Origin of the sequence: Parahoeflea alexandrii (genome assembly GCF_027214025.1) — a bacterium.
Taxonomy (GTDB): Bacteria; Pseudomonadota; Alphaproteobacteria; order Rhizobiales; family Rhizobiaceae; genus Hoeflea; species Hoeflea alexandrii_A.
The window spans coordinates 1-56,613 of the sequence record NZ_JAPWHB010000007.1 but is presented as its reverse complement, the minus strand read 5'-3'; the positions used below and the strand labels follow the sequence as shown (position 1 = coordinate 56,613).

The 56,613-nt window shown below is 60.2% G+C and carries 52 protein-coding genes and 6 pseudogenes (1 of these 58 only partly in view); 28 read left to right on the top strand and 30 right to left on the bottom strand.

Annotated features, from left to right (window positions below; genetic code table 11):
- From O4H62_RS21835 to O4H62_RS21815, 5 genes are all read right to left on the bottom strand, one after another.
- Positions 1 to 234, bottom strand: partial view of a hypothetical protein gene (locus O4H62_RS21835; RefSeq protein ID WP_269390982.1) — the start only. 537 nt of this gene lie to the left of the window's left edge; only the first 234 of its 771 coding nucleotides appear in the window; its start codon is at positions 232 to 234; the stop codon falls past the left edge of the window.
- A 74-nt stretch (positions 235 to 308) separates the two neighbouring features.
- On the bottom strand, positions 309 to 1,373 hold the full coding sequence (locus O4H62_RS21830; RefSeq protein ID WP_269390981.1) for a hypothetical protein: 1,065 nt from the start codon (positions 1,371 to 1,373) through the stop codon (positions 309 to 311).
- Positions 1,370 to 2,038 (bottom strand): hypothetical protein, encoded by a 669-nt coding sequence (locus O4H62_RS21825; protein WP_269390980.1) that lies wholly within the window; start codon positions 2,036 to 2,038, stop codon positions 1,370 to 1,372. The genes O4H62_RS21830 and O4H62_RS21825 overlap by 4 nt, the downstream gene beginning before the upstream one ends.
- Positions 2,038 to 2,676, bottom strand: a complete 639-nt coding sequence (locus O4H62_RS21820; protein ID WP_269390979.1) for a DUF4893 domain-containing protein — start codon at positions 2,674 to 2,676, stop codon at positions 2,038 to 2,040. Before O4H62_RS21820 ends, O4H62_RS21825 begins: the two co-directional genes overlap by 1 nt.
- Positions 2,677 to 2,719: 43 nt before the next feature.
- Positions 2,720 to 3,316 carry a hypothetical protein gene (locus O4H62_RS21815; RefSeq protein ID WP_269390978.1) on the bottom strand — a complete coding sequence of 199 codons (597 nt, stop codon included), beginning with the start codon at positions 3,314 to 3,316 and terminating at the stop codon, positions 2,720 to 2,722.
- 170 nt (positions 3,317 to 3,486) lie between these two features.
- Here O4H62_RS21815 and O4H62_RS21810 point away from each other — a divergent pair, with 170 nt between their 5' ends.
- Complete coding sequence (locus O4H62_RS21810) at positions 3,487 to 4,530, top strand: helix-turn-helix transcriptional regulator (RefSeq protein ID WP_269390977.1); 1,044 nt, start codon at positions 3,487 to 3,489, stop codon at positions 4,528 to 4,530.
- Between the two features lie 88 nt (positions 4,531 to 4,618).
- Here the strand turns inward: O4H62_RS21810 and O4H62_RS21805 are convergent.
- The 4 genes and pseudogenes from O4H62_RS21805 to O4H62_RS21790 form a co-directional block, all read right to left on the bottom strand.
- Positions 4,619 to 4,766 (bottom strand): annotated as a pseudogene (locus O4H62_RS21805) (ISNCY family transposase); the annotation flags it as partial.
- A 79-nt stretch (positions 4,767 to 4,845) separates the two neighbouring features.
- Positions 4,846 to 5,145 carry a CcdB family protein gene (locus O4H62_RS21800; protein ID WP_269390976.1) on the bottom strand — a complete coding sequence of 100 codons (300 nt, stop codon included), beginning with the start codon at positions 5,143 to 5,145 and terminating at the stop codon, positions 4,846 to 4,848.
- Complete coding sequence (locus O4H62_RS21795; RefSeq protein ID WP_269390975.1) at positions 5,145 to 5,381, bottom strand: type II toxin-antitoxin system CcdA family antitoxin; 237 nt, start codon at positions 5,379 to 5,381, stop codon at positions 5,145 to 5,147. Before O4H62_RS21795 ends, O4H62_RS21800 begins: the two co-directional genes overlap by 1 nt.
- 127 nt (positions 5,382 to 5,508) lie before the next feature.
- Positions 5,509 to 5,897: pseudogene (locus O4H62_RS21790) on the bottom strand (transposase); the annotation flags it as partial.
- A gap of 344 nt (positions 5,898 to 6,241) precedes the next feature.
- On the opposite strand from O4H62_RS21790, the gene O4H62_RS21785 reads away from it, so the two are divergent.
- The 7 genes from O4H62_RS21785 (at position 6,242) to O4H62_RS21755 (ending at position 14,224) form a co-directional block, all read left to right on the top strand.
- The gene (locus tag O4H62_RS21785; protein ID WP_269390974.1) at positions 6,242 to 6,922 is read left to right on the top strand and encodes a GntR family transcriptional regulator; all 681 of its coding nucleotides are present in this window, start codon (positions 6,242 to 6,244) and stop codon (positions 6,920 to 6,922) included.
- 1 nt (position 6,923) lies between these two features.
- Positions 6,924 to 8,513 (top strand): gamma-glutamyltransferase family protein, encoded by a 1,590-nt coding sequence (locus O4H62_RS21780; protein ID WP_269390973.1) that lies wholly within the window; start codon positions 6,924 to 6,926, stop codon positions 8,511 to 8,513.
- Between the two features lie 107 nt (positions 8,514 to 8,620).
- On the top strand, positions 8,621 to 9,142 hold the full coding sequence (locus O4H62_RS21775) for a TRAP transporter small permease subunit (protein WP_269390972.1): 522 nt from the start codon (positions 8,621 to 8,623) through the stop codon (positions 9,140 to 9,142).
- Positions 9,139 to 10,695: a TRAP transporter large permease gene (locus O4H62_RS21770; protein WP_269390971.1), complete on the top strand. Its 1,557-nt coding sequence runs from the start codon at positions 9,139 to 9,141 to the stop codon at positions 10,693 to 10,695. Before O4H62_RS21775 ends, O4H62_RS21770 begins: the two co-directional genes overlap by 4 nt.
- Before the next feature lie 23 nt (positions 10,696 to 10,718).
- Positions 10,719 to 11,798, top strand: coding sequence for a TRAP transporter substrate-binding protein (locus O4H62_RS21765; protein WP_269390970.1), 1,080 nt, complete (start codon positions 10,719 to 10,721; stop codon positions 11,796 to 11,798).
- Positions 11,799 to 11,919: 121 nt separating this feature from the next.
- Positions 11,920 to 12,741, top strand: a complete 822-nt coding sequence (locus O4H62_RS21760; protein ID WP_269390969.1) for a sulfite exporter TauE/SafE family protein — start codon at positions 11,920 to 11,922, stop codon at positions 12,739 to 12,741.
- Positions 12,742 to 12,778: 37 nt separating this feature from the next.
- Positions 12,779 to 14,224, top strand: coding sequence for an amidase (locus tag O4H62_RS21755; protein ID WP_269390968.1), 1,446 nt, complete (start codon positions 12,779 to 12,781; stop codon positions 14,222 to 14,224).
- A gap of 141 nt (positions 14,225 to 14,365) precedes the next feature.
- Here O4H62_RS21755 and O4H62_RS21750 read toward each other — a convergent pair whose 3' ends face one another.
- Positions 14,366 to 15,262, bottom strand: a complete 897-nt coding sequence (locus tag O4H62_RS21750; protein ID WP_269390967.1) for a LysR family transcriptional regulator — start codon at positions 15,260 to 15,262, stop codon at positions 14,366 to 14,368.
- 450 nt (positions 15,263 to 15,712) lie between these two features.
- Between O4H62_RS21750 and O4H62_RS21745 the strand changes: the two are divergent.
- A pseudogene (locus tag O4H62_RS21745) lies at positions 15,713 to 16,397 on the top strand (IS6 family transposase).
- 86 nt (positions 16,398 to 16,483) lie between these two features.
- Here O4H62_RS21745 and O4H62_RS21740 read toward each other — a convergent pair.
- From O4H62_RS21740 to O4H62_RS21685, 12 genes and pseudogenes are all read right to left on the bottom strand, one after another.
- Complete coding sequence (locus O4H62_RS21740; protein ID WP_269390966.1) at positions 16,484 to 17,842, bottom strand: aminotransferase class III-fold pyridoxal phosphate-dependent enzyme; 1,359 nt, start codon at positions 17,840 to 17,842, stop codon at positions 16,484 to 16,486.
- A gap of 27 nt (positions 17,843 to 17,869) precedes the next feature.
- A pseudogene (locus O4H62_RS21735) lies at positions 17,870 to 18,034 on the bottom strand (fumarate hydratase C-terminal domain-containing protein); the annotation flags it as partial.
- A 25-nt stretch (positions 18,035 to 18,059) separates the two neighbouring features.
- Positions 18,060 to 18,353 carry a LysR family transcriptional regulator gene (locus O4H62_RS21730; protein WP_269390965.1) on the bottom strand — a complete coding sequence of 98 codons (294 nt, stop codon included), beginning with the start codon at positions 18,351 to 18,353 and terminating at the stop codon, positions 18,060 to 18,062.
- A 69-nt stretch (positions 18,354 to 18,422) separates the two neighbouring features.
- Positions 18,423 to 18,746, bottom strand: a complete 324-nt coding sequence (locus O4H62_RS21725; RefSeq protein ID WP_269390964.1) for a DUF4387 domain-containing protein — start codon at positions 18,744 to 18,746, stop codon at positions 18,423 to 18,425.
- Positions 18,747 to 18,750: 4 nt separating this feature from the next.
- Complete coding sequence (locus O4H62_RS21720) at positions 18,751 to 20,148, bottom strand: acyclic terpene utilization AtuA family protein (RefSeq protein ID WP_269390963.1); 1,398 nt, start codon at positions 20,146 to 20,148, stop codon at positions 18,751 to 18,753.
- A 30-nt stretch (positions 20,149 to 20,178) separates the two neighbouring features.
- Positions 20,179 to 21,579, bottom strand: coding sequence for an aldehyde dehydrogenase family protein (locus tag O4H62_RS21715; protein ID WP_269390962.1), 1,401 nt, complete (start codon positions 21,577 to 21,579; stop codon positions 20,179 to 20,181).
- Between the two features lie 112 nt (positions 21,580 to 21,691).
- Positions 21,692 to 22,531 (bottom strand): ABC transporter substrate-binding protein, encoded by an 840-nt coding sequence (locus O4H62_RS21710; protein ID WP_269390961.1) that lies wholly within the window; start codon positions 22,529 to 22,531, stop codon positions 21,692 to 21,694.
- Between the two features lie 34 nt (positions 22,532 to 22,565).
- The gene (locus O4H62_RS21705) at positions 22,566 to 23,333 is read right to left on the bottom strand and encodes an amino acid ABC transporter ATP-binding protein (RefSeq protein ID WP_269390960.1); all 768 of its coding nucleotides are present in this window, start codon (positions 23,331 to 23,333) and stop codon (positions 22,566 to 22,568) included.
- 10 nt (positions 23,334 to 23,343) lie between these two features.
- Entirely contained in the window at positions 23,344 to 24,168 is an 825-nt protein-coding gene (locus O4H62_RS21700) for an amino acid ABC transporter permease (protein ID WP_269390959.1), read from the bottom strand.
- A 10-nt stretch (positions 24,169 to 24,178) separates the two neighbouring features.
- Positions 24,179 to 25,210 (bottom strand): adenosine deaminase, encoded by a 1,032-nt coding sequence (gene add / locus O4H62_RS21695; protein ID WP_269390958.1) that lies wholly within the window; start codon positions 25,208 to 25,210, stop codon positions 24,179 to 24,181.
- 310 nt (positions 25,211 to 25,520) lie between these two features.
- Positions 25,521 to 26,057 (bottom strand): annotated as a pseudogene (locus O4H62_RS21690) (IS6 family transposase); the annotation flags it as partial.
- Positions 26,058 to 26,548: 491 nt separating this feature from the next.
- Positions 26,549 to 27,304, bottom strand: a complete 756-nt coding sequence (locus tag O4H62_RS21685) for a TetR/AcrR family transcriptional regulator (RefSeq protein ID WP_269390957.1) — start codon at positions 27,302 to 27,304, stop codon at positions 26,549 to 26,551.
- Between the two features lie 31 nt (positions 27,305 to 27,335).
- On the opposite strand from O4H62_RS21685, the gene O4H62_RS21680 reads away from it, so the two are divergent.
- The gene (locus O4H62_RS21680; protein ID WP_269390956.1) at positions 27,336 to 28,466 is read left to right on the top strand and encodes an efflux RND transporter periplasmic adaptor subunit; all 1,131 of its coding nucleotides are present in this window, start codon (positions 27,336 to 27,338) and stop codon (positions 28,464 to 28,466) included.
- Positions 28,467 to 28,483: 17 nt separating this feature from the next.
- Positions 28,484 to 31,594: an efflux RND transporter permease subunit gene (locus O4H62_RS21675; RefSeq protein WP_269390955.1), complete on the top strand. Its 3,111-nt coding sequence runs from the start codon at positions 28,484 to 28,486 to the stop codon at positions 31,592 to 31,594.
- Positions 31,595 to 31,787: 193 nt separating this feature from the next.
- Here O4H62_RS21675 and O4H62_RS21670 read toward each other — a convergent pair whose 3' ends face one another.
- The 8 genes from O4H62_RS21670 to O4H62_RS21635 form a co-directional block, all read right to left on the bottom strand.
- Positions 31,788 to 31,928, bottom strand: a complete 141-nt coding sequence (locus O4H62_RS21670; RefSeq protein ID WP_269390954.1) for a hypothetical protein — start codon at positions 31,926 to 31,928, stop codon at positions 31,788 to 31,790.
- 680 nt (positions 31,929 to 32,608) lie between these two features.
- Positions 32,609 to 33,325, bottom strand: a complete 717-nt coding sequence (locus tag O4H62_RS21665; protein WP_269390953.1) for an SDR family NAD(P)-dependent oxidoreductase — start codon at positions 33,323 to 33,325, stop codon at positions 32,609 to 32,611.
- Positions 33,309 to 34,025: a GntR family transcriptional regulator gene (locus O4H62_RS21660; RefSeq protein ID WP_269390952.1), complete on the bottom strand. Its 717-nt coding sequence runs from the start codon at positions 34,023 to 34,025 to the stop codon at positions 33,309 to 33,311. Before O4H62_RS21660 ends, O4H62_RS21665 begins: the two co-directional genes overlap by 17 nt.
- The gene (locus tag O4H62_RS21655) at positions 34,022 to 35,311 is read right to left on the bottom strand and encodes a TRAP transporter large permease (protein WP_269390951.1); all 1,290 of its coding nucleotides are present in this window, start codon (positions 35,309 to 35,311) and stop codon (positions 34,022 to 34,024) included. The genes O4H62_RS21660 and O4H62_RS21655 overlap by 4 nt, the downstream gene beginning before the upstream one ends.
- Positions 35,304 to 35,825 (bottom strand): TRAP transporter small permease subunit, encoded by a 522-nt coding sequence (locus O4H62_RS21650; protein WP_269390950.1) that lies wholly within the window; start codon positions 35,823 to 35,825, stop codon positions 35,304 to 35,306. Before O4H62_RS21650 ends, O4H62_RS21655 begins: the two co-directional genes overlap by 8 nt.
- A gap of 51 nt (positions 35,826 to 35,876) precedes the next feature.
- The gene (locus O4H62_RS21645; protein ID WP_269390949.1) at positions 35,877 to 36,863 is read right to left on the bottom strand and encodes a TRAP transporter substrate-binding protein; all 987 of its coding nucleotides are present in this window, start codon (positions 36,861 to 36,863) and stop codon (positions 35,877 to 35,879) included.
- 34 nt (positions 36,864 to 36,897) lie between these two features.
- Positions 36,898 to 38,532, bottom strand: coding sequence for a hydantoinase B/oxoprolinase family protein (locus O4H62_RS21640; RefSeq protein WP_269390948.1), 1,635 nt, complete (start codon positions 38,530 to 38,532; stop codon positions 36,898 to 36,900).
- On the bottom strand, positions 38,529 to 40,655 hold the full coding sequence (locus tag O4H62_RS21635; RefSeq protein ID WP_269390947.1) for a hydantoinase/oxoprolinase family protein: 2,127 nt from the start codon (positions 40,653 to 40,655) through the stop codon (positions 38,529 to 38,531). Before O4H62_RS21635 ends, O4H62_RS21640 begins: the two co-directional genes overlap by 4 nt.
- Before the next feature lie 100 nt (positions 40,656 to 40,755).
- Between O4H62_RS21635 and O4H62_RS21630 the strand changes: the two genes are divergently transcribed.
- The 17 genes and pseudogenes from O4H62_RS21630 (at position 40,756) to O4H62_RS21555 (ending at position 56,418) form a co-directional block, all read left to right on the top strand.
- On the top strand, positions 40,756 to 41,553 hold the full coding sequence (locus O4H62_RS21630) for a GntR family transcriptional regulator (RefSeq protein ID WP_269390946.1): 798 nt from the start codon (positions 40,756 to 40,758) through the stop codon (positions 41,551 to 41,553).
- Between the two features lie 19 nt (positions 41,554 to 41,572).
- Positions 41,573 to 42,595, top strand: coding sequence for a BMP family lipoprotein (locus tag O4H62_RS21625; protein WP_269390945.1), 1,023 nt, complete (start codon positions 41,573 to 41,575; stop codon positions 42,593 to 42,595).
- Between the two features lie 160 nt (positions 42,596 to 42,755).
- A pseudogene (locus O4H62_RS26550) lies at positions 42,756 to 43,196 on the top strand (ATP-binding cassette domain-containing protein); the annotation flags it as partial.
- Between the two features lie 114 nt (positions 43,197 to 43,310).
- Positions 43,311 to 44,210 carry an ATP-binding cassette domain-containing protein gene (locus O4H62_RS26545; RefSeq protein WP_430538501.1) on the top strand — a complete coding sequence of 300 codons (900 nt, stop codon included), beginning with the start codon at positions 43,311 to 43,313 and terminating at the stop codon, positions 44,208 to 44,210.
- Positions 44,207 to 45,235, top strand: a complete 1,029-nt coding sequence (locus O4H62_RS21615; RefSeq protein ID WP_269390943.1) for an ABC transporter permease — start codon at positions 44,207 to 44,209, stop codon at positions 45,233 to 45,235. The genes O4H62_RS26545 and O4H62_RS21615 overlap by 4 nt, the downstream gene beginning before the upstream one ends.
- A complete protein-coding gene (locus O4H62_RS21610) occupies positions 45,232 to 46,119 on the top strand; it encodes an ABC transporter permease (protein ID WP_269390942.1) in 888 nt (295 codons plus the stop codon). Before O4H62_RS21615 ends, O4H62_RS21610 begins: the two co-directional genes overlap by 4 nt.
- Positions 46,116 to 46,673, top strand: a complete 558-nt coding sequence (locus O4H62_RS21605; protein WP_269390941.1) for a cysteine hydrolase family protein — start codon at positions 46,116 to 46,118, stop codon at positions 46,671 to 46,673. The genes O4H62_RS21610 and O4H62_RS21605 overlap by 4 nt, the downstream gene beginning before the upstream one ends.
- Complete coding sequence (locus tag O4H62_RS21600; RefSeq protein WP_269390940.1) at positions 46,670 to 47,506, top strand: carbohydrate kinase family protein; 837 nt, start codon at positions 46,670 to 46,672, stop codon at positions 47,504 to 47,506. Before O4H62_RS21605 ends, O4H62_RS21600 begins: the two co-directional genes overlap by 4 nt.
- Positions 47,503 to 48,237, top strand: coding sequence for a uridine phosphorylase (locus O4H62_RS21595; protein WP_269390939.1), 735 nt, complete (start codon positions 47,503 to 47,505; stop codon positions 48,235 to 48,237). The genes O4H62_RS21600 and O4H62_RS21595 overlap by 4 nt, the downstream gene beginning before the upstream one ends.
- 21 nt (positions 48,238 to 48,258) lie before the next feature.
- Positions 48,259 to 49,026: a sugar isomerase domain-containing protein gene (locus tag O4H62_RS21590; protein WP_269390938.1), complete on the top strand. Its 768-nt coding sequence runs from the start codon at positions 48,259 to 48,261 to the stop codon at positions 49,024 to 49,026.
- Position 49,027: 1 nt separating this feature from the next.
- A complete protein-coding gene (locus O4H62_RS21585) occupies positions 49,028 to 50,476 on the top strand; it encodes an aldehyde dehydrogenase family protein (RefSeq protein WP_269390937.1) in 1,449 nt (482 codons plus the stop codon).
- A 433-nt stretch (positions 50,477 to 50,909) separates the two neighbouring features.
- Positions 50,910 to 51,884 (top strand): helix-turn-helix domain-containing protein, encoded by a 975-nt coding sequence (locus O4H62_RS21580; RefSeq protein WP_269390936.1) that lies wholly within the window; start codon positions 50,910 to 50,912, stop codon positions 51,882 to 51,884.
- Between the two features lie 230 nt (positions 51,885 to 52,114).
- Positions 52,115 to 53,224 (top strand): HD-GYP domain-containing protein, encoded by a 1,110-nt coding sequence (locus O4H62_RS21575; RefSeq protein ID WP_269390935.1) that lies wholly within the window; start codon positions 52,115 to 52,117, stop codon positions 53,222 to 53,224.
- Complete coding sequence (locus O4H62_RS21570; protein ID WP_269390934.1) at positions 53,221 to 53,547, top strand: STAS domain-containing protein; 327 nt, start codon at positions 53,221 to 53,223, stop codon at positions 53,545 to 53,547. Before O4H62_RS21575 ends, O4H62_RS21570 begins: the two co-directional genes overlap by 4 nt.
- Positions 53,544 to 53,909, top strand: coding sequence for a response regulator (locus O4H62_RS21565; protein ID WP_269390933.1), 366 nt, complete (start codon positions 53,544 to 53,546; stop codon positions 53,907 to 53,909). Before O4H62_RS21570 ends, O4H62_RS21565 begins: the two co-directional genes overlap by 4 nt.
- Positions 53,909 to 55,909, top strand: a complete 2,001-nt coding sequence (locus tag O4H62_RS21560) for a chemotaxis protein CheA (RefSeq protein ID WP_269390932.1) — start codon at positions 53,909 to 53,911, stop codon at positions 55,907 to 55,909. The genes O4H62_RS21565 and O4H62_RS21560 overlap by 1 nt, the downstream gene beginning before the upstream one ends.
- A complete protein-coding gene (locus O4H62_RS21555) occupies positions 55,906 to 56,418 on the top strand; it encodes a chemotaxis protein CheW (protein ID WP_269390931.1) in 513 nt (170 codons plus the stop codon). Before O4H62_RS21560 ends, O4H62_RS21555 begins: the two co-directional genes overlap by 4 nt.
- Positions 56,419 to 56,613: the final 195 nt, after the last annotated feature.

Below are 56,613 nucleotides of genomic sequence, written 5' to 3'. Positions count from 1 at the left end.
TCCGCTTTCACCGATGCCTTCGCCGATACCGGCAACGCCCGCCATCTTGCTCTTGATCGCCCAGCCTCGCCTGCCAGCCAGACGCTGAAGCGCTTCGGTATCGATCTTGCTGGGCCGACCGACGAAGAAATAAAGCCCCGCCATCACAGCGAGGATCAGGGCCAGGATGGCAAATGCCGCGATCATCCCCAGGGGTGCGAACGTCGCATCAACCGCATCACCGATCGTCTCCATTCAACCGTCTCCTTGATTCTGGCAAGGCTGCACGTCCACCTAACGCCCAACGCCACCCTTCCGTTGAAACACACTCATGCCCTTGTGATCGTGATTCGGGAGGGCTCGTCGGTTCCGTGCCGGCGCAGCCAGCGCCATCGCCGCCAACCGAGGAACGCCGGAAGCAGCGAAAGTGGCACGAAGGCCAGCGCAATCCAGCCGAACACACGCGCCGTCGCGACCGCCCGGGCCAGATAGCCGGCGCGGAAATCCTCAAGGCTGCCATAGGCGATCACCCGCGTCGCGTTCAGGGCATTGCTTTGTTTGCCGCTGCCCAAGGCGCGCAATTCACCGGGATCGGCCCATATGACGACGGGGTCACCCTGGCGCAGGCAATGCTGGAACACATAGGGACCGCAATCCGGCCAGTTTGTCGTCTGCGTTCTTCTGGCAACGCCCTGAACCGAAACCGCCGCGCCGTCCGCCATTGTCATGACATAGGAGGAAGGAAGCAGACTGGCGAAATCGGCGGAGAAGCCGAGCGGGCGCGCGGCGTTGTAATAGGCGAGATAGTCCCCGCCTTCTGTCGCATTGCGCTTTTCCGGTTCGCCGATGCGGCCGACGGCGAAGATCCCGTTGTAGCGCTTGCCCCAGCTGAGCTCCCACAGCGAGGCGAGCTCCGCGCCGGTCGTCGCGACGGCGTTTTTCGGCAGGGCATTGAGATCGACAGCCTTGAGCCAGGCGCCAAGGCTGCACACCGCAAGGCCGAAGGACAAGGCGCAGGAGAGAAGAAGAACGGGCAGCGCCTCGTATTTGGCCTTCGTGCGCGGGAAGGCAATGCGAACGAACAACCAGACCAGCAGCCAGACAAAGGCCGCGCCGATAGCCAGGGCCATGAACTCCTCGAAGATCTGGGTGTTCACGGATGGCGAGGTCAGAAAGACCATGACAAGGGCGATGGCGGAGAGCGCAACAACGGTGGGCGGCCGCCACAGGCTCTCCCTGTAGTCCCACAGGAGGAAAGCCGCCAAAGCAACGATGGTGGCGACGAGAATAAGCCGCAGATGGTCGCTGCCGGCGCGGCCATTCAGCCAAGCCAGCATGCCGAAGATCAGCAGTCCAATACCGAGATTGGCGAAATCGCGCATTTTCGTCCTCACCAGCCGATCTCCTGGCGCGTGACGATGACCGCGTAACCGGTGGCCACCGTTGCAACGATCTTCCAGACGTCGAAGGTGCCGGTCAGGCCTTGCACCATGGTGAAATAGGTCAGCGTGACATGGGCGCGCTGCGTGCGGACCGCTGGCGGCCGGACCGCCGCCGGCGTCTCGAAACCGGAGCCGCGCATCACATCCCCGTCGAACAGGAACTCCGCCCGGTCCGTGCGGTTGAGGCAAAAACTCACCCGCTTGACGATGTCGTCGATCGGCATCCGGTTTGGCGGGTCGAGAAAGTTCATTGCCTCCATCAGCGCCGACAGGCCGCCCGGATGGCCGATGCCGCCCTTGAAGCCACCGAAGGCGATCTGTGTGCCCGGACCCGCCCCGGCAAAGCCGTTGACGAGCGCCGTCAGCTTTGCGTCAACGGCGGTCCACGCATAGAGCGGCCCGGTCTTCAGCGCGGCGTGATAGCCGGCGTCCTCCAGCCCGGACGGCGGATGGACTTCGAAGCTTGATGGCGCAAGGCCGAGCGAAACCTGAATGTTGTGCGCGAAGATTTCGCGGGCGATGTCCTCGCTGCGCTTGCCGCCGGATGTCTGCGCCATCGCATGCCCGCCCCAGAGGACCGCACAGCCGAGCCCGGCGATCATCTCGCGCCGGCGCATCAGCGCTTCAGCTCGTACATTTCGGACCTGCCCTCGACCGGCGCGAAAATGATGCGCAGATGGTTGGGTCCGATCGCCTCCATGAAACCCAGACTGTCCCGGCTCCTGTCGATCCCGTCGCTTGCGCCTTCGGCATGAGGATCGTCGACCTCGAAGCCGCTGTAGTTGCGAGCCTCCTCGCCGGTCGTGTAGCTGCCGCCCAAAAACAGGAAGGCCTCTTCGGAATAGTCACCCAGGATCAGGCCGATACGCTTCTGCGAGCCTTTGTTCTTGTCGAGCACCAGCCCGGCCGGCCCCTCTCTGCGTATTTCGCAGGGAAAATAGTCGTAGACATTCGCGCCGAACTCGTGGACCTGAAGGCTGCGGACCTGCCATTTGCCTTCCAGGCCGAGACGGTCCGGCAAAGGCTGAACCGGCGCGTTGAACAGAGCCCAGATCTCCTTGGCGGCGCCGCCGCGATCCAGATGCAAGGCGATCAGCCCACTGAGCTCGGCGCCTGCATCGCTGACCGCCTCGACATGCTCCGGCCACATCGAATCCTCCGCGCCAGCCGCCAGCGCCGGCGATGCCCACAGCATGGCCGGAACGAGCAGGGCAGCGAGCGCATGGCGGGCAGGAGAGGGGAGCTTCTGGATCATGGTGATTCCTCGAAAGAGCACCGGAAAATGGCCGTCCGCTTGCTCATTGCAGGAGGCTTTCGGTGAAGCGTGGCCTGTTTTGCGGCGTAAGGGTGAAATTCGCGTGATAAACGCCGACGAAGCCCGTGCCGCCGCCGCGTTCCACGAACCAGGCAACATGGATCGTGCCATCTTCATTCTGCTTGACCACAGGCTCGGCCACCCGCGACTGAACAGGATGCCATGTGATCAGCCGATTGCCGGGATCCGGCTGGTAGAGCCACATCAGCCGCCGCACGACCGCCTCGGCGGGTACGGGTGAGTGTGCGGTGCCGGCGGCTTCGAGCAGATCGCGGATCGCTCCAGAATGTCGCGCCACGATGGCGCGCCCGTCAGCGGTCGCGAAGCCGCGCGGCCCCGGGTCCATGCCGGGCCAGTCGGCGCGAAAGGCGAAGAAGGGCGGCGTTTCCAGCTCGTCATACGGATTGTCGGGCAGGCCGGAATATTGCGGCTGGACCACTGTCTTGTCCTGCGCCGTCGGATATGCGGCGGCAACCGTCCGCGCGAATGCGGCGCGGGCCTGTTCGAACGCATCGGATGCCTGCGCCGTGGCAATGCCCCAGAACAACGGCAGAATGAGCGTGGAACCAAAGTACTTCATTGTGTGTGTATTGCCCGCAAGCCTCACTGTTGCCCTCCGCGCCAGCGACAAACGCTCCCTACGTCAGATGGGTTTTTACTTTCGTCTCCTGCATTTTGCTCACCACACGACTGTTCCCCAATAGGCCGAATGGCCTATGGTGAGGCAACACCACATCCGGGACGCGATGGATGAACCTTTCCAGCAGTGAACTGACGCGGCTGAACGAAGCGATACTTTCGCTCTACACCCCGTTCGGCCTGAGCGAATTGCCCGACCGTTTTCTCAGAGCGACCCGTCTGGCGATGGCCGGAGACCTCACCCATATCAGCCTGACAAGCCCCGCGAACGGCACCGTCGATGCCATGCTCGACCAGCCGGCGCATGCGGCTTTGGCCGCCCTCTCGGCCCATCGCGAAGACCTGCTTGCCATGCCGGGTTTCAGTGACGGAAGCTTCTATCTGCGCGCCGATGGCGGGCCTGTATCCTATCTCGACTTCATGGATCACAAGCGACTGGAATCAACCGCATTATGGGAGTTTCTGTGCCGGCCACTGGGCATCGCCTGGGACCTAAGCGTGAACTTTCACCGGACCGACAGCCTGTTTTTCACGATCAGCACCAGCCGCGGCGGCAGCCAATATGGAGATACAGAGCGCACCATGCTGGCCCTGCTCCAGCCGCATCTCAGGCAACGCTTCGCTCTTGCGGTCATGGCCGAGCCGGATCATCCGCTTCTTCATATGGATTCGAGCAGCATTGCGGAAGCTGCCGGGCATATTGTCTGCGATGCCGACGGACACATTCTTTTTGCGCCCGATGCGACGCTGGAGAGCCTGCAGCGAGCGGGTATCCAGCACGGAAACAAACTGCCGGACGAATGGCTGCGCTGGATCAACGGTGGATCGGCAAAAACCGATCCCGTCCGTGTTCCGCCCAGCCTTTCGGTTCGAACGAAGGGAGGGGAGCAGCTATCGCTGCATCACCTTCATGCCCGCGCGGAAGGCGAACACCATCTGCTTGTGGAACTGCCCGCCAGTGTCAGCCGCCCGCTCTCCCGCCGCGAGGAGGATGTCGCGCATTGGCTGGCGCAGGGCAAGACGAACCGCGAGATCGCCGGCATCCTCGAGGTAAGCCCGTCAACCGTCAAGCATCATGTCGCGAGCATTCTCGACAAGCTGATGGTGGAGAACCGCACAACGGCGGCTGTGCGGCTGAGGTCAAGGAGACACTGACACGGCAACGGCGCCGCGGTTCGAACAGGCAGTTGACGGACTGCCGACAGTGCGGAACCTCGCACCAGAGTCTTGCCGCTTAGCGCACCTGTATCCGATGCAGCTGTCGGCGCACCTGACGCTCACTCAGGTCAAGCACATGCGACGCCGACACCAAGGTCATCCGGCCGGCAATCACCTTTGACAAAATCTCGATCCGCTGCAGATGGTATTCTGCTTATCGCCATCAATCCCATCTGCAATCTCCCGCACGTCACTCAGACCCGGGGAGGGTGACCTTCCTGCTTTGCAGAAACAGGACACGGCCACAGCCGGTCAGAACCCTACCAGCACCATGTCCAGTGCGGCAATAATCTCATTGTCCTGCCCTATCAGGCTGGTGACCGGGTTGCGCAACAGCGCACGGGGGACCGCCGCCATGAACTGGGTGACCATAACATACTGCTCGTCCCCAATGTTGAACACCGGATTGAGGCGCTGGGCCGGAACCGGAGCTTGCGCCAGAGGCAGAAGCGGCGCCACGACCCGCGTATTCAGCTCGCTCAGAATATCTGCCTGAACATCGAGAACATAGCCGGCGCCGCCGGGGTTGGCGTAAACATCGAAACGCGCCATCAGAACTGCCTGTATTTCTCCAAAGGCAAGCCGTGCGTCTCCACCCACTCGTTCGAGCTGGCCAGAGCGGCGACATTTTCGCGCTGCCAGGCTTGCGCCTTCGCCTCAGCTACGGCACGCCGCAAACCTGCTTCTGCCGCTTGCGACAGGTTCACCCCGAACGATCTGGCCTCCGTCAGCAGGGACGGGTCCAGTGTCAGGTTTGTGGGCTTTCTCGGGGCCGTCTGGTTTTGCATGGTCTCACCTCACTTAGTGCGCATTATATATGCACATACACCGTGGAACAAGTCGCCACTTGAGCGGGTTATGGCGGCAGCGGCGGGCGATACCACGGTAAAGCTTTGTGCTTATAAGGGCTCTTCCTCACTTTATGTGAAGCGGCGGTAGCATTCGTACCCTGAGCAGTTCAGGACCTGCCCGACCGTACATTGCGCGCTTGAGGGTCTTGAGGCGGTTGATCTGGCCTTCGGCCTGTCCATTGCTCCACGGCAGCTCGATGGCATTATTGACGGCATTGATGTCTCTGCGCAGGACGCGAGCAAACCGCATGATCGGAATGCGTTCGGTGTCGACCGCATCGTCGATCCACAATCCAGTGGTGCGGATTTCTTGCCGCGAAGAATGCCGCTGAAGCGCATCGCCAGGCGTCGCATCTCGGTGAACGCATCAGATCCCTGCTTTAGGGCATCGACCTTCCTTGTCTGTCGCTCCGTCAACAGGCTTCGCGGTTTGATGCACAGCGCCGCGGCAACTTCCTAAGGCGGAGAACTTAGGTCGTTGGCCATGTGGCGGCCCGGTCGACCGGGAGAGAGCGTATATCGGCGATCTAGACAGGTGGGGATTGAACGTCTGGCTGGCTTCCGGCGGGAGGTCAGGATCTCGCACGAAGGCGTCGGAAGCAATCAAATCTATGAAATAATATAATAAATCTGGTTTTCTGTTCTCTCTTTACTGCTTCTCATACCCGTTCCTTGACCGGGTGGCTGTCTCCGGAAATCTGGCAGACGGAAAGCAAATCCCGATTGACAGCGATAAAATTGTATACGAGATTTGATTTGCGTATGCGATATTAGGCTTTTGCATGGAGGCTGGCGAATTGAAGAACAACACGTTGCGGCAGAAGATTTCCAATCTGATCGTCTCGGGAGAATTGCGCCCCGGTGATCGCCTGGATGAGCAGAGCCTTGCCGAACGTTTTGGCGTCTCGCGCACCCCTATTCGCGAAGCGATCCTTCAACTGTCGTCATCGGGTCTGCTGGAAATGCGTCCCCGGCGGTCGACGATTGTCCGGCGCTTCAATGCCGCCGCCCTGCGCGAGGCGTTCGAAGCGCTTGGAGAGATCGAAGGTCTCTGCGCTTCATACGCGGCATTGCGAATGAGTGAGGCGGACCGTTTGAGGCTGGAGGATGTGCTCCTGGCCTCCGAGGTCGCCTGCCGTGATGGAGACCGCACAGCTGCATTCGAACTTGACGCCGAGTTCCACGAGATCCTGCACGAAGGCGCGCGAAACCATGTGCTGCAGGCGACTGCGGAGAGCATGCGTCTGCGCGTTACACCTTATTCCGCAGCTCCCCTCCTGGCCGAAGATTTCCATGCCGATCTGTCCGTCCCGCATCTCGAGCACTCGGCGATCGGCAAGGCGGTGCTTGAAAGGGACAGCGACGCCGCGCGGAAGCTGATGATCAAGCATGTGAGCAACAACTTCCTTTTCATTCAGAACCTTTTGAACAATGACGGCGAGATCGAGCAGCGCTCCGCCAGCAGAGCGAAGGCCTGACATGCACACCTACAACGGACCAGGACGCTCGGCTGCCTACGCCAGCACCGCAATGTGCGCCACTTCACATCCACTCGGTGCCCTGACCGCGAACCGCGTTCTGCAAGACGGTGGCAATGCAGTTGATGCAGCGGTCGCCGGCGCTGTGGTGCTCGGCTTCTGCGAGCCGGCAATGACCGGCCTCGGCGGTGATGTCTTCGCGATGATCCATGATCCTGCAACGGATATCATCACCGGGCTCAACGGGTCCGGGCGGGCGCCCGCCGCTCTCGACGCCGCCCGCTTGAGGGCCGAAGGCCACGCAACCATCCCGCTGAACTCGGTCCATGCCGTTACCATACCTGGGGCTGTAGATGCCTTTGACAGGCTTGTCCGGGACCATGGCCGGTTCAGCCTGTCAGATGTGCTGCAGCCGGCGATCCGTCACGCCCGCAGCGGCGTTCCGGTGCACAGGCGAACTGCAATCGACTGGCGTACATTCGCAGACAGGTTGCAAGGCGATGGGCGTCGTCACTTTCTCAAGGACGGCGGTGCTTACGAGGAAGGAAGCCTGTTTGCATCCGAGGCCCAGGCACAGGCATTGGAGCTCATAGCCCGGGAAGGCGCCGATGCGTTCTACCGGGGCGCCATCATGGATGACATGCTGGAAACCCTGCGGGAAGCGGGGGGCGTGCACACGGCCGAAGACTTCGACAAAACGGCTGCAAGCCCAGCCACGCCGATCAGCCGCACCTATCGTGGCCATGAGATGATCGAGCTGCCGCCCAACGGACAAGGCGCAACCGCGTTGATGATTGCCGGTATTCTCGAGCGTTTCGACATCGGCACGCTGGATCCGGCAAGTCCGGAGCGCCTGCATCTTGAAGCAGAAGCCACACGGCTCGCCTATGCTGCACGCAATCGCCTGATGGGAGACCCGGGGGAGGGCGAGCTCGATCTGGCTGAAATGCTCTCGGACCGGTCGCTCGACGCACTGGCAAATTCCATTGATCCCATGCGCGCCGGGCACCAACGCGAGCCACGCACCGAAGCCCTGCACCGGGATACGGTCTACATCACGGTCGTCGATGGCGACGGGCTTGCGGTATCGCTGATCTATTCGACATTCTGGCCGTTCGGATCGGGACTGGCATCAAAGCGTTTCGGCATCAGCCTGCAAAATCGCGGCGCCGGATTTTCCCTGGAAGAGGGGCACGTCAACGCATTGCGGGGCGGCAAGCGGCCGCTTCATACGCTGATACCGGGCTTCCTGCGCAAGGCTGGCGAATACGTCATGCCGTTCGGCGTCATGGGCGGCGCCTATCAGGCTGCGGGGCATGCCCACTTCGTTTCCAACCTCGTGGACTACGGCATGGATCCGCAAGCAGCGATCGACGACCCGCGCAGCTTTTTCGACATCAGCACGGGGGTGCTCGAAATTGAGAAGAACGTTCCCGAACAGACCGCGGCCCGGTTGGCTGAAATGGGTCACACCATAACGCGCGCGGCGATCGGGATGGGCGGGGCACAGGCCATCCGGCGCGACTGGCGGACCGGCATACTTTGTGGCGGCACGGACCCGCGCAAAGACGGCGTCGCGCTCGGATACTGACGAGGCGGCGGTATTCACCGCCGGCTCTAACACTGAAGAAGACGGCGCAAAGCCGCAGTGCAAGGGAAACAAAAGACAAAGCCGCGAGATCAGAGGAGTGACCGCGCATGGCAGAAACCGACAGTCAGGAGAAGGTGCGTCCACCTCTCCTGAGCAGGATGACCGGTCTGTTTGACTGGATTGCCGGCCTGATGGTCATCGGGTTGATGGTCTGGCAGCTTGTCGTGGTGCTGCTGCGCTATGTCTTTTCGCTGGGCGCACCATGGGCGAGCGACCTGCTCACCTATTTCTTTTTCTTCGTCGTGATCTTGCCGCTGGTCGGCGTAGTGGTCGGCAATGCGAGCGTGCGGGTTGATGTGGCAAGCCGCGCCTTCGGCCCGGCGATGGTAGCCCTGGTCGACCGTCTTGCGCTGCTGCTGTTTGCGTTTGCCATTGGCTGGGCCGCCTGGTCCTCATTGCCGTCAACGCTCAATTCCTGGCAACTGCTCGAGAGATCCCCCAATGTTGGCGGGCTGCCGGGATACTTCATCCTGAAGAGCTTCGTGACCGGGACTTTCACCGCGCTTTCGGTGACTGCCTTTGTCATGGCGCTGAAGAGCCGGCCTTACGGCGAAGGAGGCGGAGTTTGAACGCCCTGCTTCTCCTTCTTCTGCTGTTCCTCCTGTTCGGCGGCATCCTGTCCGGCGCTCCGGTGTCGTTCGTGCTGATTTCCGTTCCGGTCATTGTCGCCTTCTTCGGCGCGGCCATCGGCCATTTCGATGTTACCTTTCTCAGCGCCTTTCCGGCGCGCGCGTTTGGCGTGCTCGCCAACCCGATCTTCCTGGCTGTTCCGCTCTTCGTGCTGATGGGCGGCCTGCTGGAGCGATCCGACATTGCGCGCCGCATGATGATGACGGCCGGCGCGCTCTTTGGAAACAGCCGCGGCGGCATCGCCTACGCCGTCGTCATCGTCGGAGCGCTTCTCGCCGCTTCGACCGGCATCATCGGGGCGACGATCTTCATGCTCGGCATGATCGCAATGCCTGCCATGATCAACGCCGGCTATTCCAAAAGCCTTGGCGCCGGCGTGATCTGCGCGGCGGGATCGCTCGGGCAAATCATCCCGCCATCAGTGCTGCTGATCCTCCTGACGGACCAGATATCGTCCGCGTACCAGTCCGGCCGCAGGGCGGCCGGCGAATGGGCCGCTCTGCCCGTGTCTGTTGGCGACCTGTTTGCCGGAGCGCTTTTGCCCGGACTGCTGCTCGTTGTGTTCTATCTGGCCTACATCTTCTTCATGGCCAGCTACCGGCCGCAAAGTTGCCCACCCGTGGCGATGCGTGACGAGGACGGCAAGGCTGTCCGGCCTGGACTGCGCGAAATCCTGCAGTCGCTGCTGCTGCCGCTGATGCTGATCCTCATCGTTCTTGGCTCCATCCTGGGCGGCGTTGCGACAGCGACCGAAAGCGCTGCCCTCGGCGCTGCCGGGGCCCTGGTGATTGCGGTTCTCGACCGGCCGGGAATCGGCTCGTGGCAAAAGGCCGCGATGATTGCCGTGTTGCCGGGAGCAGCACTCCTGGTTCTGGTGAAGCTGGCCGGCGGCGCCCAGGCGGGCACGATACAGACCGTGGTCGCGCTGGCCGCTCTCGTGGTCGTCGCGGCCGGATCGGGCATTGCTTTGCTGCATGAACTGCGGAGCGGCAACCTGATGCCGGTTGCCACGGAGACCGCGCGCATGGTGGCGATGCTGACCCTGATCGTTTTCGGCGCAAGCATGCTGTCGCTGGTCTTCCACGGCCTGCACGGCGACAAGATGGTGCAGGATTTCCTGCAAGAGGTCCCGGGCGGTCCCTACATGGCGGTGCTGGTGGTCATGCTGATCATCTTCGTGCTCGGCTTCATCATCGAATATGTGGAGATCATCTTCATTGTCGTTCCGATTGCCGGCCCCCCGCTGATGCAGGCCGGAGTCGACCCCGTCTGGTTCGCGATCCTGATCAGCATGAACCTGCAAATGAGCTTTCTCACTCCGCCCTTCGGTTATGCACTCTTCTACTTCCGCCGCGTGGCGCCGGCGGAAGTGCGCACAGCCGATATCTATGCCGGAATCGTCCCGTTCATCCTGCTGCAAATGCTGGCGCTCGCAACAGTCGCCGTCATTCCCGAACTGGCGACCTGGCTTCCAAGCGTCATCTACAAATAGAAAAACCAGAGGAGAATGAGACAATGAAAAGAAGAGCCCTTTTAGGCGGCGCAGCCGCAGCCCCTCTCGTCCTCGGCGCGCCGCTGGTTGCCCGCGCTCAGGCCCAACATGACTGGAAACTGGTGACATCCGTTCCCAAGGGCCTGCCGGGACTGGGCGTTTCCGCACAGCGCTGGGCAGACCGCATCACCGCCATGTCCGGCGGGGCGATCAAGGTAACGCTGTTCGGCGTCGGCGAACTGGTGCCGCCCTTCGGCACCCAGGAAGCCGTGGAAAGCGGGACGGCGCAAGCCTATCACGGTTCCGGTTCGTGGTTCTCAGGGCGCGACATCGCGCACGCCTTCTTCACAGCCGCGCCGTTCGGCCTGACTTTCGACGAAATGCATGCGTGGATGTATTATGGCGGCGGCCAGGAACTGCTCAACGAATTCACCAATCGCCGCAACCTGCAGATCTTCATCGGCGGCGGTTCGGGTGTGCAAACGGCCGGATGGTTCAAGAAGGAAATCAAGTCGCTTGACGACCTCAAGGGGTTGAACTTCCGCTCGACCGGGCTCCAGGCCGAGGTACAGCGAAAACTCGGCATGAACCCGACGTCGGTTCCTCCGGGGGAAATCTTCGCAGCGCTTCAATCCGGCACGCTCGACGGCGCCGAATGGGTCGGTCCGGCCAACGACCTGGCCTTCGGTTTCCAGAACGTCGCAAAATACATGTACGCCCCGACATTCTCCGATGTTTACGGCGGCATCGAGTTTGGCGTGAACCTGCAGGCATGGGAAGCGCTGAGCGACGAACAGCGCATGATCGTCGAGGTGGCAAGCGAAGCCGAGGCGAACCGTTCCTCCGCCGACACCTTCCATTCCAATCTGCTCGCGTTCGAGAAATTCAAGGCGATGGACGGGTTGACCATCGGCACGTTGCCCGATGACGTGTGGGAGGCTCTGCGCAACACCTCCAGGGAAGTCGTCGAGCAGGTCGCCGAAACCAGCGAATTCCATGGCCGCTTTGTCAAGGGCTATTACGACTATGTGGAGAAGTCGACGAAGTACAAGCATTCGTACGATACCGACTTCCTCGCCAGGCGTGAGAAGTATTTTAGCTGATAATACAGAGACGGCGCCCGAGCGGGCGCCGTCTCCTTCCAAAGGATGTTGCACCAATGTTGCCGGGACACTCGATGAATAACATCGAGTGGCATCCTCCCCCATTGATGGATCAGGCTATATGATTACGGATCTGCCTAACCTTATCGAACTTGGTCTTTTGCTGCTGGCCGTTGGGGCGCTTGCCGGCCTGCTGGCGGGATTGCTTGGCGTCGGCGGCGGGATCGTTCTGGTTCCCGCTCTGAGCTTCACCTTCACGGCGCTTGGCTATGCAAGTTCGGGTCTCATGCAGATCTGTATCGCCACCTCGCTTGCGAGTATCGTCTTCACGTCGATGCGTTCCGTGGCCGCGCACCATAAAAAAGGTGCGGTGGACTGGGGCATCCTCAAGAGTTGGGCTCCCGGGATAGTCGTCGGCGCGATTGTTGGCGTCCTGACGGCGGCCAGCCTTTCCTCCACTGTGCTGCAGGGGATTTTCGGTGGCCTGGCTCTCATTGTCGGGGCCTATTTGCTGTTTGGCCGGATTGAATGGAGGCTGAAGGACGATATGCCCGTCGGCCTGATGCGCACTGCCGATTCAACTCTTATCGGCTTCATGTCCGTGTTGATGGGGATCGGCGGGGGCTCGTTTGGGGTGCCGTTCATGACACTCCATGGCGTCGCAATACACCGCGCGGTGGCCACGGCAGCAGGCTTCGGCCTGCTGATCGCGCTCCCCTCGATGATCGGTTTTCTGTTCGTACCGGTGGAAGTCCACCCGCCTTTTACCATCGGTGCAGTGAACCTTCCGGCGTTGCTGATCATCATCTCGATGACGCTTCTGACCGCTCCACTCGGTGCACGGCTTGCGCATGTGACAGATGCCAAGCGGCTCAAGCGGATTTTCGGTGCGTTTCTGATCCTCGTCGCCGCCAACATGATCCGGAAGTCGATCGGGTGGTAGCCATCACAGCTCATTCTTCAATTCGGAGTGCCAATCCATGAGCGAGAAAATCGTGCAGGACTACACAGGTCCTGAACTTTGCAAGCTGCAGGCCCATGAAGTGGTAGACCTGCTCAGGCGCAGAGAGGTTTCCCCGAAAGACCTGCTCGAAGCGTCGCGCCAGCGCCACAGCGAAACCGATGCGGCAATCAACGCGATGCCGACGGTCTGCTTCGAACGGGCGGAAGAAGCGATCCGGCACCTGCCGGAGAGCGCCTTTGCCGGGCGAGGGGCGCTGCACGGGTTGCCGGTCGGGATCAAGGACCTGAGCGCGGTCAAGGGCGTTCGCACGACCTGGGGAACACCTGCTCTGGCCGATTTCGTTCCGGACAAGAGCGATCTGCTGGTCGAACTGATCGAGGCCCGCGGCGGACTGGTGGTGGGAAAGACCAACACGCCCGAGTTCGGAGCCGGCGGCAATACATTCAATGCGGTCTACGGTCCGACCCGCAATCCGTGGGATACGCGGCTGACACCTGCCGGGTCCTCGGGCGGCGCCGCCGCTCAGCTCATTACCGGCCAGACCTGGTTGAGCCATGGTTCCGACCATGGCGGCAGCCTGCGGACTCCGGCGTCCTTTTGTGGCGTTGTGGGCCTGAGGCCCAGTCCGGGACGTGTTGCGGGCGGTCCGGCAATTGCCGGATTCATCACCGAAGGCGCGCAGGGTCCAATGGCGCGTTCCGTCAAGGATTGTGCCCTGTTTCTGGACACAATGAGTGGCTTTGATCCGCACTATCCGATCTCCTATCCGGCGGATCCGAAGCCCTATGCCGATTTCGTTGAAAGGGCCACGCCACAGGGTCTCCGTATCGCCTATACACCGGATATGAATGGCCAATGCGAGGTGGATCCGGAGGTCCGGGCGCATATCGAAGCCGCACTCGTCGAAATGGAGAAGGCGGGGGCCGCGGTTGTCGAGGCGGGTGTCAAGCTCGACGGTCTCAAAAGAGCCTATCATGTGCAGCGGGGCCTGCTGTGGGCAACGTTGATGCGCGACATCGATCCGGAAATCCGTGCCGGCTTCAAGGAGACGCTGGAAAACAATGTCCGCTTCGGGCTGGCGCTGACAATGGACGACATTGTCGACAGCCAGCTTGTCCGCTCCCGCATCTATGACGAGATGCTTCACCTGTTCGAGAGCTGTGATGTTCTCGCCAGTCCCGTCGTGGGGTGTATGCCTCACCCGGTCGAAACCGAATGGGTGCGAGAGATCGGTGGCAAGCCCTTGAACCATTACATGGACTGGCTGAGTTTCGCGTTCCTCGCAACCGCCGTCGGGCTGCCGGCAATTTCTGTTCCGGTCGGCCTCGGACCGCGCGGCCTCCCTGTCGGTCTGCAACTGGTCGGCGCTCCGCGGAGCGAAGGGGCTCTCCTGGCGGCAGCCCGGGCCGTCGAGTTGGTTTTTGCCGGGCCTTTGCCGGTCATTGACCCCAAATGTTCATGACACGGTCGTCTTGGCCGGAGGCGGACTGCTGATCAGCTGCCGGGATTCTTCAATTCGTAACTGGAATCTTACTCTTGCGGTCCAAAATCTGATCTCACGTCAAGATTGAGCGCCTGAAGCCGCTCAGGATCCCCAGCTATGCTAATGCCACTTCCTGATCTCTTGCTTAACCATAGTACTGAATCGTACGGCCGGTGGTGGCAAGGGGAGGGACCGTGTTGCAAAATGTAGAATAGCACGCGGACCTCCTGTCTTTACTTTCAAATAGCTCACGTGATTGGCGTGCAGGTGGCTCATTGAAACCGGCACGAAAGCTACACCGACCCCTGCAGCAACCAAACTTATCGACGAAGCCATCTGTGGAGCCACTTGAGCGACCTCCATGCTGAAGCCGGCGTCAAGGCATGCTTGGGTCACCGCTTCGAATAGCGAGGGGCCATTGGAACGTGGAAACATCACGAATTTCTCGTTCGCCAGATCTTTCATTTCGATCTCGTGAAGAGCCGCCAATCTGTGTTTTCTTTGAACCGCCAGTCTCATCTCCTCATCAATCAATAGATCATGTGGGAGATCGTCGCCCTCGCCCTGCGCAAGTCGAATAAAGGCAACGTCCAATTCACCATTACGAAGCAACTTTAGCAGCAACGCACTACTGTGTTCGTACAGATTCGTGACAATTTTCGGATGCTGTTCTCTATATTTACCAATGATGTAGGGAATGAAATCATTGTACGCAGCCGTACTTGTGAAACCAATGTTGAGTTTCCCCGTTTTGCCTTGGGCGATTTCGCGAGTGTCGTTGATGACACTATCCAGCTTACCGAGCACGGAATTCACATCGACGAGAAAGCTCTCACCAGCCTCCGTCAGGGCCACCCCTCTGGGAAGCCGATGAAAAAGGAGAAAGCCCAACTCCTCCTCGAGTTGTTGAATCTGCTGGCTCAGTGGCGGTTGCGCGATCCCGAGACGTTTGGCGGCGCGCGTGAAGTGGCACTCTTCGGCCGCGACCACGAAATACCGCAAGTGACGTAATTCCATAGCTCCCCCGCTCTCCCTGCAGCGTGCTTCAACTGTTCTGTTTAAGTCAGCTTGTACCACGGGTCGTGGGTTTCGTGCAGGAAGTGCACCATGCCCTTTTCAAGGCAGCTCGGCATGCCGCACAAATCCAACACTGACCGGCGAGGCAAGTTCTCGAAGGCGCGATATGCGGTGACTGATCAGCCACTTGAGTGGTCCAGTTTGATTGTTAGTGCATGACCTGCCTTTGGTCCATCTGGACGACGGTTTCGCGGGTCGGAGGGCGGCAGCCCAGCGCACTGTGGGGCCGTTTGGAGTTGTAGGGCTTTGTCAGGTTATTTATCGCAGTCTGTTCTTGTCCGCGAGTGATGGTGATCAGGCAGCCAGTTTGTTCGTGAATGTGTTCCAAAGATCGAAGGACTTTGAGCGGGGTAGCGTCGCCTCAACACAAAGGGCGGTATCTTTTCGGGCATGAGCGCGAATCCGCCGACCGATATTGCAACGCCTCGATATCAGCGTCTCGTTTTCCTGCCGCGATCATAGCGCACGCGGTTTGGCTCTATTTCCGCTTTCCGCTGAGCCTGCGTCATGTAGAAGATCTGCTGGCTGAGCGTGGCATCGCAGTTTGGGTCCAGGCCGTCTCGGAATGGGCCACCAGGTTCGGCCAACAATATGCCCGCTGCCTCCGGCGGCGATACATGGGAAGCTTTGCCGGCAAGTGGAATTTCGACGAAATGGTCGTTTCCATCAAAGGCAAGAAACACTGGCTATGGCGGGCCGCCGGAACAAGCAGGCGGCTCTGAAACTGATGCGAAAATTGCTCAAAGACCAAGGCATCAGGCCCCGTGATATGATCACCGACAAGCTCAAATCCTACGATGCGGCCAAAAGGGAAATTATGCCAGGTGTCGAGCATCGTTCGCTTAAGGGCCTGAACAACCGAGCGGAGAACTCGCATCTGGCTGCTCGACGACCAGAACGAGGAATGATGCGGCTCAGGTCAGCACGACAATGCCAGCGCTTTGTTTCGATCCACGGCCCGGTCGCCAAGCTTTTCCATCTTCACCGCAAGCATATGAATGCCGCCGATCATCGCGATATCCGCGCCGCCGCGATGGCGGTTTGGAGCGAAGTCGCTCTGTCGGCGGCCTCATGAAGCAGGCCCGTCGTGGGCATCCTGTGCAAAACCCAAGTTAAGGCGACGCTGCCATGAAATGTCCGTTCTGATGGAACCGAGGCGTCTTACGCGGCTGCAGTCGAGAGAGCGTGGTCGATCGCGGCGAGGATTTTCTCGACGTCTTCCGGCGTGATGATGAGCGGCGGCGACATGATCAGATTGTTGCCAGAGACCCGCAGCATGACGCCCGCCTCATAGGCCGTGCCATGAATGACTTTCATCGAAGCCGCATCGAGCGGGGTCTTCGCCGAACGGTCGGACACAAGCTCGACCGCCGTCATCAACCCGTGACCGCCGCGCACATGGCCGATCAGCTCATGTTTGTCCTGAAGCGCGACGATCCCGTCGAAAAGCTGGGTCCCGCGTGCGGCGGCGTTGGCGGGAACATTGAGGCGCGTGGTTTCCTGAAGACAGGCGAGTGCCGCCGCAGCCCCCACGGGATGCCCGCTATAGGTGTAACCGGTGTAAAGCCCGGCGCGGCCGCTCTCATCTTTCTCAAACACTTCGGCCACCTGATCGGAAATCATCGCGGCACCGAAGGGGAAATAGCCGTTGGTGATCGCCTTGGCACAGGACAAAAGATCGGGTTTCACGCCCCAGTGCCGTGCGCCAGTCGAGTCGCCGGTGCGCCCGAAGGCCGTGATCACCTCGTCGGAGATCAACAGGATGCCATGGCGATCGCAAATCTCGCGCACGCCGGGCATGAAACTTTCGTGTGGGACAATGACGCCACCCGCGCCGAGGATCGGCTCCATGATAAAGGCGGCGATGGTGTCGGCGCTTTGGAAATCAATCTCGGCTTCAAGAGCGGCAAGGCAAAGCTGCGCAAGTTGCGCAGGATCGCTTTCATCGAAGGGATTGCGATAGGGGTTCGGCGCGGGAATGTGGAAACAGCCCGGCATGAGCGGTTCGTAAGAGGTGCGAAACGCCGTGTTGCCATTCACAGACGCGCCCAAGGTGTGGGTGCCGTGATAGCCCTTTTTCAGCGAGAGGAATTTCACCCGACCCGCTTCACCACGGATTTTGTGATACTGCCGCGCAAGGCGCAGGGTGATCTCGACACTGTCGGAGCCGCCGGAGGTAAAGAACGCCCGGCTCAGCCCGTCGGGGGCAAAGAATTCGGCCAGCATGACGCTCAGTTCGATCGCCATGTCATGAGTCGTGCCATTGAAGATCGAATAATAGGGCAGGCGGTCGAGCTGTTTGGCGATGGCGGCTTTGATCGGCGCGTTGGAATAGCCGAGGTTCATGTTCCAAAGCCCGCCGACGCCATCAAGCAGGCGGTGACCGTTGACGTCGATGATCTCAACGCCTTCGGCGCCCACGATGATCTTAGGCGGCGTCTCCTTGAGAGCGCCGGGATAGGACATCGGGTGCCAGACGTTTTGGGCGTTATGAGCGGTCAGGAAATTTGCGTCTTTCATCTGCGGCTTTCTCAGTGAGGAGGAGGATTAGGGATTGCGCCAGAGCTTCGGCCCAGTGGCGTGAAGGTTCTGTCCGGTCGCATCGACGGCGACTGTCACCGGGAGGTCCTGAACTTCGGATTCATGGATCGCCTCCATGCCAGGATCGTCAAAAGCCACGACGCGCGCGGCTTTGATCGACTTGGAAATCCGGGAAGCGGCGCCCTCCGTTACGAAATCAAATCAAATGTCCCGAGGGTGCTGACGGCGAACAGGCGATTTCGCGAGTGTCGTTGACGACGCTATCCAGCTTATCGAGCAGGGAATTCACATCGACGAGAAAGCTCTCACCAGCCTCAGTCAGGGCCACCCCTCTGGGAAGCCGCTGAAAAAGGAGAAAACCTGACTCGTCCTCGAATTGTTGAATGTGGTGGCTCAGCGGCAGCTGCGCGATCCCGGGTCGTTTGGCTGCCCGCGTGAAGTGGCGCTCTTCGGCCGCGGCCAGGGAGTACCCCAAGTGACGTAATTCCATACCTCCTCCGTTCATTCTGCAGCGTGATTCAACCGTTCTGCTTGAGCTACCAGTACCGAAAGTCCAGTTTCATTTCGGAGCCCCATCAGCGAAGACGATTTTCAGAAGTGGAGCGTGCTGCTGTGCCCCGTAAACATCTGTTTCACCGATCGCTCCTGAAGCTATTGGCCTGACTATTGTTACCTTGATCGCGTTGGCGGGCCTGAAATTCACTATCCGCAGCACATCGTCTTCACTCACGCGATAAAGTTGACAAATGAGCTCTTTATTTAACAAGTTCGTCTCGATAGCGTGATCGAACCAACGCGTAGTTTTGAAAATGACGTCAAGGGTGAGTTCGTACGGTCCGGCATTCTTGCTGCGGATGACTGCGGCGGCGTCCACGAGGTACATGAAGTTACCTTTCCTCCAAACGTGCCATTTTCCGAAGAAAGGCATTTCCGGGATCTTCAACCGCCATCAAGTGATAGAGGCTGAATTCATAGACCTCGCCCGCTTGAAAATCAGAAGGTGAGTAAGGCAACGCGAGGTTCCCTCCTGTCGACATGCGTCCGGGGTAGCCAAAATGAAGAAGAGTAGAGCGCGTGAATGCGCACAGCGTGTCTGCAAGTTCCTGGCTGGCGGCCGTCACATCAATCACAATACCAATCTCATGGCTGATCTCGGTTCTGTCAGGTTCCAGATCTCCCATCACTCCGTCACGGCCATAGACAATGAACCTGATCGTGTACGATGACTGATCGATTTCGCGAAAATTCTCCGCTGTTCGCTTCCGTACTCCTTCAACAATCTTGTCGAAGCCGACTATGAAGGCGGGATCACGTGCTCCGGCGATGGAGATCGTCCGAAAGCCCATCCGGCGCGCGGCCTCCAATTTGACGAAGTAGCTCTTGGCTGGAATGAACATGCTCCCGGAGACTCGGACGCGCCGCTCGTCTATTTGCTCGAACGCCGTATTCGTCAGATCCAGCGATCCTCCCGGTCCGGGCAATACGTACGGATTGCTTTTTTCATACAGCGAATGTCCGGCGACGGACGCGATCGTGCAAACTCTGTCATCAGATAAAGGCTCGACAACAAATGCATCGCGATACAGCGTACCAAGCATGCAGTCACTGCCGCTGCCCGGCGAAGCCGCTATAGCAGCGCATTCAAGTATTTTGCCCATATGGAGGGCGAGTCCTCGGTCGAACCCGAGAGAGATCGGTAGCGCCGCAAACACAGCGGGATCATAACTGCGACCGGCCAGAATGACGTCCGCACCGTCTTGCAACGCAGCAATCAGTGGTTCCTCACCCATCTGTGCAACTATCTGGCTGCTCTCTGTGATATCGTTTTCCGAGAGCGCCTGACCTGGCGTCAGGGGAGTGATGCCGTTCTCGCGGAAAGCAGACAAGACGCGTTCGCGATCGATATCGGCATTGATGATAGCCAGACTTCCTCGAAGGCCGCTGGCAGACGCAATCTCCCGTACGATTTCAAGTGTCCACTCCAAATGCGGCTTGGCACCGGCACCACCTGCCGAGCCAATGATGACTGGAATATTGAGTTCTCGCCCTGCTTCAAGGATCAGCTTCAGGTCGCGGCGAACGGCAGAGCGATCGGTGAATGAGATGCCGGAGCCGAGGTAGTACGGTCCTGGGTCTGTGGAGCCGGCGTCGACAGCAATGGCGTGCGGTCGCCGTTCGAGGCCACGCCGAAACGACGCTTCAGGAAATCCGTATCCCAGAATGGCCGTCGGGGAGAGAATTCTCAATTCGCTCAACTCGCTATCCGCTTCAATGTCACGTATCATGGCGGCGTCCTCAAACCTCGAGCGGTTCGCTCACGCCAGAGCCTGCGAGCGACAGACCATCATCTTTTCCGTACGCATATCGGCCATGGTTGCCGGTATGCCGCCGATGCCAAGGCCGGACTGACGCGCGCCTGCGAAAGGCATCCAGTCGACCCGAAAGAGTGGATGTTCGTTCAGCATGATCGCGGTACCGTCAAGATGTCGGAAGGCATGCATCGCCCGGTCGATATCCCGCGTGAAGATCGCCGACTGGAAAGCGAACTCGACACTATTGGCCGACGCGATCGCGTCATCCATGTCATCGAAGGTGTAGACACCCACGACCGGACCAAAGATTTCCCGCCGGGACACCTTGGAATTCGGTGCTGGGTTGAGAAGCACGGTATTCTCGTAGCAGCTCGCAGATATCTTTGCGCCGCCGCACACGGCCACCGCGCCTTCTTCGATCGCCTCGCGGACCCAAGACTCTATGCGGTCATTTTCCGCATGCGTGATCAGCGGGCCGACATCGGTCGTTGTTTCAACCGGATCGCCGGTCACCATTGAACGACCGGCATCTGCCAACCGTTGGACAAATTCGTCCACAACATCGCTGTGGCAGTAGAGCCGTTGGGCCGAGACGCATGCCTGCCCGGCATGCCAGAATGCCGCACGCGCAAGCCGCGGCACTGCATCGTCAAGATCCGCATCTTGCGCAACGATTACCGGCGCAATACCGCCATGTTCCAGTGCGCAACGCGTCCCAGGTGCCAACTCCGATCTTAAGGACCAACCGACCGCGGCGGAGCCGATAAAGCTGACGAAACCGATACGCTGGTCGCTAACCAGTTTCCGGATCATCGCAAGATCAGTCGGCAGGACCATCTGAGCCCACCCTTCCGGAAGGCCCGCCTCGATGAATATGTCGAGCAAGGCCCTGCAACTCAGAGGCGTCTTAGGCGACGGTTTGATGATGGCAGGCGCGCCCACGGCGACAGCCGGTGCAATTTGGTGCATGACCAAATTGAACGGATGATTGAAAGCAGCGATGCCGAGCACCAAGCCGATTGGTTCGTATTGCGTAAATGCGACACGCGCCGCGGACGTGACGTTCAGTCCCATCGGGACGACGTGCCCGCCATCGGTAGAAAGTTGCTGGATACAAATATCCAGACAGTTCGCTCCCCGATCGATCTCAACAAGGGAGTCGCGCAGAGGCTTGCCGCTTTCGCTGGCGACAAGCAAAGCAAGTTCGTTTCGGCGTTCCAGAACGATGTCGCGAACCGCACCAAGGATCGCGATCCTACGTGGCAGATCAAGCCATGCGCGCCGATTGCGGAAAAGCTGATACGCCGTCGTTAGCGCATTCTCGATAGCCCCGGAAGAGGTCACCGGAACGCGGTCGAGCAGCCTGCCATCGAAAGGCGCGCGCACTTCAATGCACTCGTTCATTACAAATTCTCCTGTCTTTCACCGCAAGATTGGGCAAATGAATTCGGGCATGAAGCGCTTCATTTCATGCGCCGCGGCCTCGAAAGGCCGCGGACCTCTCCGCCTTTGGAGGCTAGAATTCTCCGCTGTCGATCTTTGCAGCCTCGATCGCCAGTTCGGGGACCCCGTGCTTCTCCAGGATCTCGGCATAGGTGCCGTCGTCGATGATTGCTTGAACCGCTTTGGAAACCGCATCCCGCAACTCGACATCGTCCTTCTTGAAGCCGAACCCATAATACCAAACGCGCAAAGGCTCACCGATCCGGTAATAGAGGTCCGGCTCGATCTGCATGAGATAACTGACGTTTTCGGCAGAGATCACGCCCGCATCGAAGCGGTTCTGCGCCAGGGCGATCTGTACCGGCAGGTCATCCAGCTGAATGTTGATTGCCGGCTTGTCAGCGGCCGTACAGGTGTCGTCGCTAAGCGCTTTCATCGCTATCCCGTAACTCGTCACAAAACGAGCATGCGCAGCAGTCCTGCCGCAGAGAGCGTCTAGCGTCGGAAGCTCGTCTTTCTTTTTCGCCAGCGAGAAGACCTGCGGACCCGTCTTCAAATAGTCGACGAAGGTCAGACTCTCGCGGCGATTCGGGAAGTCGCCCATGGCAGACCCGATGAAGTCAAAGCGGCCGGTTTCAAGTCCGGGCATCAGTTGTGGATAGGACGATTCGACCATTTCAACAGGCACACCGAACTTCTCTCCGATCGCCTTTACGATATCGACACCGATGCCAACGAAGTTTCCGTCAGCGTCCTTGTAGTTCATTGGCGGAAACGCTGCATCCACCGACGTGCGGAGCACGCCCGCTTCCTTGATTGCCGCTGGCGGAGTCACCTCCTGTGCAACGGTGGGCCAAGCCAGCGTCGTTAAGGCGAGCACCAAAAACAGATTGCGTTTTCTTCCTTGTGTCATCCCCATTCTCCTTGTTGGAGGTATTGTTGTCGCATTAGTGGCTGCGTACAGCTGCCAAAAATTCCTGGGTTCGCGGGTGTCGCGGATTGATGAGCAAATCGCGCGCATCACCAGCTTCTACGATCTGCCCCTGGTCCATGAAGACGATCCGGTCTGCGACGTCACGCGCGAAGCCGAGTTCGTGGGTTACGACGATCATGGTAAGGCCCGATTTGGTTAGTTCTCGCATCGTCTGCAGAACCTCGCTGACCAGTTCGGGGTCGAGTGCTGAGGTTGGTTCGTCGAAGAGGAGCAGGACGGGGTCCATCGCCATCGCCCGCGCGATCGCCACCCGCTGTTGCTGGCCGCCAGATAATTGGGCCGGGTATGAATCTGCCTTGTCCGCCAGCCCAACGCGCTCCAGTAGCTCAAGCCCGCGCTGCCTAGCTTCGCTCTGCGCGATCCGACGCACAATGACCGGCCCTTCCATGACATTTTCCAGCGCGGTCTTGTGGGCGAAAAGATTGAACTGCTGAAATACCATTCCGATGCGCGACCGCTGTTGAGCAAGAGAACGGTCGGGAAGAGCGTGGAGTTCATCACCCTCGAGCCGGTAGCCGATGATGTCGCCATTGACCCGCACGATTCCAGCGTTCGGCGTCTCGAGCTGGTTGATGCATCTCAGCAGAGTGCTCTTGCCGGAGCCTGACGGACCGATAATGCAGACGACCTCGCCCTGGCCTATCTCCAACGATACGCCGCGAAGCGCGTGAAAAGTGCCGTAGTGCTTCTGCAAGTCGCGGATTTCAACTGTAAACGTCATAAGCTTGCCCTCAGCGCTTGTGGTGCCGGCCGAAATAGTTCTCGACGTATCGCTGCAGGATACTGAGGACTATCACAACGAGCAGATACCAGAAGGCGCAAACCATCAGGAGTTCGATGACGCGACCATTGGTGTAGTAAATCGTTTGGGCGCTATAGATGACGTCCTTGTACTGGATGATACTGGCGATCGAGGTGTATTTGACCATGCCGATCACTTCGTTTCCGATCGGCGGAATGATCACTACCATCGCCTGCGGTATGATGATGCGCCGCAGCGACTGCATTCTCGTCATGCCGATCGCGGTTGCCGCCTCTGACTGGCCACGGCTAACGGAAAGGAGGCCGGCGCGGATGACCTCACTTGTGTAGGATCCTTGCATGATCCCGAAAGCAAGCAGCGACGCAATGAACGGCGTAACGACATCCGTCGTTGGCACGGAAAACAGGCCTGGAATTCCGATTGTCGGGAAGACCAGCCCCAGATTGTACCAGATCAACAGCTGCAGAAGCACAGGCACTGACCGGAAGACCATGATATAGGCGCGTGCGCTAAGGTTAAGCACGGGGTTTTGTGACAGCGTCATCAATGCCGCGGCGAGGCCCAGAACGATGCCGACAACCATGGCAGCGGCAGTCAGGATCAGCGTGTTGATAATCCCATTGATGATGCTCGGTCCGAAAAGGTAATCTCCAACGAGTTCCCAGCGGATATGGCCCACCCAAAAAGCGCGGACTATCAGCGCAAGCCCCAAAAAGATCAGCGCTGCAGAAAAGTAGCGCCCATAGTGCACCTTGCCCGAAATGCGGTAGGTGACCTTTTCCGAGCCCGACAAGTGCGAAACTTTAGTCGAATGCGACATTGGCCAACTCCGGGATTTTGCTGAATTCCTCGCGAAAGCGATTGCGTAGAGCCGTCTTGCCAGACGCCGAAAGCCATGTTGCATCTATCGCCCGAAAGCTAATCTTGGCCATTTCCGCTGGCGTTGCGCCCATGAATTCTTGGGCCAAGCTGTACTCGCGCGCGAGCGTGGTGTTGATTATTGCCGGATCGTCCGAATTGATCGATATCCACGCATTGCCATCGCGCATTTTCTTCAGCACATGCCCATCCTCGCGGTTCCAGCCCTGTCGGCTTGAGACCGTCGGACAGGCCGTGAAGTGAACGCCATTATCGGTGAGGCGATAAAAGACCGTCGGGTCCTCCACGCTCTTGTAACCATGATCGATCCGTTCGCATTTAAGCGCACCGAGCGAAGTGACGATGTTTTGGGCAGGTCCGTGCTCGCCTGCATGGGCAGTCCGGTGAAGGCCTTCGGCCCTCGCGAGATCGTAGGCGGCTGCGAAATGTTCCGGCGCTCCAGCAGGCTCGAAATTCTCCAGTCCGATGCCAATAAACCGGTCGGGCTTCCTGGCGATCAGCTTCCGCACGCAATCGACAGCATTATAGGAAGGCAGTTCGCGGTTGATGCCTTCGATTAAACGGACCTCGATGCCGAACTCCGCCTCGGCGCGGCGAACACCATGCTCGAAGCCTGCAATGATGACTTCATAGGGCACACCGAACAACTGATGGACGGACGTCTGGACGAAAATCTCGGAATAGAGAACGCGGCTTGCGAGGTAGTCTTCAGCAATTGCCTCGTACATGACGCGGCTGAAATCCTCCTCCCGGCGTATCACGGCAGCCACTTTCGCGAGAATATCGAGAAAAGCGCGGAAATCATAATATTTATACAGCTCGGCGGGATCGCTGACACCAATGTCTACAGCGTTGGCGCAGGCCAGGTCGATGACGGTCTCTGCCTTGACCATCCCCAAGATGTGGGTGTGAAGATGCACCTTCGGAAGTTTCGAATAGAAGGTTTCTAGTTCCAAGATTACGTGCTCCCATAAGAATGCAGATATGTTCACCTGCCATCGCCTATGCTGGCGACTCATCACATTTCCGGCGCCTGTGGAGACTCTTTCGGTCGACCCTCAGCTCATCTCGCCTCGTCTAAAGTGCGGCGTGTCAGGATAGGATGAAATGCGCCCTGCTATAAGTCAAATACATGAAATAGATGGTTTCGATATCTAATACATATGGCGCATTCATTGGTTCCGGCGCCAGGAAGGGGCCCGATGTTGTGTATGGCAGCGTCGCCTAAACTTGGGTTTTGCACGGGATGCCCACGACGGGCCTGCTTCATGAGGCCGCCGACAGAGCGACTTCGCTCCAAACCGCCATCGCGGCAGCGCGAATATCGCGATGACGGCGGCTTTCAGATGCTTGCGGTGAAGTCGGAAAAGCTTGGCGATCGGGCCGTGGATCGAAACAAGCGCTGGCATTGTCGTGCTGACCTGAGCCGCATCATTCCTCGTTCTCGTCGTCGAACAGCCAGATGCGAATTCTCCGCTCGGTTGTTCAGGCCCTTATGCGAACGATGCTCGACACCAGGCCTAATCTCCCTTTGGCCGCATCGTAATATTTGTGCTTGCCGGTGATCATAACGCGGGGCCTGATGCGCTGGTCTTTGAGCAGTTTTCGCATCAGTTTCAGAGCTGCCTGCTTGTTCCGACGGCTCTGGATCAGAGCGTCGAGGAAATACCCATCGGCGTCGACGGCCCGCCATAGCCAGTGTTTCCTGCCCTTGATGGAACCGACCATTTCGTCGAGATGTCACTTGCCGGCAAAGTTTCCCATGGATCGCCGCCGGAGGCAGCGGGCATATTGTTGGCCGAATGGCCCGCGCAGCGATGAAGGCGCGGATCGATTACGGTCAAGGGTTCGGCACACGCGGCGGCCTGATCCCGTCGGCAGGAGAATTCAGTAAACGATAAAGAAGCGACCATTCTCCGCGCGGCCCTTTATGCCCGACCTTCCTCCCATACTCCGGACCGGGATTCAGCGTCTGCGGATCGCCGAAATCGTCGGCCCGGCAGCACCAAGACAGTTCCGTAATGTATCTTATGCATTTACAATTTGTGGCGGGGATGGTTTCCAGGATCAAGTGCGATGTGCGAATGATACCAATGGGTTGTCATTCGCAAGGGAACGTATGCACTCCCATATTGACCTCGATGTCGGCAGCGCGGACATCGCGATGATCGGCGGTTTTCAGATGCTTGCAGTGAAGGTGGGAAAGGTGGGCGACATTCGGGCTCATGCCGGAAAATACCGCCCTTTGTGTTAAGGCGGCGCTACCGAACCACCATGGATCTGGCGCGGATAACCTAGTCGGCTTCTCCGATTCCGCCAAGGAACACCCGAATGGCGAGATCGAGCCTCAGGTCATATGCCTTCTGGCGTTCGCAGGCAGGCCCGGGGGTCACGAGATGTTCAATGGCGTTTCCGTGCGCCATGTCCGCCATCAACCGTGCCGCGTTTTCCGTATCGCTGATCCGAACCTCGCCGCGGGCTACGGAGCGGTCGAGCTCCAGACGAACCATGCCGCAAAGCGCATGCGGCCCTTCCTGCAAGAACTCCCGTACGAGATCGGGCTGCCGGTCTGCTTCGACAATGATCGCCCGCAGGATCGCGAGCGGAAGCAGATCGGCAACCTCCTCACGCTCTGGCGTCAGAAGCAGTCGTAGGCGCTCCGCAAGCGGAAGCTCGAGTTCATTTTCGGTCAGCGTCCGCGTCACCTTGTTGCGGATACGACGGATCACAGCCGCGAAGAGCGCGGCGCGGGACTCAAACACCTCATAAAGCGTGCGCTTGGACATTCCGGCCTCTTGGGCGATCGCCGCCATCGACGCGCCTCCCAGGCCGTGGGACAGGATGACCCGTTCCGCCGCGTCAATGATGATCGACTCGCGTTCTGTGGTGTCGAACTGCCGAGGCCGGCCGGGGCCGCGGCAGCTGTTGAGGCTATCTGGCAACAAATTGACCCTCCCTTTCGCAGGTGCAGCGTTTCGCTTGCGCATTGCAAAAAAGCAATTATAAAACCAATTGGTTTTCATATTAGCCGCAGTGTGCGCGTTCGCCAAGCGGCTACTCCAAGATGAGCGGAGATATTCGATGAGGTTAGCGGCTTACGCCCTCTTTTCTTCCCTGTCCGTCGCCGTGATGGCGTCGGTCGCCTCGGCGCAGCAGCAGGAACGCCCGCCCACACCTGTGACTGTGGTCACGCTGGAGGCGAAGACCGTCACGGTGACCTCAACATTGCCGGGACGCGTTGTCGCTTCCGGCGTCGCTGAAGTGCGGCCTCAGGTCAACGGCATCATCGTCGAGCGGCTCTTCGAGGAAGGCTCGGCCGTCAAGGAAGGCGATATCCTCTATCGCATTGATCCGGCAACCTACAGAGCGCAGGTCGTGGCGGCGGAGGCCGCCGTCAACCAGGCTGAAGTCAGCCTCAAATCAGCCGACCGCGAGCTCACCCGCATGGAAAGTCTGCGCAAGAGCAATGTCGCCAGCGAGCAGGCCCTGGATGCCGCCATCACCACCCGCGACATCGCCGACGCCGCCTTGCAGGTCGCCAAGGCGCAACTGCTTGCAGCCAATATCGATCTGGAGCGCACCACGATCCGCGCCCAATTGTCGGGCGCCATCGGACGGTCTCTCACCACCCAGGGTGCGCTCATCATATCGGGCCAGGCCGCTCCCCTTGCAGTCATCCGCAAACTGGATCCCGTCTATGTCGACGTCGCCCAATCCGCCGCCGATCTGGTGCGCTGGAAGCGCCAGGGCCCGCGGGCGGCAGGTGCCAAGATCGACACCAAGGTCGAACTGATGCTCGCCGATCGCACCACCTTCGAACACACTGGCGAACTCACGGCAGCGGAGCCGCATGTTGATGAGCAAACCGGCGTGATCACGCTGCGCCTGCAGTTTCCGAACCCTGACGAAATGCTGCTGCCCGGCATGTATGTCCAGGTCGAAATGCCCCAGGGCGTCATTGAGGACGCTATTCTGGTCCCGCAGGAAGGCGTCTCGCGCAACCGTCGCGGCGACCCGACGGCCATGGTGGTCGGGCCTGACAATGTTGTCGAGGAGCGCTTGCTGACGATTGTCAGCGACCGCGGTTCGGACTGGATTGTCGCGGATGGCCTTGAGGCCGGCGAAAAAGTGATTGTCGAAGGACTGCAGAAGATCGCGGTCGGAGCCACGGTCGCCCCCGAAGAACGCGCCGAACAGCCGGCACAGAACTGATCCTCCCGGAGACCGACATGGCACGCTTCTTTATCGACCGGCCGATTTTTGCATGGGTGATTTCGATCATCATCATGGGCGCCGGGGTACTTTCGATCCTCACACTGCCAGTCTCGCAATACCCGCAGATCGCACCGCCGACCATTTCGATCTCGGCCAACTACCCGGGAGCGTCGGCGCAGACCATTGCCAATACGGTGACCCAGATCATCGAGCAGCGGCTGACCGGCCTTGACGGCCTGCGTTATTTCTCCTCGAGCTCCACCTCTGCCGGCACGGCCTCGATCACGCTGACCTTCGAAACCGGCGTCGATCCGGACATCGCCCAGGTCCAGGTCCAGAACAAGCTGTCGCAGGCCACCACGCTGCTTCCCGAAACGGTGCAGCGCCTCGGCGTCACGGTCCAGAAATCCTCGGCCAGCTTCCTCATGGTGATCGCGCTGATTTCGGATGATGGCGCGCTCGACCAGACCGACTTGTCCGACTATCTCAACACCAATCTTGTGGATGAGTTCAGCCGTCTCGAAGGCGTTGGCGAAGTGCAGGTGTTCGGCGCGAAATATGCCATGCGCATCTGGCTGGACCCGGCCAAGCTTGCCGCCTACGAACTTGCCCCGCAGGATATCGTTGCCGCGGTGTCGGCACAGAATGCCCAGATCTCCGCCGGTGCTTTCGGCACCTTGCCCGCTGTCGAAGGCCAGCAGCTGAACGCCACGATCACCGCGCAGTCGTTGTTGACAACACCGGAAGACTTCGAGGCGATTGTCATTCGCGCGGCCACCGATGGCGGCCTCGTGCTGCTCAGGGATGTCGCCCGTGTCGAGATCGGCGCGGAGAACTACTCGACCATCGCCCGGTTCAACGGCAAGCCGTCAACCGGCATGGCGATCCGTCTGGCAGCAGGCGCAAACGCACTCGACACGGCAGAACTGGTCAAGGCGAAGATCGAGGAGGCCTCGGCCTTTTTCCCCGAAGGCGTGAGCTATGTCGTGCCTTACGACACGACGCCCTTCATCGAGATCTCGATCGGCGAAGTCGTCAAGACGCTGGTGGAAGCCATCGTGCTGGTCTTCCTGGTCATGCTTCTGTTTCTGCAGAATTTTCGCGCCACGCTCATCCCGACGCTGGCCGTGCCTGTGGTCCTGCTCGGCACCTTCGGCATCCTTGCCGCGTCCGGCTATTCCATCAACACATTGACAATGCTCGCCATGGTGCTCGCCATCGGGCTTCTCGTTGACGACGCGATCGTGGTGGTGGAAAACGTCGAGCGCATCATGGAAGAAGAAGGTCTCAGTCCGCTCGAGGCAACCCGCAAGTCGATGGGCCAGATCACCGGCGCCCTGATCGGCATTGCCCTGGTCCTGTCGGCAGTGTTCGTGCCGATGGCCTTTTTCGGCGGATCGACCGGCGTCATCTACCAGCAGTTTTCGGTCACCATCGTCTCGGCCATGGGTCTCTCCGTCCTCGTGGCGCTGACGCTGACGCCGGCACTCTGCGCCACGCTGCTGACCTCCAAGGCCGCGCACCACGCCACGCGCGGTCCTGCCGGCTGGTTCAACCGCGGATTCGAGCGGCTGAGCCGGGGCTACGGCGGCACCGTCGGATGGATCATTCGCCGTCCATTGCGCATCGGCGTCATCTATCTGGCTCTCGTCGGGCTGATGGCGTGGAGCTTCGTGCAGACCCCGACCGCCTTCCTGCCCGACGAAGACCAGGGCATTCTGCTGGCTCTTATCCAGGCGCCGACCGGCGCCACGGCCGAGCGAACGCAAAAGGTCCTCGAACAAGTGGAAAAGCACTTTCTCGAAAACGAGAAGGACAATGTCGACAGCATGTTCGGCGTCGTCGGCTTCTCCTTTTCGGGTCAGGGTCAGAATATGGGGCTCGCCTTCATTCGTCTGAAGGACTGGTCGGAGCGGCTAACGCCGGGTCAGAGCGCCCAGGCCATCGCCGGCCGCGCCTATCCGGCCCTTCTGGGCATTCAGGACGCCATGGTCTTCCCGATCGTACCGCCATCGGTTCCCGAACTCGGCATCATGAGCGGCTTCGATTTCTATCTCGAAGCCCGGGATGGGCAGACCCACGAGCAACTGCTCACCGCACGCAACCAGTTGCTCGGCCTGGCCGCGCAGAGCCCGCTCATCGGCTCGGCGCGCCCCTCCGGCCTCGAGGATGCGGCGCAGTATCATCTCGATATCGACTGGCGTGCAGCTGGGGCGATGGGCGTCACCGCATCCGACGTTGCTCAGCTGCTCCAGGTCGCCTGGGCCGGCAGTTACCTCAACGACTTCATCGACCGCGACCGCATCAAGCGCGTCTACATTCAGGGTGAAGCGGATTCGCGCGCGCTTCCCTCCGATATTTCGAAATGGAAGGTGCGCAATTCGAGCGGCGGCCTGGTTCCCTTTGCCAATTTCGCCGAAGGCAGCTGGACCTTCGGCCCGCAGGGTCTGACCCGCTACAACGCGGTCGGCGCGATGCAGATCCAAGGATCTCCCGCCGCAGGCGTGACCACCGGCGAAGCCATGGCGGAGATCGAACTGCTGGCCTCCCAGTTGCCCGGTTATGCCGTCTCCTGGACAGGCCTGTCGCTGGAAGAGCGCCAATCCGGCAACCAGGCGCCGCTTCTTTATGCCTTGTCGCTGGCGGCCGTATTCCTCTGCCTCGCTGCTCTTTACGAAAGCTGGTCGATCCCGTTCGCTGTCATGCTCGTCATGCCGGTCGGCATCCTCGGCGCGGTTTTATGGACCTTGTTCGGTGGCTATCAGAACGGCGTGTTCTTCCAAGTGGGCCTCCTCACCGTGGTCGGTCTGACCGGCAAGAACGCCATCCTTATCGTGGAGTTCGCACGAGACCGCTACGAGGCCGGGGAAACTCTGTTCGACGCCGTCCGCGAGGCAGCCCGCCAGCGGTTCCGTCCGATCATCATGACGTCGATGGCCTTCTCGCTCGGCGTCCTGCCGCTGGTTCTGAGCACTGGCGCGGGTTCGGGTGGCCGCAACGCCATCGGCACCAGCGTGCTCGGCGGCACCATCACAGGCACCGTGTTGGGGATCCTGTTCGTGCCGCTGTTCTTTGTGCTGGTCACCCGTAAGCGCAAGAGCGCCAAGGTGACTTCGGAAGTCTGACCGGAAAAAAGACCGGGCGCACCCAGGCCTATTGTGTCCTGCGTCAAGCGGAACCGTTTGGCGCAGACAAGATGCTCCAGATTCAAGGCGATCAACCGTCCTTTGTTTCTCTCCGTGCCTATGGGGGGGCTGGCCCCGATCTGGTCGCTGCCATTTGTGGCGCAGGCGGCTCTGACGTTATTCCCTTGTGGGGTCACTCGGTGGCGATCGCGCTTCTGGACACACGGCGAGCGATGACGATGAGGATCGCCAGGCTCACAGAGGCGACGAGCAGCGTGGAGACGCCGGTGGGGCCGAATGCCGGGACGGGACCGAAACCGTTCATAAAAAACATAGTTGCCGAACGCATTCAGCGGCAGCATCACGATGGTGACTTTCAGGAACACCCTGGGCGGCGTGTCGCCTTAACTTGAGCCCGGGCACTGGATTTGCCTCCATGGGGCAGGATTATGCCGCGGTTGCCAGGATGATTTCACACCACATTTTCATGGCGGCGTTTTGCGGTTTACGATGTTAAGCAGCGCTCTTCCGATCGCGGCAAAGAAGATGGAAGAGGTTGGCGATCTAGCCAGTGATGGAGACGAATGCTCGCATGGCCCTTCCTGTTGAGTAGCGTTGGATTTTATCCCGCTTTGTCTGCGGTAACCTAATTCGATCAAGCCAGAGCGTTTCCGTCCTTTTCTGAATCGGACCGGATTCCCAGATCAGTTTGGTTCTGATTGACTGATGCTGGCTGGATGGAGGCCAGCAATTCATGACCGCACCTTGATCGAATGATCTTCGTGAGCGTGTGGTTGCAGATCGCACAGCTGACGCCATTATCCTTGGTCGCCTTGGGCCGACCGCAGACGGCAGTGCCTGTCAGGCCGTTCGAGGGACAACTCTTTTGACCTCAATGAGGCCCGCTTCAGGGTTGTAGAAGGCGAACGACATGAAAGGCTTGGGATTCGCAGCGAAAGAGCTGGTCTTGCTGCAAGATTTCTATGCCGTCACGCCCGCACAAAAAATCTTGCTCTAGAAAATGTGGGAAATGCTGGCACCGCCGTCTTGCGAGATGACCTGCCCCGACACAAAACTGGCGTCGTCACCGGTCAGAAGCATGGTCATTCCAGCGACCTCTTGCGGAGTTACTTTGCGTTTGGCGGGCGTGACGCTGATCCAGTCCGAAAGGTGTCTAGTGTCTGTCGACACCATCCCCGCCGATACCGCGCCAGGGGCCAGTGCATTGACGCGGATGCCGTAAGCAGACAACTCGGTCGCCATCACACGGGTAATCGCCTCGATCCCCGCCTTGGACGCACCGTAGGCCAGACGCCCCCTGACCCCGTATTTCGCATGGATTGATGACATCAGCAGAATGCGCCCGCCTGTGCCGACCATTCTGGAGGCGACCTGTTGCGCAATCCGGAAGCTGCCCAGCAGATTGATGTTGAGAATATCCGAAAACTCTGTGTCCGAAATGGACAGGAATTCATTGGCGCGGAAGATCCCGGCGGAATGGATCAGAACGTCGATCCCGCCAAGAATGTTCGCCGCTTCATCCACCGCACGGGCGACCGACGCGGTGTCCGCAAAGTCGACTTCGACCCAATGGGCGTTCTCGCTTGCAACTCGATCAAGGTTGACCACCCGGTCGCCGCGCGCCAACGACGCTGCCACGATGGCAGAGCCCAAGGCGCCGCTCCCGCCGGTTACGACTGTTCGCAAGGCTGGCTTAGTCAACTTGAACATCCGTTTGCAGTTGAAATCTTTCCGGATCGAATGTGGCGATCGAGATTTCCATCAGGACCGCATTTCGATCGTAGAGATGGGCGACGATCCGCAGCGCCGGAGCACCGGGGTCAATGCCGATAATTTCAGCAATCCCGGCCGGACAGCGGATGGCCTGGGCCGTCTGGCTGACCCGTCCCACCACAAGATCGAACCGTTCCTCGATGATACGGAACACGGAGGGTTCACTTGGCTTGAGAACATGCTGGATTGCCGCGTAGCGGGCAGGCACATAGATCTGCGTGCTGTTGAACGGCACGGCTTCTCCGGGCAGCGTGCGGGTGCCGCTGATTTCCAGCCAGTGGCCGGTTTCGCTATGGTGTCCGTTCAGATGGGTGATTTTGTCGGCGCGCACGGTTTTCGTCCCGGACAGAACCAGATCCGTGTCCCGCCCCAGGCTAAGCAATTCGTGCAGACCTGTCGTGCTCATGTTGAACTGCGATTTGGGACGGTCCGAGGTGATGGTTGTGCCGGCGCGCTTCTTGCGCTGCAAGACGCCCACACGTTCCAGTTCGGCAAAGGCCAGCCTGAGGGTGGACCGGCTGACCCCCAGTTCCGCTGCGTATTCAATTTCGGGTGGCAGTTTATCGCCTACCCGCAGCTTGCCTGTCTGGATCTGCGTCAGGATGGTCCCGGCCAGCTGTTGGTGCAGCGCTGTCATTGCAGCGTCCTTGGCAACCACAGTGCCAGGTCGGGGAATACGGCCAGCAGCAGGGCAAAGCCGAGCAGGATGCCAAAGAACGGCAGCGCCGCCCGGGCAATGGTGCCGATGCTTTCGCCGGTCTGGGACTGGATGACAAAAAGGTTGAACCCGATTGGCGGCGTGATCTGGCTGATTTCAACAGCAACCACGACGAAAATACCAAACCAGATCGGATCAAACCCTGCCGCCGTGATCAACGGCAAGGTGATCGGAAGCGTCATGACGATGATCGACGTGCCATCAAGGAACATTCCCAGAGCCGCATAAAAGGCCAGCAGGACCACGATCAGCGCCATCGGCGACAGGCCAAAGCCGGCGATCTGTTCTGCAATCACCTTGGGGATGCCGAGAAAACCGAAAGCCGAATTCAAAAGCGCCGCACCAATCACGATCAGCCCGATCATCGCAGATGTTCGCACGGCGCGCCGCCCTGCGGCCAGCATCGCGCGCCAGCTGAATCGCCCCATCAGGACAGTGATCAGGACAGATCCCAGAACGCCCAGTGCAGCGAGTTCGCTGACGCTTGCAAATCCCAGATAGAGCGCTGCCATGATCGCGCCGATCAGCGCGGCAATCGGCCCGATATCGCGCAATCCGGCCAGCAATTCGCCGCGAGTGGCCCGCTCGCCGGGGGGCTGGGTTCGGCTGATGGTCTGGTGCAGGGCAATGTAGATCATGTAAAGAGCCGCCAGCGTCAGACCCGGGATCACTCCGGCGATGAACAGTTCCAGGATCGATTGCTCGGCGACCACACCGTAGATGATCATGATGATCGACGGCGGGATCAGGAACCCCAAAGTCCCTGCCCCGGCAAGAGAGCCCATCGCAAGCTGCCTGTCATAGCCGCGCGCCTGCAACTCGGGCAGGCTGACATTCCCGACGATGGCCGTGGTCGCGGCCGATGAGCCTGAAACGGCCGCGAACAGCGTCGAGCCGACGACGTTGACATGCAGCAGGCCGCCAGGCAGACGTCCGACCCATGGGGCAAGTCCCGAAAACAGCGCCCGGCCCAGACCGGCGGTGACCAGAACTTCGCTCATCAGGATGAACAGCGGCAGCGACAGCAGAGGCGTCGGGATCAGTGAACCCCAGATCACGCCACTGCTGAAGATATCCATCGGGATGTTGGATTTGAAGATCGCCAGCAACAGGTAACCGGTCGCAAAGAGGGACAGGCCGATCCAGACCGAGCCCGCAAGCAGGGCCACGAACAGGATGCAGGCGACAGTTGCGATCTCAAACATCTGCTTGTTCCTTGTCAGCACTGCGCCACTCGTAAGTGCGGCCGGTTGCACGACGTATCAACCGCGCGAGAAGGTCGAGCCACAGTTGGGCAAAACCCCACAGCACCAGCGCCTGAGGCACCCAAAGCGGCGTCTTGGTGACCGAGGTCGCCAGGGTGTTGCGCTCGAAAGAGGTGGAGGTCTTGGTCCACATCGCAAGCACGATGGTCGCAACGATGACAAGGGCTGCGAGATTGGCCAGCACGTCGATCCATTTGCCCAGGTTCTCGGGCAGCTTTTCGGTCACCAGCGTGATGCGCACATGCACAGCCGTCCGCAAGGCACTCCCCGAGGCCAGCGCAAAGATCGCGGCCATCGCATACTGGCTGAATTCCCAAGTGAACGAAAAGCTTTTCGCCTGCGCACGGGCCACGACTTCGGTCAGCATGAGCGCGCAATAGCCAAAGATCAGGACAACGGCGGCAAGCTCGGCCAAGCGCGACAGGCGGTCAATAAGGGTAAGGAAACGGGCCATGACATTCCTTGGACGCGGGGGCGGACACAAGGCCCGCCCCGTTGTATCTGGCTATTTGCCCATCTTCTTGGCATAGGTGTCAACGACGGCCTGCGCTTCGGGGACGGTGACAAAGAAGTCCGCCCACATCGCCCTGCCCGCTTCGGCCATTTTCGCCTTGAGGCTTTCGTCAGCTTTCGAAATCACCATGCCGTTTTCAACCAGCACTGTGGTCTGCGCTTCGTCCTCTGCTGCCGAAGCTGCCCAGAAGTCGGCTTCCATCTTGTCCGCCAACCCCTCGATGATCTTGCGTTCCTCATCGCTCAGCGCGTTCCACGCATCAAGGTTCACCGTCACCGCGTCGGGCGACATCGACCAGTTGAGCGGATTGAAGTTCTCCATGAACTGATAAAGCTTGGAGTTCGCACCCGTGGAGGTTGACGTGGCAACGCCGTCAACGGTTCCTGCAGCGACAGCGGTTGCCAGCTCTTCAAACGGCAGCTCTACCGGGGCCGCACCCATCTTTTCAAGGAAGGTGAATGAGGTCGCGTTGAACGCGCGGATGCGCTGACCGGACATGTCGTCTGCGCTGACAATCGGCTTCTTGGTGTAAACACCGGGCGACGGCCACGGCACATAATACAGCACCTTCTGGTTATGGCGCGCAAAAATCTCGTCGTAAGTCGGGCCCGCCACTTCGAGCCATTGCTTCATCTCGTCCTGGCCCTGGATCAGGTAGGGCAGCGTGTCGACGGCCAGAAACGGCTCATCGCCTGCCTGCAGGAACATCAGCATGTCGGCCATCTGAACGATGCCGTTTTCAACCGCTGCGAGTTTTTCGGTGATCTTCACACCGGTGTCGCCGGACAGATGCACGGTGATGTCGACTGAGCCGTCGGTAGCTGTGCGCACGGCATCGGCAAAGGCGATCGCGCTTTCCGCATGGAAGTTGTTTGCGCCCCATGCTGTCGAAAGATCCCATTTGGTCTCCGCAAGCGCGGCGCCGCAGGTCAGGGTCAGCGCGGTGGTTGCCGCGAGAATTCTTGTCATCATGGTCATCGATGTCTCCTTCTGTTGCATGGAAAGGCTGGTTTCATTTTCGAGTGTAGAGTGTTCGCGCGGCCTCATCGGAAACCAGTCCGTCGGACAGATCCCGTTCAAGGGCCTGTGGGTCCCGGTCCGCAGGGTCGCCATAGCCGCCACCGCCGGGGGTTTGCAGGATCACGCGCTCCCCCGCCGGAATTTTATACATGCCCTTGTCGGTCACCAGGGTGCCGTCGCTGATCACAACCTTTCCCTGAGAACCGCGCTTTCCGCCCTGACGCCCTTCAGGGCCGGATGTCAGACGCTCGAAGGCGGCGGCCGACATGAACATGTCTTCGTTGATCCGCGAGCCGATTTCGATGCGCTGGCCCAGGCCGCCGCGATACCGCCCTGCCCCGCCGCTGTCGCAGATGAATTCCTTGGCGTGATAAATCACCGGGGAAGAAACTTCTGCCGCCTCGACAGGCACGGAGCCCACGCCGGACGGGAACGCGGTGGTTGAAAGCCCGTCGCTGGAGGGCCGTGCGCCCATGCCGCCAAGGGCGACGTTCAGCGAAGAAAAGGGCGTCTTGCCCGCGCCTGACAGTGAAAGCGTCCATAGCGCACCAGCGCTTTCGGCCAGGACTTCACCGGGCAGCGCCTGCTCAAGACATCCCAGCATCAGATCAGGCAAGGCCTGGCCGATGACATGGCGGGCCGACACGGGGCTTGGCCGTTCGGCGCTTACCACAAGACCAGGCTCGGCGGTGATGGTGATCGCATCAAGCGAGGCCTGATTGTTCGGAACTTCAGGTGTCAGCAAGGCGCGTATCCCGAAGGACGCATAGGCCGCGCTGTAGTTCAGAGGGCAGTTGATGCCCCGCACTACGGCCGGCGTAGAGCCCGATAGATCCACGGATATAGACCCGTCAGATATGGTCATGCGGGCCTTAAGCGTGATCGGGGTGTCATAGCCGTCCAGCGTCATGACGCTTTCGTAAACACCCTGCGGCGCACGCGCCAAGGCCTTCCTGGTTCCCATGGAAGAACGCTCAAAGATGAAGCTGGCAATCGAGACCAGATCATCGAGCCCATATTCGCCCATCAGATCCAGCAGCCGCGCGACGCCTGTGTCGTTGCACGACAGCAACGACAGAATATCGCCGCGGGCTTCGTGCGGGACGCGGGAGTTGGTTGTGACAATGGCCAGAAGGTCTTCGTTCAGGGTTTGAGCCCGGCGCAGATGCATCACCGGGAATGTCACGCCCTCCTCGTAAATCGAGGCTGCTTCGGCCGACCAGCCGCGCCCGCCAATGTCGACGATGTGGCTGGTCGAGGCAAGGTAGCCTACGATCTTGCCATTCAGGAAAGCAGGTGTCACGACCACGAAGTCGAAGACATGCCCCGCGCCCAGCCATGGATCATTCGTCACCAGCGCGTCGCCGGGATTCAGGCTGTCGGCAGGCACATGGGCCAGCATCGCACGCACCGAGGCGGCCATGGTGTTCACGTGTCCCGGCGTTCCGGTGACCGCCTGCGCCAGCATGTCACCGTTGGCGTCGAACACCCCGGCAGACAGATCGCCGGCTTCACGCACGATTGCCCCGAAGGCGGCGCGCATCAGCGCGTTTGCCTGCTCTTCGCAAACCGAAATCAACCGGTTCCACAGGACGTTCTGCGCCACGATATCCAAATTGTCGCTCATGACAGGCTCCGGTCCAAAATGAGGTGACCTTCACCCGAAGCGCGCACGGACCATCCGGGGCGGACCAATGTGGTGGTCTGATCTTCAGTGACAACAGCTGGGCCATGCGAAGCGGCCGCGCCGAGCGACGCACGCTTGAAGATTTGATAGCTGATCTGCTTCTGGGCGGCCAGATCGAATACCTTGCGCGTCGGCACTGCTTCCTGGGGTGCGGACGGCACGAACGCGTGCGTGCTCAACGCCCGTTTCTCACGCGCCGTCACACTGACCGAAACCAGCTCGACGGGGATGTTGTTCAGGGTGAAGCCGATCAAGGCCTTGTAGCGGTCGATAAATTCGGCCTCAAGCTGCGCCGCGTCGATCACAAAGCTCGTATCGGCGGGATGCTCCAACACCACCTCAAGCCCCTGCCCCTTGTAGCGGATCTCGACCTTGACGGTCGTGTTCACACGGTCTGCGGGCACTGCTTCCTCGACGATGCCACGGACAAAGGACAACTGGTCCACCACACGTTTGGATAGCTCGGCCACGTTCACATCATGCAACAGTTCCATCACCGAAATCGCGCTTTCAAAGGCCACCGGTGAGCGCAAGAAGCCCACCGCCGACCCGACGCCCGCATTCTGAGGCACGATAATCCGCCGGATGCCCAGCTTTTCCGCAATCCGTGCCGCATGAAGTGCGCCGCCACCGCCGGTGACCAGCAGATCAAACGCTGCAATGTCATGGCCCAGCTCAATCCCGTGAACGCGCGCGGCGTTGGCCATCGTCTCGTCGGCTAGCTCGATGATGCCCGCGGCGGCGGTCTCGACATCGGAAATGCCCATCGGCTCCTGCACGTGACGGGCAATCGCGCTCGGCGCCTTGTCCGGCGCAAGCGAGATCATCCCGCCCGCGAACCCTTCGGCCGCAATATTGCCGACGGTCAGATGCGCATCGGTGATCGTCGCATCCGCGCCGCCTCGCCCGTAAGCCGCGGGCCCGGGATCGGAGCCTGCGCTGCGCGGACCGACCTTGAGACGCCCCAGCATATCGACTCCGGCGATAGAACCACCGCCTGCGCCGATCTCGACAAGCTCGACAGTGGGCACGCGCACCGGCAGCCCACTGCCCTTGACGTCGCGCCATGCGCGGGCCACTTCGAACCTGCGTGTTGTTTGCGGATTGCCGTCACGGATAAAGCAGATTTTCGCGGTGGTTCCCCCGATATCCAGTGACAGGGTTTTCTGCGATCCCACCTCACGCGCCACATGCGCGGCCAGTGCAACGCCGCCCGCAGGGCCGCTTTCCACCAGCCGGATCGGAAAGCGCATGGCTTGTTCCAGCGTGGTCAGGCCGCCACCCGAAAGCATCATCAGGAATGACCCGTCAAAGCCCAAGCGGTTCAGTTCAGCCTTCAGCGCGCCCAGATATTTCGACATCAGGGGCCGCACGTAAGCATTGGCACAAACGGTCGAGAAACGTTCGTATTCGCGGATTTCGCAGGCGACATCCGCGCTTTGGCAGACCGTCACCGATTCATCCAGCGTCTGTTTCAAGCGTTCGGCAACGTAAAGCTCATGCGCAGGGTTGCGGTAGGAATGCAGAAATCCGATCGCGACGGCTTCGACGCCCTCGCTTCTGATCCGGTCGGCGAGTGCGTCGATCTCGTCGTCTCGCGGTGCCTGCAATACGGAGCCGTCTGCCAGAATTCGCTCTTGCAGACCCAGGCGCAGGGGCCTGTCTACCAGCGAGGTCGGCATTTCAATGTTCAGATCGTACTGCTCGAACCGCTTTTCATATCGCATGTCCAGCACGTCGCGGAATCCCGCCGTGGTGATGAACGCAGTCTTCGCCCCGCGTCGCTCGATCAGTGCATTGGTGGCAAGGGTCGTGCCGTGGATGATTGCAGAGATGTCGGCATAGGACTTGCCCAGATCCGCCAAGAGCCGCCCTACCCCGTCAAGCGCGCCACGGTCAGGTGACGCCGGGGTGGTCAACACCTTGACCGACGAAAGTCCGGTTTCAGTTTCTGCAACCACATCCGTGAACGTGCCGCCAATATCTATCGAAATTCTCATCATTGCAAAATAAGTACGTACCTTAGATTTTATGTCAACATATTTTGTTTGCTCCTGAAACAATGTTCCGCACGATTCGTTCCCAACTCGGGAAATTTATGAACAGTCAAATTTCTCAAAACGACAACTTGACTAATCAAATTTTCATGCCGATAGTCTCGGCATGGCAAACGACAAACAGATGGTTTCCAATCCCCGTTACCGGATCGTCTCCGAGGCTCTCCGGGAGGCAATCACGGCGGGGGAATATCCCCCGGGCGCGCAACTGCCGACCGAAGCGGAGCTCGCCAAGCGGTTCGGGCTAAGCCGCGGTACGGTGGTCAAGGCGATCGACATGCTCGTCACCGAAGGCATCGTCATCAAGCGCCAGGGGGCCGGCAGTTTCGTCGCACTTCCGGCGCTGCACCGCAGGTCTTCGCGTCTGATGTCGTTTACGGAGACCGTTTCCGAGCAGGGTCGCACCTCCTCCCAGAAGGTTCTTTCCTACGGTCGCGCGGAGCGGGAAGAGGCACGCGCCTATGGGTCGCACGAGCCGTCCATGCTTCTCGCCCGCCTCCGCTATGTCGACGGCATGGCGACCTCGATCCACCGGTCTTTCATTCCCGAGCGCATTCTTGACCAGCTTTCAGCCGAAAAACTTGGCCAACTGCTCAAGGGAGATGCGTCACTCTATGCTGCTTTCGAGGAAGCGGGGATCGCCATTGGCCGCGGCGCAGAACACGTCTCCGCACGGCTTGCGACCGAGAATGAGGCTCAACTGCTCAACATCCGTTGCCCGGCGGCGTTGATGGTGGTGATAAGGCAGAGCTACGACCATCAGGGACAACTGATCGAGGCCGCAGAAGCGGTCTATCAGGCCGCCTCCTACACCTACGATCTGGAACTGGTGCGCGGCTCCGCGCACGAGGTGCCGCACCGGCTCCGCATTGTCCCCGACAATGCCGGCAATGCAAAGAATTAGACCAAAAAGGAGAACTGGAATGACATTCAAGAAGCTTCTTGCAGGGGTCGCCTTGTCCCTTGTTGCTGTGCCGGCTCTTGCTGCCGACGCGCCGGTAGCCATGATCGTGGCCCAGGGCGGGCTGGGGGACGGCTCGTGGAATGACACCGCCAATGCCGGTTTCGAAGCCGGAATCGCAGAAACCGGTCTCGAGGGGCGGGCGATCGAATCCAACGACGTGGTGGCGCAGGGCGAAGAAATCATGCGACGCGCCGCGGACTCGAATTTCGGCCTCGTTCTCAGCCTCGAATATGCCCATGGCGAGCCGATGGAAGCGCTGGCTCCGGATTACCCCGACACATCCTGGGCCATTTTCAACCAGGTCCGGCCGGGCGCCAACATCGCTTCGGTCCTCTTCGGCGAGCATCAGGGCTCCTATCTCGCAGGTGTGCTCGCCGCGAAGATGACCACGACGGAAGGGATCGAGGGTATCAATCCAGAAGCGATCCTCGGTGTGATCCCGGCCGTCAAGAGCCCCGGTATCGACAAGTTCGTGGTGGGCTTCATTCAGGGCGCGCGGTCCGTCAATCCGGATATAGAGGTCAAGGTCGGCTATTCCGAGAGCTTCGGTGATCCGACCAAGGGCGAGCAGATGGCCAATGCCATGTTCGAAAGCGGCGCCGACATTGTCTACCATGTGGCAGGCGGCACCGGCCTCGGCGTGATCGCTGCCGCGGAGGCCTCCGGTCACTACGCGATCGGGGTCGATACCAACCAGGACGGTCTCGCGCCGGGCCACGTGCTCACCTCTATGATCAAGCGCGTGGATGTCGCGACCGAAGAGCTGATCAAGGCCTATGCCGCTGACAAGTTCCCTGGCGGACAGACCCTGACCTTCGGCTTGCCCGAAAACGGCGTTGGCTTGACCGAGATGGAGTTCACCAAGGACATCATCCCGGCCGAGTATCTCGAGGCCGTCGAAGCTGCCAAGGCCGGCATCATCTCAGGCGATATCGAGGTCTGGGACGTCTCCTCTCAGGGCTACCCGGACTTCTACAAGTAACAACAGGCTTCCCCGGCAGACTATTCTGCTCAACGCGGCGGGCTGCGTCAGGCCCGCCGCACCCGAATTCGGTTACTGTGAGTATGTCATGACAACGATTGCGCTCGGCGCCACCGATATTCGCAAGAGTTACGGACCGGTATTGGCCAATCAGGGCATCTCACTGTCGGTCGGACCGGGCGAGATTCATGCCGTCGTTGGCGAAAACGGTGCCGGAAAATCGACGCTCATGCGCGTGCTGCAGGGCATCGAGCGTCCGGACAGCGGCCACGTCACGGTGATGGACCGCGATGTGAGCTTCGGCGGCCCAGCGGATGCGCTGGCCGAAGGCATCGGCATGGTGCATCAGGAATTCATGCTCGCGCCGGATCTGAGCCTTCTCGAGAACCTCGTTCTCGGCGACGAACCCGTGCGGTGGGGGCGTGGCGCGCTTGCCTTGATCGACTGGAAATCGGCCGAGGCGCAAGGCCGGGAACTGGCCGAGCGCATCGGCATCGAGGTGGACTGGCACCGGCGCGCGGGCGCCGCTCCGGTCCACATCCAGCAATTCGTCGAAATCATCCGGCTGCTTCGCCGCGGCACCCGGGTGCTGATCCTGGATGAACCGACCGCAGTGTTGGCGCCTCAACAGGTCAACGAGCTTTTTGATCTCGTTCGCAGAATCCGCGAGGACGGCACCGCGATCCTGTTCATCAGTCACAAGATCGGCGAAGTCATGTCGCTTGCCGACCGGGTGACGGTGATCCGGCAAGGCAAGATCGCCTTCAGCGCGGCCATTGCCGAGACGACAGGCGAGGAGATTGCCTCCCATATCGTCGACGGGGCAAAGCCGGTCACTGACGAGGTGAAGCGCGGAACGCCCGGCAAGGCGGTTCTCGAGGTCACCGGGCTGTCGGCCGCGACTGTCGAGAAATCCCATCCGCTCTACGACATCTCGTTTTCTGTCCATGCGGGCGAGATCGTTGGCCTCGCCGGTGTTGCCGGCAACGGCCAGATCGAGCTGATGGAAGCTTTGTCGGGCCTGCGGCGAAGCATCGGCCGGGTTGAACTGGCGGGCGTCGACCTTTCGGGGCTCGGCGCCGACCGCCGCCGTGCGGCCGGGATCGGATATGTCAGTCCCGACCGGCGGCAGGAGGGGCTGGCGATCGAAGCGTCGATCGAGGAAAACACAATCGCCGGGTCGCACCGCTCACGCCCGATCTCGAACGGACTCTGGCTCGAGCGCAGCGCTATGAAGAGGGTCGCGCTTGAAAGGTTGAGCCGGCTGTCGGTCAAATACGGAGCGCTGCATGATCGTGTCGGCAGCCTTTCGGGTGGAAACCAGCAGCGCGTGGTCTTCGCCCGCGAGATTGCGGTTTCACCGCAATTGCTCCTCGTATCGCAACCCACCCGCGGGGTGGATCTGAACGGCATCGCCGCCATTCACGGCATCCTGCGGGATTTTCGCGATGCCGGCGGAGCGGTGCTCCTCGTGTCCGAAGAACTCGACGAATTGCAGGTGCTGTCCGATCGGATCATGGTGATGGTGCGAGGCCGGATTGTCGGAACTCTTGGGGCAGATGCCGACCGGCGCGAGATCGGCCGCCTCATGGTCATGGAAGGCGCGGGCGCATGAGCAACTGGATGGACCGGGGGCTGGGCTTTGCCGTCCCCCTGCTGATCGCGCTGTCGGTCAGCGCGCTTGTGCTCTTGGCGATCGGCGAAAGTCCGCTGGATACGTTCTCGCTTATGCTGACCGAGGGATTCGGATCGCCGCGGCGCCTGGCCTCGACGCTCTCGGCCGCAACGCCGCTTCTGTTCACCGCGGTCGCCACCGCGATCTGTTTTCGGGCAGGCGTGTTCAATGTCGGCGTCGACGGAGCCTTTCTCATCGGCGGTCTGGCGGCTGTCGTGGCGGGGTTCAGCCTGCCCGCCGAACTTGGCTGGGCCTTGGCTCCGCTCTGCCTGGCAATCGGTAGCGTGTTTGGGGCGGCATGGCTGTTTGTCCCGGGCTGGTTGCTGGCCAGACTGGAAGTCGACGAAGTCGTGTCCACCCTCATGCTGAATTTCATTGCCGTTGCGATCACCGGCTACCTCGTCAACGGTCCGTTTCTTTCACGGCAATCCGGCAACAATGTCACGCCTCCGGTGCACGAGGCGGCGGAGTTGTCGCGGCTGATGCCACCGGCCACCCTGCACAGTGGTTTCCTGCTGGCAATCGCGTTGCTCGCTGCCTATGCCTTCTGGACCCGCCGCACGCCTGCCGGTCTCGAAGGCGCCTGGGTCGGGTTGAACCGACGGTTCTCCCGCATGGTCGGTGTCTCGGTTCAGCGGACAATCATTCTGGCCATGGTGCTCTCCGGTGTAGTTGGAGGTCTGGGCGGCGCCGCGCACGGGCTCGGGCAACTGTACCGTTTCACCGACGGGTTCTCCGCCGGCTACGGCTTCACCGGCATGGCCGTGGCCCTGCTCGCCCACAATTCGCCGCTCGGTATGCTGATTGGAGCCATACTCTTCGGCGCACTCGCCTCGGCCGGAACCACCATCCAGCTGTTCTCCGATATCCCGCTGGATCTGGTGAACATCATTCAGGGTATCGTCATGATCTTCGCGGTCATCGAACTGGGCCGCATCAGCATCCGCCGGAGGGCAAAAGCATGATCGAGCAGATTCTTGCTTCGGGTGTGGTGCTCACGACCCCCATCCTGCTTGCGGCAATCGGCGGCCTGGTGAACAGGCAGGCGGGCATCGTCAACATTGCTCTCGAAGGCAAGATGCTGAGCGGCGCCTTCGTCGCGATCGTCATCTCGGCGGCCACCGGAAGCTGGCTTGCAGCGACACTGGCCGCGGCACTGGCAAGCACTCTCATCGGCTGGTGCTTCTCGCTGACGATCACCCGGCTTGGCGCGAACATGATCACGGCGGGGCTCGGGCTGAACGTGCTCGCCGCGGGTGCGATCGGCTTCCTGATGAGCTATGCCTACGGATCGTCGGGCACGTTGCGCCTGCCGGATGTGGCACTGCTGCCGCACGTGTTTCCGCAGTCTGTAGAAAGCGTGCCGCTGGTGGGCCAGTTGCTGGCCAACCTCGATCCGCTGACCATTCTCGCGGTGGTGGCGATCGCGGTGCTGCCCTTCCTGCTCAGCGCGACCCGCTTCGGCCTCTGGATTCGGGCAACGGGCAATGCCGCACCGGTGATGCGCTCTGTCGGGCTCAAGCCCAAGCTGTTGCAGGAAGCCTCGACGGCTTTCGCTGGCTTCTTTGCCGGCCTCGCCGGCGCGCAACTGGCGCTGGCCTCGATCGGCATCTTCAACGAGGGCCTGACCGCAGGGCGCGGCTTTATCGCTCTTGCAGCCTTCTACTTCGGACGTGACCGGCCCTGGCAGACCGCCGCTGCCTGTCTTCTGTTCGGCTTGCTCGATGCAGCACAGATCCGCATGCAGACCGTCGGGCTTCCGCCCCGCCTGATCGGTGCACTTCCCTATCTAATGGTGCTGGTCGCATTGGTCGTCTCCCAGATGCGCAGCCTCAGGAGAACACAATGACCAATACCGCACTGATCGTCATCGACATGCAGAATTCGTTCCTGCACCCCGAAGGCGAAAACTTCTATCCCGCCGCACCCGATGTCATCGAGCCGGTCCGCGCACTCATTCAGGCCGCGGACGAGGGCGCTGCGATCATCGTCCACGTCTGCGACCGGCACCGTGAAGGCTTTGCCGATTACGAGCAGCCTCGGCTTCCGGTGCATTGCGTGACGGGCGGGTTCAATGCGGAGTTCTTCGAGGGCTTTGGACCGAAAGGCCGGGCAAAGGAAATCATTATCACCAAGCGGCGCTATTCGGCGTTCTTCGCCACCGAACTGGCGCTGTTCCTCCACGAACAGGGGGTCAAGCGCGTGGTGATCTGCGGGGTCAAGACCAATGTCTGCGTCAGGGCGACGGCAACCGATGCCTTTGCCAACGGCTTCGAAGTCAACGTCGTGGCGCAGGCCGTCAACACCAACCGGCCCAATCTTGGCGAGGCCTCGCTTGAGGACATCGACCGCTACATCGGCAAGGTGGTGGATCTGGAAACCGGTAAAGGCCTTCTGGCATGAACCGTCTGGTGGTCACCGGGTATGCCAGCCTCGACTTTGCGGTCGGGCTCGACGGTCATGCGTTGGGCGATACCACCACGCTGATCGCGGCCCGTGATCCGCTGGCGTGGCCACGCGCAGGCGGCTGCCCGACCTATATCTCGGGCGCGGCCGTCCGCGCCGGCCAGCAGGCCATCCCGGTAATGTGGGTCGGGAAGGGCCCCGAGGGCGAGGGTTTCGTTGCCAAGCTCGAGGCCCAGGGCATCGGCACGGGAGGCATCGGCATCGTCGATAGCCCGCGTTCGCCGACCGCGCTCCTCGTCTACCAGTCGGATGGGTCCTGCATGTGCCTCTACGATCCGGCGCTGGGCCGTGCCGAGACTCTCAGCCAGGAACAGAAGGATCTCATTGCATCGGCTAGCCATCTCTGCGTTTCGGTAGGCCCGCATCAGCTGATGGACGAGATTGTTGCGCTCTGTCCGGCTCAGGCCCGGCTTTACTGGGCCGTGAAGAACGACCCCGATGCCTTCCCGCCCGACCTTCGCCGACAATTGGCAAAGCGGGCGGATGTCATCTTCCACTCGGCCTCGGAGCGCTCCCTGATCGGCGAGACGGGCGCCGTGCTGGTCGAAACACGCGGCAGCGAGTGCGTCATCGTGACCGCTGCGGGACAGGCGCAGGAATTGCGCGTCGAGCCGATAGAAATCACCGACACCACGGGCGCGGGCGACAGTTTTGCCGGCGGCTACATCGCAGCGGAAATGACCGGGGCCGACCCGGTGACGGCGGCCCGTGCCGGAATCAAGGCCGCGGCCGCACTGCTTGCGGATCGCAAAAGGAGACATTCATCATGAAACGAGCCTGGTATTCGGGTCACAGCGCCGAAGAGCTCGGAGACAGCGCCATCCTGGTCGGCGATCCCGACCGCGTCGAGCGGATCGGTGCTCTACTGGACGAGCCGGTCTTCCTGCCGGTCAAGCGCGGTCTGAAGACCGTCACCGGCACCTGGAACGGCAAGCGGGTGAGCATTGTCGCCTTCGGAATGGGCGCGCCTATCGCGACCATCGTTCTGCACGAATTCGCCGACCTCGGTATCACGCGCTTCGTCCGCATCGGCACGGCAATGTATTTCCCGCCCTCGACTGGCGGCGAGTTCCTGATCTCCGAGTCCGCCATCGGCTTCGACGGAACGTCGCCTGCCTATGGCGTTCCGGCGGGCGAGATGGTGGCGGCGGACCCGGCTCTCGTTACGGCGCTCATGCAGGCCTCCGCCGCGGCCGAGGAAACCTCCCATCGCGGCCTCTACGCCACCTATGACGCCTTTTATCGCGACATGTTCGGGATCGACGCAAAGGGATCTGCCCGGGCGGACGAGATGCGCAAGGAGATGAACGGCCGCGGCGTGATGGCGCTCGACATGGAGACCTCTGCCCTGCTTGCCGCCGGACAGGATCTCGGCGTCGCTGTCGCCACCATGTGCTACGGCACCGTCGATGCATTGAGCCAGGAGAAACTCGGCGCCGAAGCGCTCGATCGCGGTGAAGGCCAACTCTTCCGGATCGCGCTGAACGCGATCACGAACTGAACAGACAAGAGGAATGAGACAATGAGCGATATGCCCAAGCGCTATCTCCAGACGGTCGTGGATCGTCTGAGCCAGGTGATGAACACCCAGACCGATGCGATCGAGGAAGCAGCCCGCGCCTGCGCGCAGTCGATCCTCGATGACAAGCTGGTCTTTACCTTCGGGACCGGCCACGGCTCGTTCGCAGCGATGGAAATGTATCCGCGCACCGGCACGGTCACCGGCTTTCGGCCGATCGTCGAAAGCTCGATGATCTCCTTCCACCGGGTCCTGGGAGACGCAGGCGCCCGCCAGTACCGGTTCATTCACGCCCAGGAAGGCTATGGCAAGGCCATATTTGACAGCCACCAGACCGACCCCGGCGACACCATGCTGATGTTCTCCCATTCCGGCATCAATGCGGTCACGCTCGACATCGCGGTGGCGGCGAAGGAGAAGGGCATGAAGGTGATCGGGGTCACCTCGATGCCGCATTCCTCCTCCGTTCCGTCGCGCCATTCGAGCGGCAAGCGGCTTTACGAAATCGCCGATGTGGTGATCGACACCGGCGTCCCTCTGGGGGATGCGGGGATCGAGATCACCGGCGTGAAGGGAAGAACCGGCGCGACGTCGACTTCCATCGCCATTGCCATCGGCCATGCGATCAACTCGACCACTGCCGAATTGGTCGCTGAAGCGGGCCGAGACCCCTATCTCATGGTCAGCCCCAACACGACCGAGAAAGCTGCAGCCAATGCGCAGAACGACCTCAACTACGCCGAGCTGTGGCGCCGTCTGAAGGCACGCTGACATGGAGCGCGGATTCTTCATCAATGGCCGCTGGGAATATCCTGCCGGTCTCGACCGTTTCGAAGTCGTCAATCCCGCCAATGGCGAAATTGTCGGCACGACCCTGCTCGCGGATGCTGCCGTCGTCGACCGTTGCGTGGAGGCTGCGGAAGCGGTGGCGGCCTCCTTTGCGCTGATGCCCGCGCGAACCCGCGCCGACATGCTGCGCAAGGCCGCAGACCTTATCGAGGAGCGGGTCGGCGACATGGCGCGCCTGCTCACCCGCGAACAGGGCAAGCCGGTGTCCGACAACGTCAAGGAGATCCTCTTCGGTTGTGAAGTCATGCGCTATTACGCCGAAGAGGCCGTGCGCGTGGCGGGCTCGATCCGTCCGGCCTCGGCGCCGAACATCCGCAACCTTGTCACATACCATCCGATCGGTGTGGTGGCGGCGATCGTGCCGTGGAACTACCCTGTCGATCTTTACTGCTGGAAGATCGGTCCGGCGCTCGCCGCAGGTTGTCCGATCATCGTCAAATCGCCGCACGAAACACCGATGGCAATCTCCATGGTGGTCGATTGTCTGCATGAAGCGGGTTTTCCGGCGGGCACGATTGCCGATATCCCAGGTCTCGGGCCGGTCGCTGGAGAAGCCCTGTCCTCGCATCCCCGCATCCGGGCATTGTCCGCCACAGCCTCGATCCCCGCAGGCCAGGCAATCATGCGAGCAGCGGCAGGCAACATGAAGCGGCTCTGCCTCGAGCTTGGCGGCCATGCGCCATTTGTCGTGCTGGAAGACGCCGATCTGGAGGAAGCCGCACGTGCGGCCCACCGGCGTGGTTTTTCCAACATGGGGCAGATCTGCATCACCGTGAACCGCGTTCTCGTTGCGGCTCCGGTGGCCCGCGAGTTTGCCGAGATCCTGGCCTCGCTCACCGAAAGGACGGTGATCGGCGACGGGCTCGATCCTTCGATCGGCTACGGTCCCGTACAGAACGCGGGCGTGATCGCGCGGATGGACCGTCATGTCGCGGATGCCGTGGCCAAGGGCGGCCGCGTCATTGCCGGCGGCGGACGGGCGACGGGAAGCGGTTACGACGGCGGGCTGTTCTACCGCCCGACCGTGATCGAGAACGCTCCGCTCGACAGCTTGCCGATGAGCGAGGAAACCTTCGGTCCGGTGATGGGTATGGCGACGTTCGAAACCGATGCCCAGATGCTCTCGATTGCCAACAGCCTCGAATACGGTCTTGCCGCCTATGTCTTTGGTGGCGATCTCGATCGGGCCTGGTCGTTGGCCGAACGCATGGAATTCGGCGCCGTCGGCGTCAACGTCAACGACACCAGCGAGTTGCAGGCGCCTTTCGGCGGGTGGAAGATGTCAGGCTTCGGGCGGGAACTGGGGCCCGAGGGGCTCGACACCTATCTCCAGCCCAAGCATCTAAAGATGCGCCTGCGCTACAGCATGTAGACGCCCGTCGGTTTTGTTGCAAACCATAACTCTGACTTGTCCGGCATCAGCGTCCTTGAGACAGAAAACCGGAGCGCAGAGAAGACGATCAGGGACATTCGCCGCAGGACGCGCAAACACCATTCGTCCGAGGACAAAAACGGCTCTGTTGCAAATTTTTGATATGGCGGAGAAAGAGCCGTTTTGGAGGCCAAAGTGCCCTCCTGCGTGCAGCCTAACCCCAGTGAAATCACCGGTCTCGAAATCGATGGCGACGATAAAGAGAACCACGGGCAAATCCGGTCATGCCACCAGATCCCACATCTTGATCGATGCCAGGTGAACTTTATCTTGCCTCGCGGAAAAATGCCCGTTGCATTGCGTGATAAAGCCGGTTTAGATTCGACCGAATCTTTCAATAAAATCATATTTTTTATGTATTTAAGGCATTTTCATGCCCAGATTAGACAAGCTGACGGTTCTGTCGAGCAGTGATCAGTCGTTGAAAAACGCGATTTCCAAACTCTTTGGCAAGCTCGAGGTTGACCAGATTGAAGGCAAGGAGCCATTCGATCTGAGCGGTGAGGTCACCACCGTGCTCAATATGCGTATATGGCGAACCGTATCCCGGTCCGGCTACAAGACCAGCTATTGTAATCCGGCAGGACAGGATTTCGAGCTGCACTTTATCCAGGCCGGCCGGTACAGGTTCCGCGCCGGCGGTTCTGAGATCGATGCCGCAGCAAATAGCGCCGTGCTGTTGAAGGACACGAGCAAAGTCGAAGTTACTGCTTATCCCGGGTCTGAAAAGCTGGCCGTGCTGGTTCCATTGAGCCGCTTCTCCCACGTATTGGGCTCCGAGCTTGGCGCTCCTGGCCAGAGGCTCGCCAGTTTTCGTTCCCATACTGAAATCAGCGTTGAAGGGATCGACCTGATTCGGAACATGGCAAATCTCCTGATTGGTGATTCCGGGCCTGCCCATCCATTTTCGCGCGCTCCCAACGGGGCTCTCCTGTTGGGAGATGCCCTGGTTGCTAGCTTTGTCGGATTCTGGCCGAAAATCGACAATTCGGCGGCCGAAACCACAAGCCTTCCCCGCCATCTGCAGCGCGCGATCGAGTGGATGGAAGCACATGCGGCGGAGAACATATCGATCGAACAACTCGCTCGCCAATGTGGAGCAAGCATTCGCACATTGCAGAACTCGTTCCGGCAGCACCTGTCCACCAGTCCCAAAGCCTATATCCAGCGCATTCGTCTCAGCCGTATTCATCAAGAGCTTCTGTACGGCGACAGGGGTGCAACAATCGAACAGATCGCAGCGCGCTGGGGCTTTGGTCACATGGGATATTTCGCCGCTCGCTACCGGACCTTGTATGGCGAATCACCATCTGTCACGCGCCAGAAATGGAAAAAGGGTCGCGACTAGCAAATTCAAGTATCACAAAAACGCATCTCCATCACTGCAGCGCAAATTTTTAATGGCTACCCCCAAATAGATACAGCGTTAAGTTCGCGTTAACGGATATACACCCTAATCTTTGCTATGCCAGCATTCAAATCGAATGCAATTCTGCATGATGCGGCCAATTTAATAATTGAAATACAAGTTAAAAACGTATTGCCGCGCATATATTGCCGCGCATCGTAGGAATTACTATGATTATATTTGCGATAGACGATAGCCCGTCAATTCTTTCATTCTTGAAGCAAGCCATTGAAACGATTGATGATTGCAAGGTTCTCGCCTTTCTGGATCCGAGCAACGCTATCGAAGGCCTGAGAACGCAGCAGGCGGACCTTATACTTGTCGATTACAACATGCCTTGCATTAACGGCATCGAGCTGATTTCGCGGATCCGCCATATTCGGCAGAGCGACGACATCCCGATCATTATGCTGACGTCGGAGACCGACCCGGCAATCAAGATCGCCGCGATTGAGGCTGGTGCAACGGAATTCCTAACCAAGCCGATTGACACTGCAGAGCTGTCAATCCGCATTCGCAACCTTCTGGGTTTGCGTATTGCCCAGCGGACTCTTGCCAATCGTGCGCAAGAACTTGAAAGGGATGTAAATCTCGCAATGGCGAGGATTTCCGCCCAGGAAAAGGAAATTATCTGGCGCCTATCGAAGGCAATGGCAGGCCGCGATGGGGAAACCGCTCTGCATCTCGAACGGGTTGCCGTCGTCGCCAAAATGATTGCCGACGAACTTGGTTTTGACGAACAGAGAACTGAGCAAATCTATCTTGCGAGCCCGCTGCACGATGTCGGCAAGATTGGCGTTTCCGATGCGGTCCTGCTCAAAGCGGGACCTCTGGACGCCGAGGAGATGGCCGAAATGCGTGGTCACGCAGCATTTGGCGCTGAAATACTAAGCGACAGCGCGTCAGAGATCATTCGCACAGCGGCCGTTATTGCCGAAAGCCATCACGAAAAGTGGGACGGCACCGGATACCCCCACGGGATCTCGGGTGCCGACATTCCTATCGAGGGACGGATCGTCGCCGTTGCCGATGTCTTCGACGCCCTGTGCTCGGAACGCCCCTACAAGAAGGCGTGGCCGGTAGATGAAGCGCACCGCGAAATACTCAGGTGCAGCGGCTCCCATTTCGACCCGGATTGTGTCGAGGCTTTCAATCACCGCTGGGCCCATATCCGTCCTCTCTACATCAAGATGGCCGTGCCTGCCGGTGATTGGGCCACCACGCATGAAGCCATCCAGGGCACCGCTCTGAAAGCCAAAAATTTGGGAACAGCAGCATGACCGAGCAAACAGACACTCTTCACCTTGAGGGAAGCCTGACAATCAAGACTGTAACGGAGACGCGAGGCAAGGTTGTTGCAGCTCTCAAAAACGCGCGCGACGGCAACCATCTGCTGGAAATCATCATTTCCGAGGATAGCAACTGCGATCTCACGCTGCCCCAACTTCTGATGGCGGCACAGACCACGGCTGATGCCGATGGCGTCGAGATCCGTATCCGCGCGGCTGAAGAGAGTGCTTTCGCCACCACGCTGGAAAGGGCCGGCTTCACCGGCTCCGGAGTGGACGGCTCAACACTGCGTATCAATGGAGACAACCGATGAGTGCAAATATCCTAACCGTAGACGATTCCGCCAGCATCCGAATGACCACGCGGATCGCACTCACTACCGCCGGCTACAGCGTTACGGAAGCCGTTGACGGTGCGGATGGTCTTGAGAAGATGAAGGCCGGCCGTTTCGATCTGATTGTGACCGATCTCAACATGCCCAACATGGACGGGCTGACGATGATCCGCAACCTGCGCCAGCTGCCTGCCTATATGGGCACGCCGGTGATCTTCCTGACCACCGAATCCGACGGCGAGCTCAAGCAGCAGGCAAAGGCGGCGGGTGCCACCGGATGGCTGACCAAGCCTTTCGATGCGGAAAACCTCGTCAAGATCGCCCGAAAGGTTCTCGGCTGATGGATAATCTCGACCCGATCGCGGTCTTCCGGACGGAAGCTGCAGAACAACTTGAAGTGATAGAGGCGGGCCTGCTGGACCTGACCCGTGATCTCGGGGATAAGGCGCAGATCGATGCCGTGTTCCGTGGTCTTCACACCCTGAAGGGTTCCGGCTCGATGTTTGGCTTTGACCAGCTGGCAGCCTTTACCCACCATTGCGAGACTGCGTTTGACCGCGTTCGCAAGGGAGAAGCGCCTGCGACGGCTGAACTGATCGCCGCCGTTCTCGATGCCCAGGGCCATATGCAGTCCCTGTTGGATCAGCCGAATGGCGATCATGATGCCATGAGCACAAAGCTGCTTGAGCAGTTGCAGCGCGCCGTCGGCCGCGAAGCGGGCGCCGCTCACGACGCAGTCCTCGTTGCCGAGGCCGCTGCCGTAGCGGCTGCGGAGCCTGCGATGCGCACATGGCAACTTGATTTCCGTCTTCCCGCTGACGCCATGATCAACGGGACCAATCCGCTGGGTCTGCTCGATGAACTGCGTGATCTCGGCGAATGCCAGCTGACGGTGGACACCCGGGATGTGCCCGCACTCGAAGAGATCGACCCGCGGCAACTCCATCTCGGCTGGAGTGCGACAATTGTCACCGACAAGCCGCGATCCGAAATCGAGGATGTCTTCATCTTCGTGATGGATGACATGGTCATGGAATTGAAGGACGTGACACCTGCGATTGAAGCGGCAGCCGAGGCAATCGTTGCTCAGAAGACGCAAGCAAGCGATGCTGAAGCTATCCGTGACGGCCAGCGTGCGCCGACTGGTGATTCCAAGGCGCAGAAGCAAGCTGATAATGTCCGCGTTCCTGCACTTCGCCTCGACGAGATGATGGACCGTGTCGGCGAGCTGGTGATCGCACAATCGCGCCTGAGCCAGATGGCCGGCTCGGTTACCGATCTTGGTCTCCGGTCCGTTTCCGAGGAGATCGAGCGGCTTGCCGGAGAGTTGCGTGATACGATGATGGTGCTGCGGATGATGCCGGTTGCAAGCCTGTTCAGCCGCTTCCGCCGCCTGGTGCACGATCTTTCCCGCGAAACCGGCAAGGAAATAGAACTGGTGACGGCAGGCGAAGCCACCGAGGTGGACAAGACCGTTATCGACCGGCTTGCTGATCCGCTGGTTCACCTTGTGCGCAATTCGATCGATCATGGGCTGGAACTGCCCGAAGATCGCATTGCGGCGGGCAAGCCGGCCGTTGGCAAGGTCACGCTTTCGGCCCATCAGACCGGCAGCGAAGTGGTGATCACGATCAAGGATGACGGACGCGGCATTGATCGCGACCGGGTCCGCGCCAAAGCCGAGTCCAATGGGCTCATCCAGCCTGGGCAAGCTCTGTCCGACCAGGAACTGTTGCAGCAGATCTTTCAGCCCGGATTTTCGACCGCAGAGAAGGTCACCAACCTCTCCGGCCGTGGCGTCGGGATGGATGTGGTCAAGAAGACCATCGAAGCCCTACGCGGCGCCATCGATGTGAAAAGCGAACAGGGTGCGGGATCGGAAATAGCTCTGCGCATTCCGTTGACGCTTGCGATCATAGACGGGCTTCTGGTCCGTGTTGGCAACGGAAACTACGTCATTCCATTGTCAGCCGTCGAGGAATGTCTCGAATTGTCGATCGAAGAGGACCTTCGCTCGCGCGGCCGCAGCTTTATCTCGCTGCGCGATGATCTGGTACCGTTCGTGCGTCTTCGCGAGCTCTTCCGCACCGGCAGCGAGCCTGACCAGTACCAGAAGGTCGTCGTTATTTCGACCGGACGGGAGCGCGTCGGCCTGGTCGTCGACCAGATCATCGGCGACCACCAGACAGTGATCAAATCCATGTCGAAACTGCATGATCAGGTTTCTTCCTTCTCGGGCGCAACCATCCTTGGCGACGGCAATGTCGCGCTCATTCTGGATGTCGGACATCTGATCGCAGCAGGCCAGCAACAGGAGGCCCAATTGCGGGCAGCAGGATGAGCGAGCAAAACATCAAGACAGACCACCGCGCGGTCTTCATGGGCGCGGACGACCTTTCGGTTCTCACTTTCACCCTCAACGGTGAAACCTTCGCCATAGAGGCAACGGTTGTTCAGGAGATCCTTGATCTGCTGCCGGAAACCAGCGTTCCCGGAAGCATGCCGTTTGTCGGCAGCGTGATCAATTTCAGGGGCAAGGTCATTCCGCTTGCAGACATCCGGGTCGCCTTCGGCATGGAGGCCGGAGAGGTCACCATCGACAGCCGGATAGTGGTGACGGAACTGGATTTTGATGGGGAGTTGTCCCTGATCGGCATCCGTACCGACAAGGTGCATGAAGTCACCAGGCTTCCCGCTTCCGCCAGCGAGCCGCCGCCAATCGTGGGCATGCGCTGGCGGCCAGATTACATCCACGCGCTCGTCAAGAGAGACGGCGAATTCATCATACTTCCGAACCTGCAGGCGATTTTCTCATCGCAGCGGGCAGCAACAATAAAAGCAACCGCTTAATAGACGCGAGGGAACCATGCGCTTTACTATCAAACTCAAGCTTGCACTGGCTTTCAGCCTCGCCATCCTCATGTTGGTCGGCACCGCAGGTTACAGCATCCTGAGTCTGGCTAACGTGAATGCCGACTGGAGCAATGCGCTTCACGGTCCCGCCGAACGACTGAGCGCTGCTCAGGATCTCAACATCGCCCAGTT

Bases quoted from the DNA above. Each gene is read 5' to 3' on its own strand.
- O4H62_RS21555 (WP_269390931.1), top strand. From the start codon at position 55,906: ATGAGCGAGCAAAACATCAAGACAGACCACCGCGCGGTCTTCATGGGC.
- O4H62_RS21725 (WP_269390964.1), bottom strand. From the start codon at position 18,746: ATGTACCTCGTGGACGCCGCCGCAGTCATCCGCAGCAAGAATGCCGGA.
- O4H62_RS21780 (WP_269390973.1), top strand. From the start codon at position 6,924: ATGCACACCTACAACGGACCAGGACGCTCGGCTGCCTACGCCAGCACC.
- O4H62_RS21570 (WP_269390934.1), top strand. From the start codon at position 53,221: ATGACCGAGCAAACAGACACTCTTCACCTTGAGGGAAGCCTGACAATC.
- O4H62_RS21565 (WP_269390933.1), top strand. From the start codon at position 53,544: ATGAGTGCAAATATCCTAACCGTAGACGATTCCGCCAGCATCCGAATG.
- O4H62_RS21560 (WP_269390932.1), top strand. From the start codon at position 53,909: ATGGATAATCTCGACCCGATCGCGGTCTTCCGGACGGAAGCTGCAGAA.
- O4H62_RS21825 (WP_269390980.1), bottom strand. From the start codon at position 2,038: ATGCGCCGGCGCGAGATGATCGCCGGGCTCGGCTGTGCGGTCCTCTGG.
- O4H62_RS21705 (WP_269390960.1), bottom strand. From the start codon at position 23,333: ATGACGTTTACAGTTGAAATCCGCGACTTGCAGAAGCACTACGGCACT.
- O4H62_RS21720 (WP_269390963.1), bottom strand. From the start codon at position 20,148: ATGATACGTGACATTGAAGCGGATAGCGAGTTGAGCGAATTGAGAATT.
- O4H62_RS21605 (WP_269390941.1), top strand. From the start codon at position 46,116: ATGACCAATACCGCACTGATCGTCATCGACATGCAGAATTCGTTCCTG.
- O4H62_RS21715 (WP_269390962.1), bottom strand. From the start codon at position 21,579: ATGAACGAGTGCATTGAAGTGCGCGCGCCTTTCGATGGCAGGCTGCTC.
- O4H62_RS21650 (WP_269390950.1), bottom strand. From the start codon at position 35,825: ATGGCCCGTTTCCTTACCCTTATTGACCGCCTGTCGCGCTTGGCCGAG.
- O4H62_RS21820 (WP_269390979.1), bottom strand. From the start codon at position 2,676: ATGATCCAGAAGCTCCCCTCTCCTGCCCGCCATGCGCTCGCTGCCCTG.
- O4H62_RS21740 (WP_269390966.1), bottom strand. From the start codon at position 17,842: ATGAAAGACGCAAATTTCCTGACCGCTCATAACGCCCAAAACGTCTGG.
- O4H62_RS21575 (WP_269390935.1), top strand. From the start codon at position 52,115: ATGATTATATTTGCGATAGACGATAGCCCGTCAATTCTTTCATTCTTG.
- O4H62_RS21680 (WP_269390956.1), top strand. From the start codon at position 27,336: ATGAGGTTAGCGGCTTACGCCCTCTTTTCTTCCCTGTCCGTCGCCGTG.
- O4H62_RS21710 (WP_269390961.1), bottom strand. From the start codon at position 22,531: ATGACACAAGGAAGAAAACGCAATCTGTTTTTGGTGCTCGCCTTAACG.
- O4H62_RS21640 (WP_269390948.1), bottom strand. From the start codon at position 38,532: ATGAGCGACAATTTGGATATCGTGGCGCAGAACGTCCTGTGGAACCGG.
- O4H62_RS21730 (WP_269390965.1), bottom strand. From the start codon at position 18,353: ATGGAATTACGTCACTTGGGGTACTCCCTGGCCGCGGCCGAAGAGCGC.
- O4H62_RS21590 (WP_269390938.1), top strand. From the start codon at position 48,259: ATGAGCGATATGCCCAAGCGCTATCTCCAGACGGTCGTGGATCGTCTG.
- O4H62_RS21795 (WP_269390975.1), bottom strand. From the start codon at position 5,381: ATGCAAAACCAGACGGCCCCGAGAAAGCCCACAAACCTGACACTGGAC.
- O4H62_RS21670 (WP_269390954.1), bottom strand. From the start codon at position 31,928: ATGTTTTTTATGAACGGTTTCGGTCCCGTCCCGGCATTCGGCCCCACC.
- O4H62_RS21645 (WP_269390949.1), bottom strand. From the start codon at position 36,863: ATGACCATGATGACAAGAATTCTCGCGGCAACCACCGCGCTGACCCTG.
- O4H62_RS21610 (WP_269390942.1), top strand. From the start codon at position 45,232: ATGATCGAGCAGATTCTTGCTTCGGGTGTGGTGCTCACGACCCCCATC.
- O4H62_RS21595 (WP_269390939.1), top strand. From the start codon at position 47,503: ATGAAACGAGCCTGGTATTCGGGTCACAGCGCCGAAGAGCTCGGAGAC.
- O4H62_RS21655 (WP_269390951.1), bottom strand. From the start codon at position 35,311: ATGTTTGAGATCGCAACTGTCGCCTGCATCCTGTTCGTGGCCCTGCTT.
- O4H62_RS21600 (WP_269390940.1), top strand. From the start codon at position 46,670: ATGAACCGTCTGGTGGTCACCGGGTATGCCAGCCTCGACTTTGCGGTC.
- O4H62_RS21800 (WP_269390976.1), bottom strand. From the start codon at position 5,145: ATGGCGCGTTTCGATGTTTACGCCAACCCCGGCGGCGCCGGCTATGTT.
- O4H62_RS21580 (WP_269390936.1), top strand. From the start codon at position 50,910: ATGCCCAGATTAGACAAGCTGACGGTTCTGTCGAGCAGTGATCAGTCG.
- O4H62_RS21750 (WP_269390967.1), bottom strand. From the start codon at position 15,262: ATGGAATTACGTCACTTGCGGTATTTCGTGGTCGCGGCCGAAGAGTGC.
- O4H62_RS21630 (WP_269390946.1), top strand. From the start codon at position 40,756: ATGGCAAACGACAAACAGATGGTTTCCAATCCCCGTTACCGGATCGTC.
- O4H62_RS21665 (WP_269390953.1), bottom strand. From the start codon at position 33,325: ATGTTCAAGTTGACTAAGCCAGCCTTGCGAACAGTCGTAACCGGCGGG.
- O4H62_RS21760 (WP_269390969.1), top strand. From the start codon at position 11,920: ATGATTACGGATCTGCCTAACCTTATCGAACTTGGTCTTTTGCTGCTG.
- O4H62_RS21810 (WP_269390977.1), top strand. From the start codon at position 3,487: ATGAACCTTTCCAGCAGTGAACTGACGCGGCTGAACGAAGCGATACTT.
- O4H62_RS21815 (WP_269390978.1), bottom strand. From the start codon at position 3,316: ATGAAGTACTTTGGTTCCACGCTCATTCTGCCGTTGTTCTGGGGCATT.
- O4H62_RS21775 (WP_269390972.1), top strand. From the start codon at position 8,621: ATGGCAGAAACCGACAGTCAGGAGAAGGTGCGTCCACCTCTCCTGAGC.
- O4H62_RS21765 (WP_269390970.1), top strand. From the start codon at position 10,719: ATGAAAAGAAGAGCCCTTTTAGGCGGCGCAGCCGCAGCCCCTCTCGTC.
- O4H62_RS21585 (WP_269390937.1), top strand. From the start codon at position 49,028: ATGGAGCGCGGATTCTTCATCAATGGCCGCTGGGAATATCCTGCCGGT.
- O4H62_RS21675 (WP_269390955.1), top strand. From the start codon at position 28,484: ATGGCACGCTTCTTTATCGACCGGCCGATTTTTGCATGGGTGATTTCG.
- O4H62_RS21625 (WP_269390945.1), top strand. From the start codon at position 41,573: ATGACATTCAAGAAGCTTCTTGCAGGGGTCGCCTTGTCCCTTGTTGCT.
- O4H62_RS21660 (WP_269390952.1), bottom strand. From the start codon at position 34,025: ATGACAGCGCTGCACCAACAGCTGGCCGGGACCATCCTGACGCAGATC.
- O4H62_RS21615 (WP_269390943.1), top strand. From the start codon at position 44,207: ATGAGCAACTGGATGGACCGGGGGCTGGGCTTTGCCGTCCCCCTGCTG.
- O4H62_RS26545 (WP_430538501.1), top strand. From the start codon at position 43,311: ATGTCGCTTGCCGACCGGGTGACGGTGATCCGGCAAGGCAAGATCGCC.
- O4H62_RS21755 (WP_269390968.1), top strand. From the start codon at position 12,779: ATGAGCGAGAAAATCGTGCAGGACTACACAGGTCCTGAACTTTGCAAG.